The sequence below is a fragment of the Vibrio sp. 1180_3 genome (assembly GCF_029478545.1).
In the GTDB taxonomy this organism is placed as follows: domain Bacteria; phylum Pseudomonadota; class Gammaproteobacteria; order Enterobacterales; family Vibrionaceae; genus Vibrio; species Vibrio aestuarianus.
In genome coordinates, this window is record NZ_SJFM01000022.1 from 1 (window position 1) to 57671 (window position 57671).

Here is a 57671-nt window from a genome sequence, read left to right on the forward strand (position 1 = left end):
TGCTTGCGCTGCCACCATTGCTGATGGTCAGTGTCACTTCACCGCCTTCAACCAACTCGGCGTGGTTCACGTCAACCTTCACTTGAACCTGGTCATTACCCAGCTCGTCTTTGTTGATCACGCCATCGTCTGGATTGTTGTCATCCACGATGCTCACGCTTGGCGCACCTGCATCTGCGAACATGTCCACTAAATAATCACGGCTAGTACTACCGATAAATTCATTACCAACTCGATCGCTACCGGTAACTGTTGCAGTGATTTGAGTATCTTGAATTAATTCAGAACCTTGAACTTCAACTTCCCATGTTTTGTCACTTAATACACTCGTTTGGTACGAAGTGCCGTTGATGACGACAGTCACCTGATCACCAGGTTCAGCATCACCACCTACAGAGCCAGAAACGCTTACTGTATTCTCACTCTCATTTTTGTTTATTAGGTTGTCTTCAGTAACAGAATTAATAGTGATAGTGCCACGAGAAAATGTATCGACGAGATAAAATTCTGTTGAAGTTGCAGAACCGATATTACCCGCTTGATTAGCTACTTCTACCCTGGCATCTACAACATTATCCGAATCAGCCTGCAGATCTCTTCCATTCACCTCGATGCTGTATCTTCCGTCAACCACACCACCAGAGTATTCAACACCATTGATAATAAGTGTCACCGTTCCAGACGAAAACGATTCGCCAGAGACACTACCAGTCACAATAACCGTCGAGTTTACATCTTGTGCGGTAACGATCGAATCCGATGTGATTGGATCAATATCAATATTGACGTTAATAGGAGTGTTATCAAATGGAGTCGTTTCTATATTCTGTTGATTAAGAAAATATTGCTCTAGTAAGCCTAAACTTTGTGTCTCAGATAAGCCTAATGAAGTCAGTGCTGATGTGTCGAAATTTGTTACAGCGATTATTTCAGCAGCATCACGTGTGATACTGACCGAATCAGTAGGGCTAGATCCATTTGACTCACCAGCTGCGGTTGCAAATTCTTCTCCAAGCTGAGTTGGATCTATCCCTTGCTCTAATGCTGCAAGGATTGCATTTACATCGTCGGTAATATCAGTACCACTACCATCTGGAGCAATTTGACTAATTTGAACATTGGGATTGAGTGCTCCATCATTTTCCCCAAGACTATTCGGGTTCATGATGATCTCACCAGGTAAGGCTTTTTCGCCAGGGTTTAGGATTCGGACATTACCGTTAACATCAACCGCAATGCGTTGGCCAACAGCCAAATTTGAACCCAACAGAAAAGTACTACGTCCCATAGAAAGCCTCATTCAATCCTAGTCATTACAAAAAACCAACAATTTCATACGTCAATCTATTGGCAGTGCAATTTAACATTCATAACTTATATAAATTAGCACTTAACACTTAGAAAACAAAGTATGCAGGCTCATACAACATCATTAAAATTGACGGTATAGCGACTCAAGTCACATATTGATATATTGAACTAACATCACATTAAATGATGTTTTTTTGGCATTGCTAGACTAATCTAAATTTTGTTAGTGATTCCTCTCACCTTAATTGAACAAATTTATGTTATATGCTTATGTATTAGTGGCGGATTATTGTTTATTAATGTTATTTTATTTGCGTTTTCGATAAATCGTCTCATTAATGAGACAGCTAATGCCGTAGTATTAGATAACAAAATGTAAGCACCTTGAGGAGCTAGAAAGTGAATTGGACGAAAGTTAAGGTATTAGGCTGTGCTACAGCACTAAGTTTTCCTATTTCTGCGTATAGCCAGACTCTTGAACAGGCAGTATCAATAACGCTTGCAACCAATCCAAATATTAAGAGTTCATTCAACGAGTACGTAAGCAAACGTTACAGCTCTGATGCTTCGTCTGGGGCTTACTTACCTAAGATTGATTTAGATGCTGGCATAGGCTATGAGGCTGTAGATTTAGCATCAGGTATTGATAATGAATTAACTCGCAAAGAGGCGACGATAACATTAACTCAGTTGATCTGGGATGGCTCATCTACATTAAATGATATCGATCGAACAGCTGCAGATGCTGAATCAGTGCGCTTTCAACTACTCGCCGACGCGCAAGACATCGCATTAGAGGTTACCAAGATCTACCTCGACTCAACGAAAGCTTTTGAGATTCTAACGCTTTCCGAAACCAACCTAGCAGTGCATAAAAAAATATATCGTGACATTCAAAAACGCGTTGAGTCAGGAATAGGTTCTACAGCTGACTTATCTCAGGTTGAGGCTCGTTTAGCAAAAGCACACGCAAATTTATTAGCCGCGCAGAATAACTTGTTTGATGTACATACTCAGTTCAAACGTATTGTTGGTCAGACACCTCAAGGGTTAATTTTCCCTCGCGCTGACCAATCAGCTTTGCCTTTTACTATAGATTCAGCGATTGCCAAAGCGTATGAGAATCATCCGGTAATTAAAGTCGCGCAGGCCGATGTCGATTCAGCCAAGTTTCAATATAAGCAAACTCAAGGCACAAACTACCCTACGCTCTCTTTTGAAGCAGCTCAGACATGGCGTGATGACGCGGGTGGTATCGAAGGTAGCAGTGATGAATTTTCTGCCATGCTTCGGATGAGATATAACTTGTACAACGGTGGCTCAGATTCAGATCGTACCCAAAGTGCAGCCTATCAAATGAATAAAGCAAAAGATTTAAGAGACAGGACCTATCGCACGGTTGAAGAAGGATTACGTTTGTCTTGGAGCGCACTGGATTTAACTTTACAGCAAAAAGAATTTTTGGCTGATCATGTTGATTCTGCATCCGACACTGTTATCGCATATGAAAAACAATACCGCTTGGGTAAACGTACATTGCTTGATGTATTGAATACCGAGAACGAGCTTTTTGAAGCTCGCAAAGGCTACTTAGATGCGAAATACGATGAACAATATGCAAAATACCGTGTCATGAATGCAACTGGTACGCTATTAACAGCATTAAGAGTTGACACTCCGAAAGAATGGCACGAAGCGGTGGAGTATTAAAATGTTAAAATATTTATTGCCGATCATGGCCAGTTCAACACTCATTATTTCTGCAACTTCATACGCTGACGATGAGTATGAGTATATCACCACGCCTTTAGCGACACAGATTGATGATTTACAAGACGACGACAGAGATGGGGTGATTAATGCTCGAGATTTATGCCCTGATACTCCTTTAAGATCAGATATTGATAACGATGGCTGTGGTACCTACATTAAAACCGAAGAGCAGCTTCAATTAAGGATCTTGTTTGCTAATGACTCTGCGGATATTAATCCCGTATTTCGAGGACAAATTCGTTCAATGTCAGAGTTTTTAAAACAGTATCCATCGACGTCTATTGAGCTGCAAGGCTATGCAAGCAAAGTAGGAAGCGCTGAGTACAATTTAGCACTGTCGAAAAAGCGAGCTTACAATGTAGAAAATACCTTAATTAGCTATGGTATTAGCCAAAGTAGGATTCGTATCGTTGGCTTTGGTGATACTAACGTTGCCGAAAGTGGTGATGATGAAGTTAGTCATGCTATGAACAGAAAAGTGATTGCAACTGTTGTTGGTCATAAAGGTTCAATTAAGGAAGAATGGTCTATTTTCACTAAACGCGAGCAGTAGTCAACAAACGGTATTGATATAAAGGGCATATTTGCCCTTTTTACTTTCCAAAATTGTAATGTGTTTGACGGCACAAAATGCTATCCTTGCCACGTCGTAACCTTATGAGATAAAGATAATGAGCAAATTAACTGCTGACCTTCAAGCAAACTTAGAACTGTTTGTAGCACAAACAAAAGAAACCCAATTAGTTTGGGGTCTAAAAAACGAAGATGGTTGGCTTGCATGCGACTCTACGGAATTCGAAAACAGTGAAGTGATGCCTTTTTGGTCTGCGAAAGAAGATGCTGAAACTCACAATGTAGAAGAGTGGTCTGATTTTGAAGTGTTAGAAATTCCTTTAGATATTTTTGTTGAAGATTGGCTCATTACGCTGGATGAAGATGGTGTGTTGATCGGTACAAACTGGAATGCAAGCCTAGAAGGTAAAGAGGTTGAGCCTGCTGATCTGGCTAAAATGTACCTTTAACCGTTAGCTGTTATCTTAGATAAATGCTCCGCCTAAGGCGGAGCATTTTCGTTTTATCCTATCAAAACTACTTGAAGTTGCAGGTAGGCGGCAAGTGAGTTCATCCCCATGAGCATAGATACACTATGTGATTGGGGTGAGCGAACGTAGCCAACACCGCTGCAACTTCAAGTCGGAAGGGTATAAGCACTTTCGGTTCACTGCTTGCGTCTGAGTTCATTCATTATTTCAGACTTATTGCTAAGGTAATTATTTAAACCAACCTTGCGTAATTCACATGATGGGCAATCGCCGCATCCATCACCAATAATGCCGTTGTAACAGGTCAACGTTTCATTTCTCACTAGCTCTAGTGCATCGTACTGATCAGCCAGCGCCCACGTTTCTGCTTTATTCAACCACATCAGTGGTGTACTGATCTTAAATTGACGATCCATACCTTGTACTAAAGCACTATTCATTGCTTCAACAAAGTCATTGCGACAGTCCGGATAGCCTGAAAAATCAGTTTCACAAACCCCAGTAATCACAGTATCTGCACCAATTTGGTAGGCGTAAATACCCGCTAAAGTTAGAAATAAAATATTGCGGCCAGGTACGAAGGAGTTTGGTAGACCATTGTCTTGCAACTCATGCGATACAGGAATATCGTCTCTGGTCAAAGAGCTGATCGCTAATTCATTCAATAGGCCAACATCCATGACTTTATGTGCCGCCACACCTAATTTTGTTGCTAACGCTTTAGCAATCTCAATTTCTAATTTATGACGCTGCCCGTAATCGAAAGTAATTGCATGCACTTCATCAAACTCATTTAAGGCTTGAACCAAACAAGTGGTCGAGTCTTGTCCACCACTAAATACAACAACGGCTTTTTTCATGATTTATCCTCTATGCAATACTGAGATACTTATGAGTTTGGATTGATAAACGCCAATTTCTCGCAATACATGTATCAATACATAATTGCGTTGCTCTCTCTTTTTGACTGATCGGTTGCAGGGCGATAATGGTCGATGTAGGTACATTTGCTCTTGAGAGTAACTCATCTAATTGATCTATATCTTTTGATGTCGCCACTGGGTGTTTAATTTCATTCGCTCGAAGTAGCGCCGAATCTAAAACGGGTAATTTACCTTTCATGGCCACTTTTGGTGACACCGTAACCCATGTTTTCTCTGTTGTTTGTATCGGTGATGTTCCACTTGTTTCAATTTGACACTGGCAGCCTATTACTTCAAACGCTTGCGTTAGCGGTTGTAAATCATAGATACAGGGCTCTCCACCAGTAATGACAATATGCTTAGCTTGATAGCCCTGTTTTTTATAAAGCGAAATAATCTGTTTAGCACTGGCTGAACACCAAGTTGGGCTGTCTTGAGTCTTAGCTAAAATGTCATCTGTGGAGCGCTCATCTTGCGGCGTAGCATCCCAAGTTTGTTTCGTGTCGCACCAAGCACACCCTACAGGGCATTGTTGCAGACGAATAAAAACAGAAGGCACACCAGTATAAACACCTTCACCTTGGATGGTTTCGAACATTTCGTTAATTTTGTACAACGTAAACTCAGCCTAACTTGGTATCAAAAATATAGGTCGCTGACCTTAATGGAAGCCTAGCTTCAGGTCAAATTAATCCCCCGCTATTAACTAAAAAATTGCTTAAATCAGTGGCACTGGAATCCTAACTTGAATAAGCTGCACACTTCTTCTTTTTTAAATTTAGGTAAGACATGTACAAACTCATCGCATTAGACATGGATGGCACACTGCTCAATAGCAAAAAGCAAATTACAGAAAGAACCAAGCAAGCTATCGCCAAAGCTCGGGAGCAAGGTATCACCGTGGTACTTGCATCTGGTCGCCCAATAGACGGTATGCGCGATAAATTGGAAGAACTTAATCTGAACTCTAACGATGATTTTGTACTCTATTACAACGGCTCTATGGTGCAAAACATTGGTACTGGTGAAATCATCCACCACCAGATCATCGACGGAAAATCAGCAAAACAAGTAGCAAAACTGGCAAGCCAATTTGGTGTAAATACACACGCCTTCAGCCAAATACACGGTCTAATTACACCACATATCAGTGAATACACTGAACTGGAAGCAAGAATCAATGGGTTGTCTATCACTGAAATGGACTTTGATGCACTGGAAGATGACCACCCAATTATCAAAGCTATGATCGTCGCCGAACCAAGCCTACTGAGCGATACGGTGGCTAAATTGCCTAAAGAACTGTACCAACAATTTACCATTGTTCAGAGTGCGCCATTCTTTTTAGAGTTTCTCAACACTCAGAGTAATAAAGGTGTTGGCGTTAAAGCGATTGCTGATCACTTAGCAATAACGGCCGATCAAGTAATATGCATGGGTGATGCAGAGAATGATCACCACATGTTGGAGTTTGCCGGGCTCGGCATAGCAATGGCCAATGCGATGGAGCAAACCAAGAAAATTGCAGATCATATTACGCTAAGTAATGATGAAGATGGTGTTGCTATTGCTATTGAGAAATTTGCGCTCAATTAACGCTGAAGCATGAGTAGGATAAACGTCTCAACGTCAATTGAGGCGTTCTATTTATACGCTTTTTTTCTCCATGAGAGAGCAAAAATAACCATCAATACTGGAAAGCGTAGCGTTTCAGCGACTAACGATAGCAAGCCGCTATAGGCAATAAATGTTGCTGCATACGAAATGAGGTAGTTGCCCCCGAGTAACACGATAACGGCTAACCACATTTGCGTCTCCGTCATACGGAACTCTATTTTTTTCATAACCAGCACCAACATTGAAGCAGTGGTCAATATTGCAAGCCACAAAGTGAAAATAGGAAACGGCCATATCACGGTCAAAATCGCGGCTAAAATCGCGGCTAAAATCGTTAAGCCCCACCAAACACCCCGTGAACTCAACAGAGTATTGATATCAACATCAGGCTTCAACTCTAAACGAATGATATGCCACGCTATCAAAAAGCCGAGTAATCCACCCATTGCCATATCCGTTAAGAATGCTTCACCAATATAAAATTGACTCAACATAAACAGTGACATTATCGCCAAGCATAAGGCAACCCATCGATTCCAATACAACCTTCCACAAGATCTAAGTAAGATAATCCCGACACCAACCCATAACGCCATCGGTAAACTAGGAAATCCATTGCCATAGCCTTGGTGTTGCTCCAAAAAGGGAATATAAGCATGCGGTCTTGGCAAGGTAAAACCTTGCTCTGCAACCAAAGAAAGTATCGATGTCACGGAGACAACAAAAAACATTTTGAAAACGGAATGTTTTCCAAAATAGCCTGCAATCAATGGAAATAAAACAATCAAAAATAAAGGGCTTGCCAATTTTGTCAGCCAATTAGCCATTAGGTTGACACCATTCAACAGTGGTTCTGGCAATAAGGTAACCGCTTGTTGCAGTGACACTATCCAATGTAATTGAATTTGGTGGATCTTAGGCGCTGCCGCCATAAGCTCAGAGACATAATTAACTGGCTGATCCTCAGCTTGAGTAGCCATGTCTATGATAAATTGCCACTGTTCTGGGTAGCGGTACTGGGATGCATTTATTTCATTCGGGTCAACCAACATTGCGCTGGCGACTTCAACTCCGTAATGAGGCGCAAACCAGATCGGTAGTTCATGCCCATCAAATACATTCTTGGACTTAAACGCAATAACGTCTGAATCGCTGCGACAGCTATAAATAACCGCACTATCGGTATAGCCTAATACTGCTCCAACCGTCACCACTAAACCGGTTTCTTCCCATGTTTCTCTCTGAGCGGCTAGCTCTGGTGTTTCTCCTGGGGTGATGGTGCCACCAGGTAACGAAATCTGTTTTGTGATGATCTCATTGACCAATACAATCTTGTCATCGGCTTTAACCAAACATAGGGCACCACGAATATTCTTACCCTGTTCTAGCGCAAGACCACTCGTTGAAAACAGCAGTGAAAGTAATATCCCGCTGATCAATAAAAACTGCTTAAACACATTAAAACCTATCAATATCAGCCACCGACCTATTTGTTATCGATTGACTTACGTAACCAATGAATATGATGAGAAAAACCTGACTGCTGATAAAAAGACTGCGCACCCTGATTAAAATCCCACACTTCAACAAAAACTTCGCTTACACCATAGTCTTCAAAAGTTTGTTCTATTTTGTTTAGCAACATCTGCGCGATCTTTTGTTGGCGCTCTTTTGGCTCAACATAAAGCTCATCAATACTTCCCATTTGCACAGGTTGGCTAACTGTCGAGATCAGCTCACAAAAATGCCCCGTAATAAAACCGACAATCGCCCCTTGCTTTTTTGCGACATACACTAAGCATTCTGGATCATCGAGATAGCGAGCAATGCTTTTCTCTTGTTCTATCTCTTCTGCGGTTTTGAAATATTGCGGGCAAGCGAGATGATGTTCATGGTGAAGGTCATACATTAGTTGGTTCAATGATGCCAAATCGGTATCACCGGCTGGGGCAATCGTTATTTGCGACATATTTTGCACCATGAATGAAGAAAGCTGGGGCACGATTTTATAAGATAGCTCTGAAAAAATACATCTCGACGTAGTCACTTTTCATGCAAACACTTTCTAAAGCTGTCTCATTGTTAAGATATAGAGAACAAAGTACCCTAATAATAATTTAAGTAAATCACTATTTGCTACTCACATTGAAAAACGCCTCACAGCATGTGAGGCGTTAATACCATGGTCAATAAACCTAGTGATGCAGCGCTTTTTCAAGCTCACTAAGGCTAGCTGGATCATCAATTGTTGAAGGTACGGCGTATTCATCGCCATCGGCAATTTGACGAATCACCCGTCTTAGAATTTTACCTGAACGCGTTTTGGGTAAACGTTCGACCACCAAGGCATGCTTAAAGCAAGCGACTGCTCCAATCTCACTACGCACTTTACCAATTAACTCTTTTTCTAATTCCAGCTCATCGAGCTTGATACCATCTTTAAGTACCACCAAACCCAATGGCAACTGCCCTTTCAGTTCATCGTACACACCAACGACTGCACATTCAGCAACAGCAGGATGCGCACCGACAATTTCTTCCATTTCACCCGTCGATAATCGATGCCCAGCGACATTGATCACATCGTCAATTCGCCCCATGATAAACAGATAACCGTCTTCATCGAGATAACCACCATCACCGGAAACATAATAACCTTCAAATTGCGCTAGGTAGCCGGATTCAAAACGATCATGGTTGCGCCACACTGTCGGCAAACAGCTTGGTGGTAGCGGCCGTTTAAGTGCAACAAACCCTTGTTGATTTGCGGGTAATATTTCACCAAATTCATTGAGAATTTCAACCTGATAACCGGGAAGCGGCTTAGTTGCAGAGCCGGCCTTAACTGGCATAAGTTCTAAACCAGTAGGGTTACCCGCTATCGCCCAGCCAGTTTCGGTTTGCCACCAATGGTCAATAACTGGTTTGTTGGTGTGCAGTTCTACCCACTCTAAGGTCGGTGGATCAAGCCTTTCTCCGGCCATAAAAATAGTTTTTAACTTGGACAAATCATAACGCTTCAAACCATCGCCATTAGGATCTTCTTTCTTAATGGCCCGAAAAGCGGTCGGGGCAGAGAATAGCGCTTCGACTTGATACTCTTCACACACTCGCCAAAACGCGGCAGGGTCTGGTGTCCGCACCGGTTTCCCTTCATACAAGATAGTGGTACAGCCATGAATAAGCGGCGCATAGACAATATAGGAATGCCCAACAACCCACCCCACATCCGAAGCTGCCCAGAATACTCCGTTTTGCGGCATGTTATAGATAGTCGACATCGAATACTTCATCGCTACCGCATGACCACCGTTGTCACGCACCACGCCTTTCGGCTTGCCTGTCGTACCAGAAGTATAAAGAATATAAAGCGGATCAGTTGCTAACACCGGAACACAACCGTGAGGAAGTGCAGCTTTAACCGCGCTATTCCATTCAATATCTCGCTCATGGTTTAGTTCAGCCACATGCTCGGAGCGTTGCAATACCAACACTTTTTCTGGCTTCCAGTCACTGTCTAAAATCGCGCGATCCACCAGCGGTTTATAAGGCAGAATCTTATCGACTTCGATACCGCACGATGCCGTCATGATCACTTTCGGCTCGGCATCTTCAATTCGCACTGCCAGTTCATTGGGGGCAAAACCACCAAAGACCACAGAATGGATCGCGCCGAGTCTTGCACATGCGAGCATTGCCATCGCAGCTTCAGGGATCATCGGCATGTAGATGATTACCCTATCGCCTTTAGTCACGCCTTGTTCAGCCAGCATGCCAGCGACTTTTGCCACTTGGTTACGTAATTCGGTATATGTATATTGGCGTTTTCTGCCCGTTACAGGAGAATCATAAATCAAGGCGGTTCGTTCACCTCGCCCTTGTTCACAGTGATAATCCAACGCCAGCCAACAGGTATTAAGCACACCATCAGCAAACCAGCGTTCAATACCGTTGCTGTCTTTTTGTAATATGGTTTTCGGAAATTCAAACCAATCAATCTGTTTAGCTTGCGTTTGCCAAAATGATTCTGGTTCGGATTGAGCCCATTGATATTCCTTTAAATATGCAGACATAACATTTTCCTTCACGTCATTTTTCTATTTTAAAGATGGACTCTCACCCAACCTTCCATTAATACTCGCGCACTACGACTCATTACCGCCTTTTCTACCGTCCAATTATTATTGCTTCTGGTAGCACTCGCCCCCACTTTCAATGAGCCCGATGGATGACCAAAAGTGACCGACTCTTTTTCGCCGCCACCGGCCATCATATTCACCAAAGTTCCGGGCACACAAGCGGCTGAAGCGATGGCGACCGCCGCCGTACCCATCATGGCATGGTGCAGTTTGCCCATCGATAAGGCCCTGACCAGAATATCCACTTCGCTTGCAGAAACCGCTTTACCGCTCGATGACAGATAGTTTTGCGCTTTTGCCACAAACGCGACCTTTGGCGTATGTTGACGTTGCTGTGCCTGTTCGAGATGTTCAATCAATCCCATTTTTAATGCGCCATAAGCACGAATCGATTCAAACATCACCAATGCTTTTTCATCACTGTTGATTTGATCTTGCAGCTCAATACCTTGATAACCAATCGCATTCGCTTCAACAAAAATGGTTGGAATGCCTGCATTAATCATGGTGGCTTTTAAGGTGCCTAAACCGGGTACTTCCAGATCATCAACCAAATTTCCGGTTGGGAACATGGAGTTATTATTATCGGTAGCTGTATCTGCAGGATTAAGAAAATCAACCTGAATTTCGGCAGCAGGGAACGTCACGCCGTCTAATTCAAAATCGCCCATTTCTTGTACTTCACCATTACAAATCGGCACATGCACTAAAATGGTTTTGCCAATGTTCGCTTGCCACACGCGCACCGTTACCACACCATTATTGGGAATGCGCTCTTTGTCGATAAAGCCACTATGAAGGGCAAACGGACCTACTGCAGCGGAAAGATTGCCGCAATTTCCACTCCAATCGACAAACGGTTTATCGATAGAAACTTGTCCGAACAGGTAATCAACATCGTGATCGTCTCGCTCACTTTTACTGACAATGACGGTTTTACTGGTGCTCGATGTAGCCCCCCCCATGCCATCAATCTGCTTAGCATAAGGATCAGGGCTACCAATCACACGTAGCAACAGCTGGTCTCTGATTTCTCCAGCTTGTTGCGCAGCTTGTGGTAAATCTTCTAATCGAAAGAAAACGCCTTTGCTCGTACCACCACGCATATAAGTAGCTGGGATTTTTAATGATTTACTCACTTATCTTTCTCCCTACTGAGCCAGAAAATCTTGCGCGAAACGTTGTAATACACCGCCTGCGTTATAGACATTCACTTCATCAGCCGTGTCTAAACGACACGTCACCGCAACGTCTAGTTTCTCACCGTTTCTTTCGCCTTGAGTACGAGTGATAACCAAAGCTAAATCGACACCCGGTTTGATCTCACCTACGACATCATAAAGTTCAGTACCATCGAGTTCTAATGTGTGACGATCAGTCCCTGCTTTAAATTGCAGTGGTAGCACGCCCATACCGACTAAATTGGTGCGATGAATGCGTTCAAAACCTTCAGCCACAATCGCTTCAACGCCAGCTAAACGCACTCCTTTAGCCGCCCAGTCACGAGATGAACCCTGACCGTAATCGGCTCCTGCGATAATAATGAGCGGTTGTTTACGATTCATGTAGGTTTCAATGGCTTCCCACATACGTGTTACCTGCCCTTCAGGCTCAATGCGCGCCAGTGATCCTTGCTGAACCTTACCCCGCTGTTGCACCATTTCATTGAATAACTTGGGGTTAGCAAAAGTGGCACGCTGCGCGGTGAGGTGATCGCCTCGGTGGGTTGCATACGAATTAAAATCAGCTTCTGGAACCCCCATTTGGGTCAGGTACTCACCTGCGGCACTAGAAGCTAAAATAGCGTTCGATGGTGATAGGTGGTCGGTAGTGATATTGTCACCCAAAATCGCCAGAGGACGCATACCAGACAAACTTCTCTCACCAGCTAGTGCACCTTGCCAATAAGGAGGACGACGGATGTAGGTACTCATTGGCCGCCAATCATAAAGCGGATTGTTGTTTGCTGCTTCACTCTCTGGCTTAAACATCTGAATATAGATTTGATTGAACTGTGCCGGTTTTACGTGATGATTAACAACAGCATCAATGTCTTCATCGCTCGGCCACAAGTCATTGAGATAGATCGGGTTACCTTGCGCATCAGTGCCCAATGCATCTTTTTCAATATCAAAACGAATCGTTCCCGCCAACGCGTAAGCCACCACCAACGGTGGTGAAGCTAAGAATGCTTGTTTGGCATAAGGGTGAATACGACCGTCAAAGTTGCGGTTGCCCGATAACACTGCAGTAGTGTAAAGGTCGCGTTCGATGATTTCATTTTGGATGAGCGGATCCAGCGCACCACTCATACCATTACAGGTGGTACATGCATAGCCGACAATCCCAAAACCAAGCTGCTCTAACTCTGGTAGTAATCCCGCATCTTCTAGGTATAACTTGGCCACTTTTGAACCTGGAGCGAATGACGTTTTCACCCAAGGTTTACGCACCAAACCAAGCTGATTCGCTTTTTTGGCCAACAGCGCTGCTGCAACCACATTGCGTGGGTTACTGGTATTGGTACACGACGTAATGGCGGCGATGATCACCGCACCCTCTGGCAATTCACCCTCTTTTTCTTGCCATTCACCAGCGATACCGCGCTGAGCGAGTTCGGAGGTGGGTAAGCGACGATGTGGATTAGAAGGTCCTGCAAGATTGCGTTGTACTTGTGATAAATCAAATTCCAACACACGCTCATATTCCGCGTGTTGCAAATCATCCGCCCACAACCCCGTTTGCTTTGCATATTGTTCCACTAACGCCACTTGCTCGGCATCTCGTCCCGTTAGCTTTAGGTAATTGATAGTCTGTTCATCAATGTAAAACATCCCTGCGGTTGCGCCGTATTCAGGTGTCATATTAGAGATGGTAGCGCGATCACCGATGGTCAAATTACGCGCCCCTTCACCAAAAAATTCCAGATAACACGAAACCACTCGCTGGTTACGCAGAAATTCGGTTATCGCGAGTACAATATCGGTAGCGGTGATACCGGGCTGACGGTTCCCGGTTAATTTCACCCCAACAATATCGGGTAAACGCATCATTGATGGGCGACCGAGCATCACTGTTTCGGCCTCCAAACCGCCAACACCAATCGCTATCACACCTAATGCATCGACATGCGGTGTGTGGCTGTCGGTGCCAACACACGTATCTGGAAAGGCAACACCATCTTTGACTTGAACCACAGGCGACATTTTTTCTAGATTAATTTGGTGCATGATGCCGTTACCCGCAGGGATAACGCTGACATTTTCAAACGCGGTTTTACACCATTCGATAAAATGGAAGCGGTCTTCATTGCGACGGTCTTCAATTGCGCGATTTTTCTCAAAGGCATTAGGCTCAAAGCCTGCGTGCTCCACCGCTAATGAGTGATCAACTATTAATTGCGTCTCCACCACTGGATTAACCTTGGCTGGATCACCACCTTGTTCGGCAATCGCATCTCTTAAACCAGCTAAATCAACTAATGCGGTTTGGCCTAAAATATCGTGGCAAACGACACGTGCTGGATACCAAGGAAAATCAAGGTCACGCTTGCGCTCAATCAATTGCTTTAAAGAATCAACCAATGCATGCGGCTCGCAACGACGGACTAAGTTTTCCGCCAAAATTCGCGAGGTGTAAGGGAGTTTTTCGTACGCACCCATTTGAATTTCATCAACCGCTTGGCGCGCATCAAAATAATCCAGTGTTGTACCTGCCAATGGTTTTTTGTATTGGCTACTACTATGAAATTGGCTAACTGTTTGATTATTCATTACTTCCACCCATCACATTATTCCTCCCCCAAACCGTCCCCAAAGTGGGGAACGCTTTATATTTCACACAACTGAACGTTATTTACGTTGCTCTATCGGTAACCATTGTTGATGCTCTGGGCCATCGTAGTCGGCACTTGGACGAATGATTCGGTTATTGGCACGTTGTTCAAAAACATGCGCAGCCCAGCCTGTTAAACGACTCATCACAAAAATAGGGGTAAAGAGTTTGGTGGGAATATCCATAAAGTGATACGCCGAAGCATGGAAGAAATCGGCATTGCAGAACAAGCCTTTTTCACGCTTCATCACCGCTTCGACTCTCTCTGACACGGCGTATAGATGAGTATCGCCGACGGCTTCAGACAGAGTTTTAGACCAGCGTTTGATCAGCGCATTGCGCGGGTCACTTTCACGATAAATTGCATGACCAAACCCCATAATTTTGTCTTTATTAGCGAGCATTTGCAGGATGTTGGACTCTGCTTCTTCAGGTGTTTGCCAATTTTCAATCATTTCCATTGCAGCTTCATTGGCACCACCATGCAACGGGCCACGCAATGTACCAATAGCACCAGTCACGCAAGAGTGGATGTCTGACAAGGTAGATGCACACACTCGCGCTGCAAACGTTGAAGCATTAAATTCATGCTCAGCGTACAAAATTAGTGAGCAATGCATCACTTGCTTATGTAGCTCGCTTGGGGTTTTCCCGGTCAACATTTTCAAAAAGTAACCACCGATGCAATCTTCACTTTGATCTTCGGTATCAATGCGAACGCCATCGTGGCTAAAACGATACCAGTAACAAATAATGGCCGGAAACAGCGCCAACATGCGCTCAGTCGCACTGAGTTGCTCATCAAAGCTGTGTTCAGTTTCAAGATTACCAAGTACAGAACAGCCTGTGCGCATGACATCCATTGGGTGCGCATCCGCAGGGATAAGCTCTAGTGCAGCCTTCAGTGACTGTGGCAAACCACGTAGACCAATTAAACGAGTTTTGTATTGATCCAGTTCGGCTTGGGTAGGTAAATGTCCAACCAATAATAAATGCGCGACTTCTTCAAATTGTGCGTTATTGGCGAGGTCAGTAATATCGTAACCTCGATAAGTTAAGCCGGTTCCGGTTTTTCCTACGGTACACAAAGCAGTAACGCCTGCGCTTTGTCCGCGCAGACCTGCGCCGCCGAGTGGTGCATTTGACATGTTGAACTCCTTTTCTTGCTCTCACGCCCTATCTCGTGTGGATGTGCTTTTATCTTCATCATGTCTTGTCTTTCTAAAAATCTGAAGTTGTAGAAAAACACCATAATTAGGTAGCGGGTCGTTCAAGCGATTTCACGTTATTGAATATGCTCATTTAGAGCTTGTTATTTCTATTTATCTTGTTAGTGGCCGATAGTTAATTCAGTCCATGCTTATTCTGTTGATTTTTATTTGATGCATTGCGCTTTTCATTCAGCGCACTTCACTTATTCTTTCTCAGAGAACAGCTGATCGAGTTTGTCTTCATAATCGTGGTAATTGAGATAATCATAAAGTTCGTTGCGGGTTTGCATCGTATCGAGTAAAGCTTCTTGGTTGCCATGTTCGAGTAAATGGCGATACACCATTTCAGCCGCTTTATTCATTGCTCGGAACGCACTGAGTGGATAAAGCACCATGTCAACTTTCGATTTTGCTAAATCCTGACAGCCATAAAGTGGCGTCTGGCCAAACTCGGTAATATTGGCCAAAATTGGCACGTGTTTACCACTAGCCGCAGCAAGTGCAGTCGAGAATCGGTCATACTGTTCTAGAGTAGTCATCGCTTCAGGGAAAATCATATCTGCGCCAGCATCCACACAAGCAATCGCACGCTCTATTGCGCTATCAATTCCTTCCACCGCTAACGCATCCGTTCGTGCCATGATGACAAATTCAGGATTGATGCGCGCATCAGCGGCCGCTTTCACGCGATCCACCATTTCTTGCTGACTGACAATGGCTTTGTTTGGTCGGTGACCACAGCGCTTCTGCGCTACTTGATCTTCCATATGGATCGCGGCTGCACCGGCTTTTTCCATCGCTTTGATGGTGCGGGCAATGTTAAATGCACCACCGAATCCGGTATCTATATCGACCAGCAAAGGCAAATCACACGCATTAGTAATGCGCTCCACATCCACCAGCACATCGTTAAGCGTTGTAATGCCAAGATCCGGCAATCCATAAGACGCATTGGCAATACCGCCACCGGAAAGATAAATCGCTTGGTGACCTAAACGTTTCGCCATCATGGCGCAATAAGGGTTGACGGTGCCGACAATTTGCAGCGGGTCATTACTTTGCACGGCGAGTCTAAATTTCGCCCCCGGACTTAAGCTCATGAGATTCTCCTAATCAGTGCGCTTTAGATTTCGATTCTTTTCGTCTTGAAGTGGTTCTACACTGACACTCAGCCTGTACCACCACTATTTATTTAATAACTTCAAGCCATTGGCTATCTACTGTTCGTTCGCAATCTGCTGCTCAATCAATTTCCGGCTACCGGAGATATGGCGTCGCATTAACATTTCAGCCAATTCTTCATCGCGGTTTTTTATCGCTTGCAGAATGTATTTATGCTCATCTAACGCCTCTTTAGGGCGTGAATGTGAACGCGGTGATTGATAGCGATACATACGTAATAAGTGATAAAGCTCATCGCACAATAAGGTTATGAGTTTCTGATTGCGGCTCGCTTTGATGATGCAGTAATGAAAGTCGAAATCACCATGCTGGTGAAAGTAAGATGCCCCTTCCACTTGGTCGATATGGTGAGAATGTGTCGACAATAACCCTTCAAGTCTAATTAACTCGTCGGTGTTGATATTGCGAGCCGCAAGCCTGGCAGCCATTCCTTCAAGAGCCTCGCGCACAGCGTATAATTCAACTAATTTGTCGGGTGATAGTTGAATAACTCGTGCGCCAATATGTGGGATACGCTCGATCAAGCCTAACCCTTCCACTCGCATAATAGCTTCACGCAGTGGACCTCGGCTGACTTGAAAGTGTTTGGCAAGTTCCGGTTCTGAAATCTTACTGCCGGGTGCGATTTGCCCTTCAACAATCGCTTCAATCAAATACTCAGTAAGATTCTCAGATTTGGTGCTTTCTTTTTCGGGTTTAGTCATCAGATCTTTTTGACGCTCAAGAGCACTGATTTTTAGCGCTTTATTTTGGACTATTGTATTCATCGTTTCGCCTTACACAGTTCTTCACTAGCCGGTTTACATCACTAAAAAAAAATGTGTTAACAATTAATCAAACTAAACACAAAATAGACCACTAAAGTGTCGACAATCAAGATAATTGTCGACACTTTAGACTAATGTATAATAAACCGACTCAATATCTAACCAGAATATAAAGGTTAGATAGAAAGGTGACTCTGTGAGCTTGGAAAGGGAAAAACAATCATTGAACCGATAGAATAACAAGTGCAAACAATCACCTATGACATGGTAGTCACTATGAGTCTTTGGAAGACAAGCACAACTGCACAATATTTTGCCTCACTACTCACTATTCCTTTGCTATCGGGATGCATTGCTTATTCGTTAGATGAATACCACTCAATGACCTATTCCACTTTAAGTGAGGCTTACTACTCAGAAAACGAACTTACTGTTGCGGATAACCCAAATGTGGTTCGAAGCGCGGTTGAGCAAAATCACTTAGTATGGACAACCGACCTCAAATCTGTCGAAGATGAATTACCTACGCTATTTCCAGAATTAAATTTGCACGAACAAAATAGCCATCCCTTCGATGTACAGATCTTCCATGTTGCATTGAATCACCTGATTGGACGTTTTGGTTGTGAATTGTACAGCAGCGTGCAAAACGAAGATTCTGTTCAAACCTGTGACAATCAAGGGACCATCGCTGCAAACAATTTAGGATATTTACCTTTTAACAAAGGGAAATATTTAGGCGAGCGACTACAAGTGCATCAACAATCCAACCAGCAGAGATTCGCAATTGATCTTTACTTAAAGAGTGCTTTTGAGCGTTCGCTAGACTCTGTGTGGGGAGCCGTCCATACCTTAGGTCATTTTAACCATTCACAGCTGTCACCTGATAGCTTGGTGTTAACCGTCTACCTAAACGGTTATACACAAAATAGCGAGAATGCATTGTGGCAACCACTTCACGCAGAGCCATTGATCTTTTTTGTACTGCTACCGAATATCGATTCAATTTTAAGCCAAGAGAATGAAATGGCAGCTTCTGATTTTTCTTACAATAACAGCAAGTTATTGCTCGTAAAAAGTCAATAAGCCCCTTCATATAAAGTTCACATCAAGCCTGCGAAACCGAGCGTGAACTTTATGAACAAAACTTCCTTTATGCTCAATATTGTTTTTATCTACGCATTAGAGACAAAACAGCAACAAGTTATTAACTTAATATTATCCGCAACAAGCTACATTTAGCGGAATAATGATAATAACAATAAGCATCATGACGTTATCGTCAGCCAGCTTACGCTGACGACAATGATGCGCCGACATAAGGAACGTGAATATGTTTAAGCATTTTAAACCAACCCTCGCCGCATCCATTTTGGCTGCAACCTTTTCTTTCAGTAGCTTGGCGGCTGACATAGAAAAACTGCACATTTTAATTCCTGGTGGTGCCGGTGGTGGTTGGGACATGACGGCTCGTGGTACTGGTGATGTGCTGATGAAAGCCAATATTGTCAGTAATGTTTCGTACCAAAACCTCTCTGGCGGTGGTGGCGGCAAAGCCATTGCACACTTAATTGAAACAGCAGATCGTCAACAAGATACGTTGATGGTCAATTCGACCCCTATTGTGGTGCGTTCTTTATCTGGCGTATTTCCTCAATCATTTCGAGATTTAACCCCCATCGCTGCCACCGTTTCTGATTACGGTGCTATCGTTGCAGCCGGCGATTCAAAATATAATACTTGGGAAGATGCCGTTGCTGACTTCAAAGACAATCCACGAAAAGTAAAAGTAGCTGGTGGTTCCGCGCGCGGTAGTATGGACCACTTGGTCGTTGCTGCAGCATTTAAAGGACAAAATCTCAACCCGAAAGAAGTACGCTATATTGCGTATGATGCGGGCGGCAAAGCCATGGCTGCTCTGCTTTCTGGTGAAACTCAGTTGCTTTCTACTGGCCTAGGTGAAGTACTAGAAATGTCGAAATCTGGTCAAGTGAAAATTCTTGCTATTACCGCACCAAAGCGTCTTGAGGTTGCACCAAACATTCCGACACTGACTGAATATGGCAACCCAACCGTATTTGCTAACTGGCGTGGTTTCTTTGCCGCTCCGGGAACTAGCCAAGAAAAAATCAATGAATGGAATGCCGCTTTGTCGAAAATGTACACCACTGATGAATGGAAAGTTGTCCGTGATCGCAATGGTTGGATAGACAACTACAAGGCAGACAAAGAGTTCTACTCATTCTTGGAAGATCAAGAAAAACAAATGGGTGATCTAATGCGCGAGCTAGGTTTCCTAAAATAGTAACGTTTCGGGGGCGCACGTTGTCCCCGCCTCTAAATCACCTTTTGCCGTACTCCACTATGTTTATACTCCTTTGTTTATTCGGTCAGGTTATTGGTCGCTAATCACGCCCTTTAATTTACCGCTTAGTTAATACATTTATTAACTCGCTGGTGTGCGGTTTTTTCTATCCATTATTTTGCAACGGAGTTGGATATGTCGGATCTGCCAACCAATTATTTCAGTAAGGAGTACCTACTGTGCCGCGATCGTGTTGGTGCATTAGTCTTTCTTGCTCTGAGCCTATGTTACGGCTATCAAACCACCAATATTCCCATGTTTCCCGGTGATGAATACGAACCGTTTAATGCGCAAACACTACCGAACTTACTCACCTACGCCGGTGTGTTTTTATCACTGATGTTATTGGTGATGGGCAAACCGGATAAAGACAGTGGAGCGGTACTCGACTTTAACTGGAAGTTATTAATTGGCTTTTTAGTGTTGATGGCACTTTACGGGCTGGGACTGACATACATTGGTTTTGTACTCGCCACCAGCTTCTTTCTCCTCGCCGGCTTTTTTATCTTGGGTGAAAGACGTAAATCCATTCTTCTTGGTGCGTCTTTCCCGTTTGTGATCGCCTTTTACCTTCTCTTGACTCAAGGCTTGGATATTTACCTTGAGCCAGGGCTTATTTTCACTCTTTGGTAGGAACAAATTATGTTAGATGGAATTTTACAAGGGCTTTCTACCGCCATGATGCCAATGAATATCTTCATGGTTATCATTGGTTGTTTTGTTGGTACTTTTATCGGTATGCTACCGGGACTGGGGCCGATTTCGGCTATCGCGCTGATGATCCCCATTACCTATGGTCTTGAACCATCCTCAGGCCTAATTTTAATGGCTGGTGTATACTATGGCGCTATTTTTGGTGGTTCCACCTCATCAATTTTAATCAATGCTCCGGGATGCTCATCCACTGTTGTTACCGCATTCGATGGCTACCCAATGGCGCAAAAAGGCCAAGCAGGTAAAGCGTTAGCCCTTGCAGCTTATGCTTCATTCACTGGCGGCACACTTTCAGCCATTATGTTATTGGTCGCAGCCCCTGCACTGGCGAAAGTCTCACTAAGTTTCCAATCATCTGATTATTTTGCACTGATGCTATTAGGTTTATCGGCCGTTGCAGCTTTTGCAGGCAAAGGACAAGTAATTAAAGCTTGGATGATGACCATTCTTGGCTTAATGCTTTCAACGGTGGGTATCGATAAAGGGGTTGGCGTTGAGCGTTTTACTTTCGGTTTAACTGATTTAATGGATGGCTTTAGCTTCTTATTACTCGCGATGGCTACCTTTGCGTTAGGCGAAACATTGATGGGCATTTTAAAACCAGATGGCGATACACGTTCAGATGAACAAAATAAACTCAGTAATTTAGGTAGCATGAAAATCACCAAAGAAGAGTTTAAGGAAGCGGCTCCGGTTTCTATTCGTTCTTCTATCCTTGGTTTCTTTACGGGTGTCTTACCTGGTGCTGGTGCAACCATCGCCGCATTTTTGAGCTACGGCATGGAGCGTAACTTAGCGCCAAAAGATAAAAAAGAACAATTTGGCAAAGGTTCAATTCGAGGATTAGTCGCACCTGAGTCTGCCAATAACGCAGCATCCAGTGGCTCATTTGTACCGCTTTTAACTCTGGGCATTCCAGGCTCAGGAACGACGGCAATTATGCTAGGTGCACTTTTGTCATACGGCATTCAACCCGGCCCTCGCTTGTTTGTGGATCACCCCGATGTTTTTTGGTCTGTCATCATTTCAATGTACTTGGGTAATATCGTACTGATTATTTTAAATTTGCCGCTTATTCCCTACATATCAAGATTACTTGCCGTACCAAGAACAGTATTACTACCGATGATTTTGTTTTTCTCAATTACTGGTGTGTACTTGGTGTCCTTCAATACTATGGATGTCTTCATCATGCTGTTGGTCGCCATGGGAGCAATTGCATTGAGGCTGGCTAATTTCCCACTCGCACCTTTGTTACTCGGCTTTATTTTGGGAGGCTTAATGGAAGAAAACTTACGCCGCGCCTTGATGATCAGCGATGGTGAGTTAAGTTTCTTGTGGGAACGTCCGATTACCCTTGCTTTTACAGTTCTTGCGGTATTGATTCTCAGTAGCCCATTTGTAGTGGCATTAGCAAATAAACTACGAGCACAGCCGACTAAAGCGGCGGAATAGTCACCCATCGAATGATAACTCATCCAACCATAAAAAGGCCTAGCGAAATTGCTAGGCCTTTGCGTTATGATTGCCGCAATATTGAAAATTGACAAATATTGTCAGACTAGAGCTCTAAGGTTTTCATGACAGAAAAATATTCCTTGCTCATCGTCGAAGATGACCAAAAATTGAGAGAAATGTTAACGGAATACTTTGAAGATAAAGAGTTTCATGTGACGAGTTTAGCTGAAGGAAGCAATGCGAGTGATGTCATCAACACTCTACAACCCGACTTACTTCTGCTCGACCTTATGCTACCCGGTGACGATGGCCTGACAATTTGTAGACAGATCCGCTCAATGTATAAAGGTAAGATATTGATGTTGACGGCAAGCGATGACGATTTTGACCATGTCGCTGCACTAGAAATTGGAGCGGATGACTTTGTCACCAAACCGATTAAGCCTCGTGTGCTACTAGCACGTATGCGTATGTTACTAAGACGCCAAGAGGTACAAACCAGTCAGCCGATTAAGGGAACACTTGAATATGGTAAATTAACCTTGAATCAATCTCGCCATATCTGTGAACTAAATGGTGAAGCTATTGCAATGACTGACAGTGAGTTCGATTTACTTTGGCTACTTGCTTCAGAACCGGATCAAGTGCTGTCTCGTGATATTCTTACCAAAGCGTTACGTGGAATTGAATATGATGGTATTGATCGAACCGTTGACAATAAAATTGTCCTTTTACGTAAAAAATTGGGGGACGACTCTTCCCCTCCCAAACGTATTATTACTGTCAGAGGAAAAGGTTATCTTTTCGTCCCTGATACGTGGTAAACCGTCTGATTGATAAAAACAATTCCATTAAAAAACATATTTTTTAAAAGAGCCTTGTTATGCGCCGTATTTATATTGAGTCTTTTGTAGGACTAGTACTGTTTTTTATCGCAAGTTTAGCGACGATTGAGGTCGTCATCTATCAGCTCAATACCGATTATGATTATGTGTTAGCCGATTATCAGGCTGAGGCTTGGCACGACCTCATAGAAGTAATTTATCAACATGAAGGGGATGAATCGGCTGTAGCGGCTGTCGAAAAATATGCACAGAAAACGAGGCAGATACTCACCAAATTTTCAACGCAAGAATTACCTTCGGATATCAGTCAATTTTTTTTTCATGACCACTCTCAAGCTTATACTTTCCATGATAATGATAGAAATCTGTGGTTTCGAGTCCATTTAGGCTCTGATATTTATCAACTCAAACCAGATTTAAATACACCTCTTCGTCAAGCTATCAACTTTAGTGACAATATCACTCTAATTTTTTTGTTGGTTGGCTTCGCACTCTATTGCGTAGTCTTTATTTGGTTCTTAAGTCGTCGTGTACGTGCATTAGAAAAAGTAACGCTCGCCTTTGCAAGTGGGGATCTAACGGCTAGAGCCTCCATTGATAGCAACAAACGGGTTGGTTCCTTAAATCGGAGTTTCAACTTCATGGCAGACAAAATTTCAGATTTAGTTACCAGTAATAAAGCGCTGACCAATGCCATCGCCCATGAACTCAGAACACCAATCTTCCGTATTCAGTGGCAAGCCGAAATGCTTGCGGATTATCAGTTAACGCCCAAACAAGCCACCAAAGTCGCTAGTATCATTGAAGATACAGAAGAAATGGAAACCATGGTAAATGAGCTTCTATACTATGCAAAAGTAGAACGTCCAGAAAGTGAACTGAATATTCAACCCATACCGCTTAATAGTTGGCTTGAACCGTTGCTTGATAAGTGGAGAACCGACTCATCAAATCATATTGAATATACTCAGCCAAAAACCTTGTTCACGCTCACCGCAGACCCGTATCTTCTCAAAAGGGCACTCGACAATTTATTGGGTAATGCACAAAAGTATGCTCAAGGGAAAATTGGCGTTTCTCTCTCGCTCTCTCCCGATAACAAACAACTTCTTATTTGTGTTCATGATGATGGACGAGGCATAGAAGAGAAACATTGGCCTTTTATTTTCGATGCCTTTTATAGTGCAGATTCTTCTCGGGGAGAAAAACACTCAGGGTTTGGTTTGGGACTTGCCATAGTTAAACAGGTTGTCCTGCGCCATCACGGTAAGGTTTCCGTTTCAACCAGCCCTCTAGGTGGTGCTTGTTTCACGATTTTCCTACCCTATTCAAAATAAAGGTTAGTGCTAAACGGCAAGCAACAGAGAGCCAATTAAAAGTATGATTGTATTCCAAAAATGACATTTCCTGACGAATCCATACAAACCAACACTACCGACTAACAAAAAAACACTGCACAATTAATCTCACTACACTAAAAGGGTGATTTTTCCTCAACAAATTTTTCACACTTATGGTGCTAGTCTAATTTAATCTTATTTCCCACATAATTATTACTAGGTTGTTTGAACTATGAAACCAGGTCGTACAGGTATCAGTCGTCTCTTTTATGCCACCGGTTATTCAATGAAAGGTCTTCATGCTGCATGGCAGAATGAAGCAGCCTTTAGGCAAGAAGTGATTGCTTCTCTTATATTAATCGCGCTCACATTCTTTCTCCCTGTCACGAAAATAGAGCAGCTATTAATGATTGGCAGCTTAGTACTGGTCGTGCTTGTTGAATTGATGAACTCCGCCATCGAAGCTGTGGTTGATCGAGTCGGTAGTGAATGGCATGAACTGAGTGGACGAGCAAAAGATATCGGCTCTGCCGCCGTTCTCGTTGCATTAATTTTCGCAGCATTCACATGGTGTTTTATTTTGGTGTAATCAATGCATAGATCATTCAAAGGAATTAACCTCTCTTACGTAGGCATTAGTTTTTGTCTTGCGTTATATTTTGTAGTCATTGTTAACCTTCCAGTTTATTCTGCGCTCAGTGATGTTTTGAGTAAATTAGACGGGGTAAAAATTGGTTTTGTTATTTCAATTCCAATCTTCTTTTTGGCCACCTTTAATTTCTTATTTAATCTATTTAGCTGGCCTTGGCTCACCAAACCCTTTTTCGCGCTTTTAATCCTATTGTCAGCTGCCGTCAGTTACGCTGGTTTTAATTATGGCACCCTGTTTGATTCGGACATGATAGCCAACATTGTAGAAACCGATAGCAGTGAAGCGGGCTCTTATTTTAGTCTGTACTCTTTGGTGTGGATGATCGGCATGGGAATAATTCCAGCCCTACTACTAATCATCACTCCGATTCAAAAAAACAAGTCATTCTTCAATCTGATTTTGCGAAAGTTGACCTCCATGGCCATTTCTTTGGTAGTGATTGGCACTGTCGCAATGATGTACTATCAAGACTATGCCTCGGTTGGCCGTAACAACTCTTATTTAAGACAGCTTATTATCCCAACACAGCTTGTATATAGCATTGGGAAATATGTACATCGTACGTATTTAGCGACACCGATTATTTATCGAGAAATAGGGTTAGATGCCAAACAAATGCCACAAGCTCTATCTGCTGCGACAGATAAACCGACCTTAGTGGTATTTGTACTTGGCGAAACGGCTCGTTCACAAAACTATCAGCTCAATGGCTATAATCGACCAACCAATAGCTACACCAAAGCACTAAATGTTATTTCATTTCAAGATGTCAGCTCTTGTGGTACAGCAACAGCGGTATCTGTCCCTTGTATGTTCTCGTCTTTTACTCGTGATAATTACAGTCGCCAAGCCGCGGATAACCAAGATAACTTTTTGGATATATTGAAGCGTGCACAGGTTGGTTTATTCTGGATTGAAAATGATGGTGGTGACAAGAATGTAGCCAAAAACATCGACAAAATCGAAATTGATCGCAGCCGCGTTGATGAACTGTGTAATGGACAGACCTGCTATGACATGGCTATGCTAGAAAATTTCGAGAAGAATATCGACAAAATGCAGGGTAACCGTATGTTGCTCATGCATTTAATTGGCAGCCATGGCCCAACGTATTTTCAACGTTATCCGCAAGACAAAAAGGTATTTCAACCTGATTGCCCGCGAGCGGATATAGAGAACTGCACTGTTGATCAAATAATCAATACATATGACAACACCATCTTGTATACCGATTACGTTATTGCTCAAACCATCGAAAAACTCAAAACATTAGAAGATAAATACAATACTGCATTGATTTACATTTCTGATCACGGTGAGTCACTCGGTGAAAACGGTTTGTTCTTGCACGGTATGCCTTATGGCTTAGCACCAGCATATCAAACGCAAGTTCCAATGATGTTTTGGACATCCCCTGGTTTTGAGCGAGAAAAATCACTCAATACAACCTGTTTACGGAATAATGCTCAACAAAAAACCTATTCACAAGATAATCTGTTCCATTCAATGCTTGGCATCATGGATATCACCACCGAAGTTTATAATCCACATATGGATCTGTTCGCAAACTGTCGCAGTTAACCCAAGTCAGCATTCAATTGAGACGATAGATGTAAGAGAGGCTCCAAATGGAGCCTCTGCGTTAAATGATTAGGTTCATTAGCGTTCAAAAGATAGAAAAAGGCCAACACGACCTAGCTGCGACTTGGATAATCTGTATACCCTTTAGCATCTCCGCCGAATAGTGTCGTTGGATCAAGCTCAGCTAACGGAACTCCCTCTTTTAGTCGCTCAACTAAATCTGGGTTTGCAATAAATGGGCGCCCAAAAGCGACCAAGTCTGCATAGCCAGCATCAAGTATTTCGTTAGCTCTTTTCACATCATATCGTCCAGCAACAATAATAGTGTTGCTAAAAACTTCACGTAAATGGCGGCGAAAATTTTCGGGGATCTTCGGTGCATCGTCCCAATCTGCCTCTGAAAGGTGCAGGTAAGCGATATTCAAGGCCTGCAACTGTTCAGCTGCTTGCAAAATGGTTGGTACAATGTCAGGGCAATCCATATCTTTAAATGTAATGTAAGGTGCGAGCCTTACGCCAACTTTATCCGCACCGATAGCATCAATAACCGATGTCACTACCTCTATTAAAAAACGTAAACGATCCTCTCGACTGCCACCATATTGGTCATTTCGTTTATTGGAATTAGTTCGCAAAAACTGATCTATCAGATATCCATTTCCACCATGAATTTCTATACCATCGAATCCCGCATCAATGGCATTTGTAGCAGCGTGAGTGAAATCAGCGATGACACGCTGGATATCTTGGTGGGTCATTTCCCTAGGTTCAATGCAATCAATCATCAGCCCTGCTTCACCTTGATTGGCTATCCACACTTTCGTGTCTACAGGTGCAATAGCAGATGGTGCCATCGGTTTTTCTCCATTTTGAAAAACTGGATGAGATACTCGCCCTACATGCCACAGCTGATTAAAAATTTTAGCGCCTTTTTTTTGGCTAGCTGTGGCTACCATTTTCCAACCAACAACCTGCGCTGGCGTATAAACACCAGGAGTAAATGAGTAACCTTGGCTATCGTCGGAAATTTGCGTCGCTTCAGTGATGATAAGGCCTGCACTTGCGCGTTGTGCGTAATATTCCGCCATCATCTCATTCGGTACATTACCCGGCTGGCTACTTCTTGCTCTCGTCATAGGCGCCATAACAATACGGTTTTGAACATCAAATGCATTCAAAGATGCGGAAGAAAATAGTTTGCTCATTAATTAGTCTCTATGTCATTAAACTCAGTGTAATAAGGTTAAAACAAAAGAAATGATTAATAATCTAGTAAATTTTAAAAATAGTATTTAGATTTAATAAACAATAAGCATAAAGGGGAGCAGAAAAGATGAATAAATTGGCTAATATGGAATTGTTTGTCGCCATTGTAGAGCAACAAGGGTTAGCTGCAGCAGCCAAATCCTTAAACATCTCAGCTGCATCTGTCACCATAAAACTCAAAGAATTAGAACAGTACTACGGTGTAAAACTGCTTCAAAGAACGACGCGTAAAATTGCGCTCACCGAAGCTGGAGAACATTTTTACCAGCTTAGCCAGCAAACGCTAGCCAATATTGCTGAGTTAGAATCATCACTATTAACAGAGAAAACACAGTTTGAAGGTAGTATTAGGATCTCTGCACCTAAAGATCTGGGTCGCCAGCATCTATTACCAATAGTAGACAAATTTTTGCTCAAGCATCCTAAGGTTATTCCACATATTACTTTTAGCGATACGATTTTAGGTCTCTATGAATCAAAACTCGATTTAGTACTTCGTTATGGATCACTGAAAGATAGTCAATTAATTTCAAGAAAATTAATCCAAAACCGACGTGTATTATGCGCATCACCTAATTATTTAAAGCAACATGGTATTCCACAGGTTCCGGATGATCTTAAGCATCACCGTTGTTTAGGCATGGTTCGTGGTAACGAATCACTGACTCGCTGGTCATTCTATGACAATAATATACAGCAAGATGTACTTATAAAACCGGCACGACTTTCTAATGATGGTGGCATCATCCGCCAATGGGCGACTGAAGGTGCGGGAATCGCCCTCAAATCCCAACTAGATATCCAAGCTGACTTAGCATCAGGAAGACTTGTTACCGTATTAGATAATTACCATCAAAGCTTTCATGCAGCGGATCTCACTTCTGGGTCTGATTTACATTTGATTTACCCAAATAGAGAACATCAACCTTCTCGAATAAAAGCGTTGATTGAAGAAATATTGATTTATTTTGAAACACTCGGTATATCAAAAGATTAAAAGAGAGTTTTCATAAGATAGAAAAGAGCGCCACTAACCGTGACGCTCAGGTAGGTAATTATTTTTTATTTGCGTATTTCATTGAATCCAAGGCAACAGCAAAGATAATAATGCCACCTTTAATAATGTACTGCCAGTAAGGGCTTACGCCGATATACGTCATACCATAGTTAATAACAGTAAAAATAAGTACCCCAGTTACAACGCCTGCAATACTACCAACACCACCAGCAAACGAAACACCACCTACCACACATGCTGCAATCGCATCAAGCTCGTACAAGAAGCCCAAGTTATTCGTGGCACTGCCAATACGGCCAGCTTCTAACATACCACCAAAGGCATAGAACACACCGGACAACGCATACACTTTAAGCAGTGTCATTGGTACGTTAACACCAGAGACTTTCGCCGCTTCTGGGTTACCGCCGACAGCAAAAATGTTTTTGCCGAAAACTGTTTTGTTCCACAAAATCCACATAAAGATAATCGCGATAATGGCGTAAAAGGTTATGTAAGAGAACCTAAAGTCACCAAACCGGATGAACCCTTGGGTAAATGTAGAGAAACGCTCATCAAAACCAGCAATCGGTGAAGCACCTACCGAGTCGTAGTACAATGAGTTCACACCATATACGATAATCATCGTACCCAAGGTCGCGATAAATGGAGTCACTTTTAAATAAGCAACAATAATACCATTGACCAAACCAAGGATTGCACCAATAGCACACACACAAAGTATCACCGCAATAATTGGCACTTCACCAATACTTGGAAATACTTTATTCACGTTATCAATCGACTGTAAAAGTGTGGCTGAAATAACTGCAGCCAAACCAACTTGGCGACCCGCTGAAAGGTCAGTACCTTGTGTAACAATTAAACCAGCTACTCCGAGTGCAATAATAACACGCACAGAAGATTGCGTTAAAATATTACTGAAGTTGCGCAAGCTTAAAAATGAAGGTTCCTGAATAATAATAATAGCAAGAAGAATAAATAGAACCGCATAGATCGCACCTTCCTTAAGGTGCTTCATTGCAAATGTTTTAACCGAATCCATAATAATTTCCCTAGAGGTAACGAGAGGCCAGCTCTAATATTTCATTCTGTGAAGTGTCTTTAGTATTAACGATCCCAGCGGCACGGCCATTACTCATAACCAAAATTCGGTCAGTAATACCTAACAGCTCTGGCATTTCAGAAGAAATAATAACAATACCTTTATTCTTCTTCGCTAATTCCAATATCAACTGGTATATTTCAAATTTAGCACCCACATCAATACCACGAGTAGGCTCATCTAACATTAATATTTCAGGTTGGGTTAATAACCAACGACCAATAATTACTTTTTGTTGGTTACCACCAGACAAGGAACCAATCGATGTTTCATGCGATGGTGTTTTTACACTCATGGAGTCAATCACCCACTGAGTATCGCTTTTCATCTTTTTGTTGCTCAACAATCCCAATTTGGTTTTGTATTCATCAACGTTAGCGACTAAGGAATTAAAAGTGATATCTAGATTGCCGTATATTCCCGTTGATCGACGCTCTTCAGTCACTAAAGCAAAACCGTTATTAATAGCTTCATGAGCATCTCGGTTTTTCATTTCACGACCGTGTAAAACAATATGCCCACCACTGCGCTCACGTACCCCAAAAATCGTTTCGACTATATCAGTCCGCCTTGAACCAACAAGCCCAGCGACACCGAGAATTTCACCTTCTCTTAGTTCAAATGAAACATCTTGAATCGAAGGTTGGTTCAGCGCTGTTAAGTTTTTAACCTCTAAAATCACTTCTTTGGGGACGTTTGTTTTTACAGGGAAGCGTTGAGTAAGTTCTCGACCAACCATCATCGATATGATTTTGTCCATATCTAGACCTTGCAGTGGTCGAGTGTCTACCCATTGCCCATCACGTAGGATCGTAATCTCATCACAAATGGCGAAAATCTCTTCCATTTTGTGTGAGATATAAACCACGCCACAGCCTTTCTCTTTTAACTTCTTAATAATAGTAAAGAGATGTGATACCTCTTTCTCAGTCAAAGATGAAGTTGGCTCATCCATGATCACGATACGAGCGTTATAAGAAAATGCTTTGGCAATTTCGACCATCTGCATTTGAGAAACTGACAATTTCGCCACTTTAATTTTTGGGTCAATATCAATGTCTAATTCATCAAAGATTTCTTTGGTATCACGATACATTTTATCGTGATCAACAAATAACCCTTTTTTTGGATAGCGACCCAACCAAATATTGTCCATAACCGAGCACTGTAATACTTGGTTTAATTCTTGGTGTACCATGGAAACACCAGCTTCCAAAGCTTGTTTAGACGATTGGAAATTAACATGCTCGCCTAGAAATATAATATCACCTTCATTCTTTTCGTAAATTCCAAATAGGCATTTTAATAGTGTCGACTTCCCTGCTCCATTTTCTCCCATTAATGCATGAATAGAGTGTGGTCGAACTTTTAAATTTACTTTATCTAATGCCTTAACCCCAGGAAACTCTTTACTCACTCCTGTCATCTCTAACAGAAATTCATGTTCTTGATTTACCATGGCATCACTTATTTCATTTTAGGTTGTTATTATCAATTACGCTTATTTTACTATAACCAAACAAATTAAACTTTCGATTAAGAAGAGCATAGAATTATTCCCATTAACATAGAAAAACTATGTAATTATGAGCAATGAACGCCACTAACATCTCTGCAGTTTAAAATATGAATGGTCTCTCGATAATTGATTGAATAAACACGCTGCATTGGGATAAAGGGGGAATAACTCCCCCTTTAAATTAGATTACTCAAGCGTAGATCTATCAACACCTACGTAAGGAACGCGGACAATCTTGTCCTTCATTTCCCACTGAGTGCCTTCTGTTACAGGTTTACCGTTCGCTAGGTTACGCGCTAATTCAAATGTCGCTTTCGCTTGTGAATCAGCATCGTTTAATACTGTACCAGCCATATCGCCAGATTTAACCAATGCAAGTGCTTCTGCCAAGGCATCTACACCAAATACTGGAACTGTTGCACCTGCGCCACGTAATGCTTCGATTGCACCCATTGCCATACCATCATTGTTGGCAATAACAACTTCAATTTTGCTACCGTTAGGGCCTGACAACCATGCATCCATTTTGTCTTTTGCCATTGCGGTATCCCACATACCAGTATCCATGTGAAGTTCTTCAGTTTTGATGCCGTTTTCATTGATCATTTTCACTGAGTAAGATGTACGAGCTTCTGCATCTGGATGGCCTGGTTCACCTTTCAACATGACATATTGAAGAACACCATCGCCATTTTTATCCCATGATGGATTTGCCTTCCAATGTTGAGCAATTAAGTCACCTTGGATGATGCCAGACTCTTTAGAATCCGTACCCACATAATACGCTTTGTCATAGGAAGCCAACGCTTTCGCACTTGGTTCTTTGTTGTAGAAAACGATTGGAACATCGTCCATTTTCGCTTTGCTAATGATACTCGGTGCTGCCGCAGGGTCTACAAGGTTGATAGCAAGGGCTTTAACACCGCGTGCGAGCATTACATCTACTTGGTCATTTTGCATGGATTGGCTGTTTTGAGAATCATTCATCAAAACTTTGGTATCACTGTCGCCGTCTGCTTGTTTCTCAATGGCTTGACGCACAACCGACATGAAGTTGTCATCATATTTATAAACAGTAACACCGATTGTTGTATCAGCCATTACTTGAGAACCAAAACTCATACCGGCAGCAAGCATTGCTAAAGTAGTTAACTTTCTCATTGAACAAGTCCTATTTGTTAGTGTTGTTATTACGTTATATGTAGGGGGAAAACGCTATCTAACTGACAAAAAAGGCGTCAGTGAAAACGTTTACCTTTCGAAGTATAGTAATAATAAGAACAATTAATGTGAACTGGTTAAAGTTTTGATGGCGAACGTGTCAAATTGTAAGTTTTGATGTAAATAATTTGATGAGACCTGCAAAATTACGTAAGGCTACGTAACGCAATGTAACAGCGAGATCATCTTCTCGTTTTCTTAGCCAAATGAACAAACAATTACGTTCAAACTCTCAAATAACCAAATGTTAACGTTTACACTTGATATTATGTATATGCAATCAAGATTCATGGGTTTGTAGCTGACAAAGTGTAGATTAAAATTGTTACATACGTGAAACAATTGAGGAAAACTTGACAAGTAATACTCGGTCTATTTGCTATATCCAAATAATTTTACGCGCTGTTTTCATCCATGAATTCTAATTTTTCACCTCATTGTTATTGGCATATGCCAAAAATAGAGAGTATATTGACTTGAAAACGAAATGCGAATTTTAGGAGTTCTTATGATTTACGCGATCCCTTGCCAGCAAAACGCCCTCTTCAATCACTTTGCTAAAGCACCACAATTGATGATTGTAGATAATGTAAAATCAACTAGTACGTTAATTGATGTACCGCTTTCAAAGGAAAACTGTGGCAAGAAAAAAACATTATTTAATATTCTAAACCATCATCACGTCGATGCCGTCATTGTCCGTAGTATTGGACAAAATATGTTGTCAGCACTCTTCAATAAAAACATTGCTGTATATAAAGCTCCGAGAGGGAGCGTTCTATCTTCACTTAACCCAAATCAGCTGCAACCAGTGACTGATCTTGCTTTTGGCAAACCGTCACCGAATAAAGCAAAAAAAACATGTGCTAGTAAAAAAGAGTGCCATACCAAGAATAGCCTCAATAATAAGCTTTCTCCTCGGACCATGGTTGCATTAAAAAAAGTACTTAAATTGAATGTGATTAGCAGGGAAACAGTATGACTTACCTGTTAGCATTTGTGCTTTTTGTTGGCTTGATTGTATTGATGGCACTGGGCGTTTTATTTCGCAGAAAATCTTTACAAGGTAGCTGTGGTGGACTGGCTAATATTGATATTGAGCGAGAATGCAATTGTGTTGATGTATGCGATGAGCACCAAAAAGTACTCTATCAAATTGAAGAACCTACATCACATGGCTAGTATTGAACAAGCATCAGTGCGCATCCCTCCACTAGGCAAGTAGCGACTTTGCTTCGGGCACGATTAACAATATTACCAAACGTTTGTCTTGATACGCCCATTTGAGTCGCTGCATCTAATTGACTTAGCCCTTCTTTGTCTGCCAGCCGTAGTGCTTCTAACTCTTCCGGCAGCAAATCGACCTGAGCTAACTCTGTAAGCTTAACGCCATTGGGTTTGAAACAAGCATATGCAGCCTGCCCACAAATATTACGTGCTTTTTTCGGTCTAGCCATTATCTGTTCCTACTCCTCATTCATAGATTGGAAACATTATGTTGATTCAGCATCCACCACACCATTGTCACTGCGCAGTTTGTTGCGAACCTTTTTTTTCAAATCACCAACCTATTGAATTTCAGTCGTTAACTGATGATCGTGTGACCGCACAGATTGTAGCAACTGAAAAGATGCAAGGCTATCGCGGCGTAATGCAAGGAGGGTTGATCAGCACCCTGCATGATTCGGCAATGACTCATTGTTTATTTGCTAAAGATATCCACGCCATGACAGCAGAATTAACCGTAAGATATCTTTCTCCAGTGCCCCTTTACCAATCTCTCACGGTTGAAGCAACGCTCATTAAACAAAAACGAACGATTTACTATCTTGATAGTTCGATATTTTGTGGTGAACAATGCCTTTCAACCGCTACTGCCAAGTTCATGTGCCAAGGGAATAACGAGTATTTTAAAAAATAATTTGAAAGTGATGATGAATGGGAGCACTGTTTCATGCTCACAGGGTAGCTTATTGTATATCAACAATAAGCTACCTATTTAGAAACAAGGATATATGATGAACATAACCGCTCATGCGAAAACTCGTTATTCAACCAAAGCCTTTGACTCAACAAAACGTATTTCTGACCAGCACATTGCTGAAATTAAAGAGCTGATCCGTTTTAGCCCTTCGAGTACCAACGCTCAACCTTGGCATTTCATTCTCGCAAGCAGTGATGAAGCCAAGCAAAAAGTGGCACAAGCGACACAAGGCTTCTACTCATTTAACGAAGGGAAAATCCTTAACGCCTCTCACGTTTTAGTCTTCTGCGCGAAAACCAGTATTGATGAAAATTACTTACTTGATCTACTTGAAGTTGAAGACCAAGATGGGCGATTTTCCAATGATGAGGCAAAGCAAGGTCAGCACAGAGGTCGTTCTTACTTTGTCAACATGCACAGATTTGACTTAAAAGATGCTCAACATTGGATGGAAAAACAAGTTTATTTGAACGTTGGTACAGTACTACTAGGTGTCTCGACATTAGGCATTGATGCAGCACCAATTGAAGGCTTCGATGCCAAAGTGCTTGACGAAGCGTTCGCTTTAAGAGAACAAGGCTTGTCTAGTGTTGTTATTGTTCCTTTAGGTTACCGCAGTGAAGAAGACTTCAATGCCAAGCTGCCTAAATCTCGCTGGCCTGAAACAACAATTATCACGGAGTGCTAATGGCAAGTGTGAATCTAATCGCGGAAATCAAAGCTAGTCAGGGTAATGAAAAAAGAGTTGAAATACTGCTTACCGAATTATTGGAGCCTTCTCGTGCAGAAACAGGTTGCTGTCAATATGAGCTTTACCGAGATCAATCCATTGACGGCTTGTTTGTAATGCAAGAAATTTGGTGTTCTGAAGCATCATTACTTCAGCATCAACAAAGCAAACATTTTCAGCATTTTCTTGCTATCGTCAATGAAGAAGCGCTGATCGAGTATATACAGCCACGCCCATTGATATTCATTGCTTAAATAGCAATCAGCTTAATGAGTTGTCGCCTGACAAACTACAACTCATTGCTCTTCAATTATCAGACTTTGCAAACCACTCTCTTTATGTTGTTATGGCTATCACACCAACTAGAAAGTCCTACCAATGAAAGCCTTAAACGATCTAAATATTTTTGTTGAAACGGCAAGACAAGGCGGCTTTTCACAAGCTGCTCATGGCCTTAATTTAACGCCTGCGGCTGTAAGCGCAGCAATTAAACGACTCGAATCACAGCTTGGTTTCGCTCTGTTTGTGCGATCAACACGAAGTTTGCGACTCACCGCCGAAGGCGACATTTTCCTTACTCAAACCACCAGCGCATTACAGATTTTACAAGATGGCTTAGATATGATTTCGGAAGCAAAAGGTGAACTTTCTGGCACCATTTCCCTTTCAGCACCTTCCGACCTCGGACGCAATCAACTGTTGGATTGGCTGGATGAATTCATGACCATGCACCCGAAAGTTTCTATTCGCTTAGAGCTCTCTGACAGTATTACCAATATGTACAGTAAGCCAATTGATGTTGCTATTCGCTATGGTATTCCACCCGATTCAAACCTTGTAGCGCTACCACTGTGCAAAGAAAATATTCGTGTCGCTTGTGCATCACCCACTTACATAAAAAATAGCCCCCAAATTGTGCAACCCACTGATTTACTCTCGCATCACTGTTTATGTTTTATGCTTTCTGGCAGTTATCATAATAAATGGGTATTTTGGAAAAACGGTCACGTTGAGACGGTTTCAGTATCAGGGCAATTAGCCGCGAATGATGGTGACGCCGTAAGGCAATGGGCTATAAAAGGGAAAGGAGTCGCTTACAAATCGCTGCTCGACATTAGCCAAGATCTTATAGATGGGTCGTTAATCTCGCTCCTCCCCGATTGGCAAAGTGAAGTAACGCCTGTTTATTTGGTTTGTGCCGATAAACGCTTAATGAGTCCGACAACGCGTGCACTTCACCAATTTCTTCAACAAAAATGTGAACAACTATTACGCCATACTATTCACTTTATTAATGGAAATGCTGGCGGACAATAACGATTCATGACACATGAATGACATATCCATACAAAGTGTCGATATTTTTTTTCATTCTCATTTTGTACAGTGTTCATAACATAAACAAACCACACTATAGGATATTTCAAGCATGAAAAAACTGACTCTTCTCGTTGCAACGACACTCCTTACCGGACAAGCATTCGCAGCTGAAACATACATTAGAAACGGTCAGATCTATACTCACGAAGGTCGTTGGGTTGCAGAAGCTGGAGCGGTTATCGGTAGCAAACTGTATAAAGGGCAAGATCATACCGTCGCGCCACTACTCAACTTTGGTTACCACGGTGAAGATTTAAACGTTGACTTTGGTGGAATCAACTACCGCTTTTTAGGTCAAACTGGAGATACTATTAATGCCAGCGCCTACCTAGGTAGCAGCGCCTTAGGCTACAAAAGCGACGATGCAGACATCTTAAGAGGCATGGATAAACGTGACATCAGTCTAGACCTTGGCCTTAATGTAGACTTTGCCGTAAGCCCACAAGGTACCATTTCTACCTATTTCCAACATGACGTGACCAATGCTTATGGCGGTTACCTAGCTGGAGTGAAATATTTCCATATTATGAACCTAGGAAAATTGGATCTTGTTCCTTTTGCAGGCGTCACTTATCAAAGCTCAGACTATGTAGACTATTACTTTGGCGTTAAAGATAAAGAAGCCAACTCAACTCGTAAAGCATACAAAGGTGGAAGCGACTTTGCTTATAACCTTGGCTATAAAATGATACTGCCTCTTTCAACAAACTGGGAAGTCACTCAAACTACTACCTACGCTCGTTTAGGCTCAGATATTTCCGACTCGCCGTTGGTCGACAGTGCAAATCAATGGCTATTTGGCGCCACTGTCGCCTATCACTTCTAATGGCTAAACAAGGTTTCCGTTACTCTCTGTGACCTTGTAGTTAGCTTCAAGAAAGTAATCCCGCTAAATGTGGGATTACTGTTATTTGATGAAGATAACAGCTTTAACTCTGAACTTTGGTTGAGCCTAGCTTCTAACCTCCTTATACTCACTTATTATTTCCCTACTCATTTTAATGTTATGAAAATTATAGCGGTTACCGCTTGTCCAACAGGTATTGCTCATACCTATATGGCGGCTGATGCCTTGAAAAAAGAAGCAGCAAAACGTCACTTATCTATCAAAGTAGAAACACAGGGGGCGATGGGCGTAGAGAACCCACTCACCGTTTCAGATATTGTCAGTGCTGATCTTATTTTAATTGCCTCTGACATTGAAATTGAGCGACGTGAGCGTTTTGCTGGCTGTAAAACCATTCAAGTTTCGATTGAAGAAGTTCTAACAAATGTTCAGTCTGTGCTTGACCGTTATCTGTAAGTATCCATGATCACCACCCGAATCAATTTTGTCTTAAAACCTAACGGGTTAGTCGGTTGGCAGCTCAATGAGCTGAAGACGTTAAGCCATCATTTCCGCTCAGTGGTGGTGGTATTCAACCTCACCAGAGATAAAAAAGCACTACTTACACATACGCTGCAAGTCTTAAGTATGGGGTCAAATCCTGGTGACTTATGCCAGATCGCTATAGAAGGGTTGGATGCTGAGTTAGCATGTATGGTAATCACTGAATATTTACGTGATCACTCACTGTTAATCTCTACATCCCATAAACAAAACCGTCACGCCGAACATATTTTCAATACACATTCTGCTTTTAAACTGCCTTTTTCGTTAAAGTGGCATTATTCAAATTCACTTTCTTGCCCGACAAAGCAAACCGCTCTATATGAGATTTCACAACAACTCGTGCCCCACAACCCGATTGACATTCTGCAAGCACTTGAACAACGAGAAACCGTCTCATCAACACTCATTGGCTCTGGTATCGCCCTACCTCATATTATGCACCCTAGCATTACACACCCAGCATTAGCGGTTCACGTCGTAGATAATGAATTGAATTGGTCAGCTACATTAAGCCCGGTCTCCATGATCATTACCCTGCTTTTGCCTTCCGCTTGTGATAAGACTGTCTTAAAACCAATCACAAAATTAACTCGCTGGTTATTAGATCAGGATCACCGACAATTGTTGATAGATGCACAACGCGAGGAAACCATAAAAGCTATTTTGCTGCACGTAATGGTGAAAGAAGAAAGCTTCGCTAACTAAGTATTAGTGACTGTTGCACGGTATTCCGACGGTGTCATTCCTGTTTTGTTTTTAAAGACACGAAAGAAATAATTGACATCGAGAAACCCACAGCGCGTTGCTACTTCGTTCAGGCGAAATGCGTATTTCTTTAACATGAATTTGGCCCGTTCAATTCGTACCCAAGCGATATAATCAGCCAATGTCATATGACCCTGCTGGCGAAACATACGTGAAAGATGGTTTGCTGAAATATTAAAGCGATGGGCGATGCTATCGCGCGTAATGCTGCGATGAAAGTTTTCTTGTATATAGATACAAATACCTTGGTACAAGTCTTCACTACGTTTTTTCGGCGAAGCATCTGGCTGGTCAAGCATGGTGGCACTGTAGCTTAGTAATGCCAGCAGTAAATGTTCATCCATTGGGCTTTTTGTCGGCTCTTGAGCTAACGCATTTAAGCCTGCTAAAATATGGTCAATCGCATGACCGGTTCGGGTTGGTATACTGTGTTTTTGCACGTCATAAAATCCACTATCCCCTTTATGTTTACTCACTAGGCTAAAGCCCATTTGGCGACGACCAAACAATAAACTCAATACCGAGCAGTCCTCTTCCCAATCCGGTTTATTCCAGCAATTTGGCGGAATGTAAAGCGCGTCCCCTGCTAAAATATTCACCTTGGCGATATTGTGCTCTGCCTCTTCAATTTCATTACTGTATACCCCACTGACTACTAATTCTAAACGAGGAAAATTGACTTGGTAGCTAAATGCAGGCGGCGTAATGTTATCGCTAGCAAACCAAATTCGATTAAAGCTCTCGCGCTCAGACAATAGGACTTCAATGACATTCTTAAAAACGGGGATCACATAACAAACCTTACAACACGCATTAGAGATGCAACTATAATCCAATAATCAATACTGTACCAAACATAAGCTTGGTTTGACCAACTATAAAAAACACAAGAAAATCAATATATTCACCTGATTTTAAAGGTGTTTTATGATAATCATTAAGATGACAATCAAAAAACAGAAACAGGACACTGATCACGTTTAGTAACTAAGGGTACAATAATCCAGTAAATGCATTTTTCGTACACTACCGAATCATACGTTATCCGTTCACAATATCGTCAACAAAGCGTCATTTACAATAACGATAAAACTATATAGGGAACGAACGATGATCACTCAACTCATTAATGAGAAATTGATCCGTCTTGATCTTCAAGCAACATCAAAGGATGAGGTGTTTTCTGAACTCATCGATGTACTGGCAGAACAAGGCCGTATCAACGATAAAGAACAATTCTTAGCCGATATTTATGCCCGTGAAGAACTTGGCAATACCGGTTTTGAAGATGGCGTTGCACTGCCACATGCTAAAAGCACTGCCGTTATTGAACCTGCCGTTGTGATTGGCGTTAGCAAAACGGGCATCGAATACGGCGCTGAAGATGGCCTACCATCAAAACTCTTCTTTATGATTGCTTCACCAGACGGTGGTTCAAACCATCATATTGAAGTGCTTGCTGAACTCTCTTCTAAGCTGATTGAAGATGGCTTTATTGAACAATTTTTATCAGCAACGACAGAGCAAGAGGCACTCACCTTACTATTGACCAAAACTGAGAAAGAAAACACGGTAAAAGCCGATCAAGGCTTCTTAATTGGGGTAACTGGTTGCCCGGCTGGTGTTGCGCACACTTACCTTGCCGCAGAAGCCCTTGAAAAAGGAGCCGCTGAACTGGGCTACCACATCAAAGTAGAAACCAACGGCTCTATTGGTGTGAAAAATAGCCCAAGCGATGAAGAAATTGCCAAAGCAGACGCCATCATTGTTGCGTGTGACAAACAGGTCGATATGGCACGTTTTGCTGGTAAAAAACTGGTCGAAACTGGTGTAAAAGCACCGATCCGCGATGCAAAAGGTTTAATTGAAAAAGCTTTAAATGCCCCTAAATACAACGCTGATGCCAGCGCTAATGTGTCTGATGGAAAAGGCAAAGCGGCGCAAGCGCGTTCTGATTTATACCGCTACTTAATGAATGGCGTGTCACACATGATCCCATTTGTTGTTACGGGTGGTTTGTTGATTGCCTTGGCTCTAGCTATCGGTGGTGAGCCTACCGAGGCGGGAATGGCCATTCCTGATGGCAGTTTGTGGAACCAAGTACTCAATGTGGGTGTGGTTGCCTTTACATTGATGATCCCGATTCTTGCTGGTTACATCGCATACGCGATTGCTGACCGCCCCGCATTAACTCCAGGTTTAATCGGCGGTTGGATCGCCAATAATGGTTCATTTTACGGTGCAGATGCCGGTACCGGTTTTATTGGTGCAATTATCGCGGGTCTTCTCGTGGGTTACTTTATTAAATGGCTAACCAGCATTCATTTTCACAAATTTTTGCAACCACTTGTGCCAATTATGATTGCTCCAATTGCAGGTTCGCTATTTATCTCTAGCCTGTTTATCTTTGTTATTGGTGCACCTATCGCAAGCTTAATGGATGGCTTAAACGCGCTACTGACGGATATGAGCTCGGGTAACGTTATTCTATTGGGCATTGTGTTAGGTGGGATGGCTGGTTTTGATATGGGTGGACCATTCAACAAAGTGGCGTTTCTATTCTCTGTAGGGATGATTGCTAGCGGTCAAACTCAATTTATGGGTGCAATGGCATGTGCTATTCCAGTAGCTCCTCTGGGCATGGCCCTAGCAACCGTACTTGGTCGCAAACTCAACTTATTTGAAGCATCAGAAATTGAAGCAGGTAAAGCCTCTGGCGCTATGGGTTTAGTGGGTATATCTGAAGGTGCCATTCCATTTGCAGCGCAAGATCCGATGTCAGTAATCCCAGCAAACGTACTCGGCTCAATGGTTGCAGCGGTCATGGCTTTCACTTTTGGTATTACAAACAGTGTTGCTCACGGCGGTCCTGTAGTAGCATTACTCGGCGCAATGAACAAACCGCTACTTGCCCTTCTGTGTATGGCAACCGGTGCAGTCGTTACTGGTCTTATCTGTGTGACGCTGAAAAAAATGCGCCAAGAGAAATTACAACAAACAGCAGCATAATACTTAACCAACCACCCCGTCCCCCGTGGGGTGGTTGATGCGAATCAAAGCTATGCTCCTTCGTTTATGTTGTACTCCCGCTTCACCTCGGGAGTTTTTTAGTTCTTGTTTTCGCTCTTTTTTCTTTATTTTTGATTTTCGTGAGATGCCATAATGACCAACAACCCACAACATTTTTTTTTGATGAACAATGTCATTCAAAATTACGCTTGGGGCAGTACAACTTCTATCAATCAATTGTTTAATATTCCAAACCCAACTCAAGTTCCACAGGCTGAAATTTGGATGGGTGCACATCCCAACGGATGTTCTCAGGTTGAAATTGATGATAAATCTATTTCATTGTTAGAATTGATCAACCAAGATAAATCGACATTCCTTTCCGCTTCAACTGCCACAACATTTGCTGAATTACCTTATTTATTCAAAGTATTAGCCGCAGAAAATGCGCTATCAATTCAAGTTCATCCAAGCAAGCAAGAAGCTGAGGTTGGTTTTGATAGAGAAAACAAGGCCGGTATTCCACTCAATGCTGGGCATCGTAATTATAAAGATCCAAACCATAAACCTGAGTTGGTTTACGCATTAACACCTTACCAAGCTATGAATGGCTTTCGTGCACTTTCAGAAATCGTAGCACGCTTTCAAGCATTACAAATTGACGTCATTTCTGACCTCGTTGAGCAATTTGAGCTAAACCAAACATCAAAAGGCCTACAAGATTTCTTTACTGCCTTATTATCGCTCTCCGGCGAGCAAAAAGAGCAAGCCGTTAATGCGCTACTGACTCATGCCAATCGCTACTCAAACGACGAAATATTTGCTCTTATTTTAGAGCTTGCTCAGCAATATCCGGGCGATATTGGCTTGTTTTCACCACTGATGTTAAATGTATTAACCTTGGCTCCTGGTGAAGCGATGTTTTTAGATGCCAGAACACCACACGCTTACTTAAAAGGAACAGGCCTTGAAATCATGGCAAACTCCGACAACGTATTGCGTGCCGGTTTAACCCCAAAACATATGGACATCGCAGAACTTGCATCGTGCACACGGTTTGAAGAAAAACCTGCTGCTACGTTGTTATTGCAACCGATAGAAGAACGTGGTGCACTACTTTTCCCTGTGCCAGTAACGGACTTTAAATTTGCGATTTATCCGCAGTCAAATAATGTCACAGTAGAAGTAACGAGCGCTGAAATTATTTTGCCGATCGATGGTGACGCAATATTAACTCATCAAAATGGCGAAAAGATTACCATCACCAAAGGCTGCTCGGTATTTATTCCGGCATACACGGGAGAGTATCAATTATCTGCTGAGGGCCGAGTGGCTCGTGCTTATAACTGAGCAAGCAGTTCCTACCTTTATTGCAGTGCTACTCTATGACTAAAAAATAAAGCGAGCCTATCTAGGCTCGCTTTATTTTGGGATGGAATTAAAAAGTTAAATTTCTTAATTAGTGGCTTTGGTTTCGTTTCCAAACTGCTAATTCAATCCAGATCTGTTCGAGTTGTTGAATTTCTTCTTCCGTCAAAAGGGCAAGTGTTGTTTGAGATGAAGGCGAAGAACTTTCTTTAGGAGAATCAATCTGCGCATAAAAGTCTTTTTTTAATTGCATTATCACGGAGTTCACGATTCATCCCTATAAAACTTATATTAATTCTCAAAAATAATACCATTTTTCATAAAGATTTCTTATGTCGTGTAAAGTTATGGAATAACAATCACACTTTGTTCAATACTCAAACTATTTGAAGGAGTGGGCATACGGCAAGTAGGAAAGTTATATCGACAACTTATAAAAACAATCCTACTCCCCAAAATAGCCTCTAATAAACCAAGCTAGACTCGGCTAGTTGACGACAAAATAGCTCCAGCACCAATAAATACTCCTCCAGTTAATTTATTAAAGATATTCACGCGACTTTCCGCTAATAACCAATTTGAAGACTTAGTTCCTAAGTACGCGTATGTCAGCAGCCAAGAAAGCTCGAAAACAACAAAGGTAGCAGCAAAAATCAAATATTCACTCATTAATGAAACGTCAGGAGAAATAAACTGAGGGAATAGAGCACTAAAGAAGATGATAGCCTTGGGATTACTCGCTCCGACAACAAAACCACTAATATAGTGACTTCGTGCTGTCCCTCCTTTGCTCTCATTTGGCTTCACACTGAGAGTCTGGCTTTTACTTAGCAAGGCATTGATACCTAAATAAATGAGATAAGCGGCACCTATCCATTTAACCACATTAAAAATAAGCTTCGAAGAGGCAATTAATACACCAAGTCCTGTAAAAGACAAGCTTAAGATAATTGTAATGGCCGTTAAGCTGCCTAGTGCAGTGAACAATGCACCACGCATACCGTGAGTAACCCCTTTAGTCATACACAATAAGGAACTAGGGCCTGGAGAAGCCGTCAAAATTAATATCGCGAACGCATAAACAATCCATGTTTCTAATGTCATAAACTTTCCTTTTTTAAATGCTAATCCATTTAGCTGCTTATTAAATTACACACAACACTTTCTGATGTCTAATTTTTCATCAGTTTTGTCGAGTGAGTCGAATATAACACTCAAAAATTGGTGGATGACGAAACCACATTTTATGTGGCCAATAAAAAAGCCGAGCTATCATCGCTCGGCTTTTCGTATTGTTTAAACCTTGTTATTCAAGGCGCAAGAGTAATCTACTCGTCTTCAGAGTCATCATTCTCGGTAGTAGTATCATCACTAACTTGAGAATCAGTGTTCTCTTCTGCAGTCACCACTGTCGCTTCTTCACCTTCCAGCTGTTCGCCTTCTGGTAACTCAGTTTCTTCAATTTCTTCAATACGCTGTAGACCAACAACATTCTCATCATCAGCAGTACGAATCAAAGTAACACCTTGAGTATTACGACCGACTTGACTTACTTCAGCCACACGTGTACGAACCAGCGTACCAGCATCAGTGATCATCATGAACTCGTCGCCTTCTTCAGCTTGCACTGCGCCGACAACTTGACCGTTACGTTCAGAAACTTTGATTGAAACCACACCTTGTGTAGCACGACCTTTAGTTGGGTATTCCCCTAAGGTTGTACGTTTACCGTAACCATTTTGCGTTACAGTTAAGATATCACCTTCATTGGAAGGAACAATCAAAGAAACAACTTGGTCGCCTTCGGCCAGTTTCATACCACGAACACCCGCTGCAGTACGTCCCATGGCTCGAACATGATTCTCATTAAAGCGAACGACTTTACCTTCTTTAGAGAACAGCATGATATCGCTGTCACCATCGGTAATATCAACACCAATTAGAGAGTCATCATCACGTAGGTTAACAGCAATCAGACCATTTGAACGTACGTTAGCAAAGCTTGAAAGTGAGGTTTTCTTAACCGTGCCATCGCCAGTTGCCATGAAGATAAACTTATCATCACTAAACTCTGTCACTGGTAGGATCGCTGTAATACGCTCACCTTCTTCCAAAGGAAGAATATTAACGATTGGCTTACCGCGCGCAGTACGACTTGCCAATGGCAATTGGTAAACTTTCAGGCGGTACGTTTTACCACGAGTCGAGAAACAAAGGATGTTATCGTGCGTATTCGCAACAAGAAGACGTTCAATATAGTCTTCTTCCTTCATCTTCGTCGCACTCTTACCTTTACCACCACGGCGCTGAGCTTCGTAGTCGCTCAGAATTTGGTACTTCACATAACCAGCATTAGACAGTGTTACCACAACATCTTCACGAGCAATTAGCTCTTCCATGTCGATATCGTGACTTGCAGCAGTGATCTCAGTACGGCGTGTATCGCCAAAGTTTTCACGTACAAGTTCCAACTCTTCACGAATCACTTCCATCAAACGCTCAGTACTTGCAAGGATATGCATTAACTCTGCGATTTCTTCTAGAAGTGCTTTGTACTCGTCAAGGATCTTCTCATGCTCTAGACCTGTTAATCGGTGTAGGCGTAACTCGAGAATCGCTTGAGCTTGTTGCTCAGTTAAAAAGTACTGACCATCACGAATACCATACTCAGGCTCAAGCCACTCAGGGCGAGCCGCATCAGTACCAGCACGTTCAAGCATAGAAGCAACGTTGCCAAGGTCCCAACCGCGCGCGATCAATCCTGCTTTTGCTTCAGCAGGTGTCGCTGCACTTCGAATCAACTCGATGATTTCATCGATATTAGCCAGTGCCAGTGCTAGTGCTTCAAGAATATGAGCACGATCACGCGCCTTGCGTAATTCGAAAATAGTACGGCGTGTCACTACTTCACGGCGGTGATCAACGAAGCATTTCAACATTTCTTTCAAGTTGAATAGCTTAGGCTGACCATTATCAAGCGCAACCATGTTGATACCGAAAGTCGTTTGCAGTTGAGTTTGTGAATAGAGGTTATTTAGAACCACTTCACCTACCGCATCACGCTTACATTCAATAACGATACGCATACCATCTTTATCAGACTCGTCACGCAGCGCACTGATGCCTTCCACTTTCTTATCTTTAACCAGCTCGGCAATCTTTTCGATTAAACGAGCTTTGTTCACTTGATAAGGGATCTCAGTCACAATAATGGTTTCTCGACCATTTTTCTCAACTTCGATGTCTGCTTTAGAACGCATGTAAACTTTACCGCGTCCTGTTTTATAAGCATCAATAATGCCCTTGCGGCCACTGATTAGTGCAGCAGTTGGGAAGTCAGGACCTGGAATATAGTCCATTAACTCATCAATAGTGATCTCTTCGTTATTGATATACGCCAAACAACCATCAACGACTTCCGTTAAGTTGTGTGGTGGAATGTTGGTGGCCATACCTACAGCGATACCGGATGAACCGTTTACCAATAGGTTAGGAATTTTTGTTGGCAGAACCGCTGGAATTTGCTCGGTACCATCATAGTTTGGTACGTAATCAACGGTTTCTTTGTCGAGATCGGCCAATAGCTCATGCGCTATTTTTGCCATACGTACTTCGGTGTAACGCATTGCTGCCGCAGAGTCACCATCGATCGAGCCAAAGTTACCTTGACCATCAACAAGCATGTAACGCAATGAGAAAGGCTGCGCCATACGAACAATAGTATCGTATACCGCGCTATCACCATGTGGGTGATATTTACCGATTACGTCGCCCACAACACGGGCAGATTTTTTATATGGTTTATTCCAATCGTTACCAAGCACATTCATCGCGAATAATACGCGGCGGTGTACTGGTTTTAGACCATCACGCACGTCTGGAAGAGCACGACCCACAATGACTGACATCGCGTAGTCTAGGTATGAACCTCTTAGCTCATCTTCAATGTTGACGGGCGTGATCTCTTTAGCTAAATCGCTCATAGAGCCATTATCCCTCTATCTTTTGATCGTATATTTGATACGTACAAGGCCGGAAAATATAACACATAATTCACTACTTCGGCATCACTTTCCCTGTCCTTTTATCAGGTTGTGACCTTTGTTGTGTATCAAGTGCCGAGAAATTGCACATTCATTCCATACCCAACTGATAAGTGGTTACTTTTCAGCCACAAATCCGCGAAATAGGGAAAGCAGTGGTCTGTTTCACTTAACAAGTTATAATGCGTGATTCAATAAAGGATGTATAAGTTGACAGTAAGAGCGAATCTATCATGACTAAAGCACAGAACGTTGATCTTAATGAAATCAAAAAGTTTGAAGAAATGGCGTCTCGCTGGTGGGATCTCGATGGGGAATTTAAACCTCTTCACCAAATAAACCCATTAAGATTGAATTATGTGCTCGGCAATGCCAATGGCTTATTTGGTAAGACTGTACTCGATGTAGGATGTGGTGGTGGTATTCTGGCAGAGAGTATGGCGCGCGAAGGGGCAAACGTAACTGGCTTGGATATGGGCAAAGAACCACTGGAAGTTGCTCGTTTACATGCATTAGAAACAGGCACCAAATTGACTTACATCCAAAGTACGATTGAAGACCACGCCGAAGAAAAACCACACTACTATGATGTGGTAACTTGCATGGAAATGTTAGAGCACGTTCCGGACCCGCTTTCGGTAGTTCGTGCTTGTGCGACTTTGGTTAAACCAGGGGGGCATGTGTTTTTCTCAACTCTCAATCGTAATATTAAGTCTTATTTATTTGCCATTGTCGGTGCTGAAAAGTTGATGCGAATTGTTCCCGAAGGTACCCATGACCACGATAAATTCATTCGCCCATCCGAACTTATCAAAATGATTGATCAAACTAATTTGCAAGAACAAGGTATCACAGGTCTGCTATATAACCCTCTGACTGACACTTACCGCTTGGGTCGTAATGTCGACGTTAACTACATCGTTCATACACGTCTGTTTTAGGCGTGTTATTTAGCGCATAACTCACGTTAAAAATCGGGTTGATTAACACAACTCAACTCGTTTTTTTAGTGCATTTTTTGTGCTCCAGATTCCATTTTAACCAACCTAAAATACACCTCCGATTTTATGCAAAGATCAAGAAGTTTTTTTTTAATTGCGGTTACATCTAAACCGATCTCAAAATGGCAATTTCCTACAAGCAAACCTGCTCTTTGATCATCGGTAAGTGGATACTAACTGATTTTTTGTTATTTGCTAGTTATCCACAAGCTGTTCAAGATCTCTAACTTGAAATGACCTCCATATAGCACTATCTTGTAAGTCGCAAAGCAAAGCACCCCTATATGTAGTGTTTACGCTACAATATATAGATAGACTCAGATCACAAAGCCGCAATGAAATTTACAACAATTCTATAGAAATGCGGCTTTAAGCAGTTTTGTTAGGGAAATGAAGCAGAATGAACCAACAACTCACTGTCACTAAGCGTGATGGCCGCAAAGAAAATATTGATCTTGAAAAGATCCACCGTGTAATTGCATGGGCAGCTGAAGGCCTTCACAACGTGTCTGTATCACAAGTAGAATTGAAAGCTCACATTCAATTTTACGATGGCATCACGACTTCGGACATCCATGAAACCATTATCAAATCCGCCGCGGATTTGATCTCAGAAGAGACACCCGATTACCAATATTTGGCTGCTCGTCTTGCTGTATTCCACTTACGCAAAAAAGCATACGGCCAATATGAACCACCAACGCTATACAAGCATGTGACACATTTGGTCGAAACGGGTAAGTATGACAAGCATCTTATTGAAGACTATACTCGTGCAGAGTTTGAAGAACTCGACACTTACATAGATCACAAACGTGACTTAGATTTCTCTTACGCTGCGGTTAAACAGCTTGAAGGTAAATATTTCGTTCAAAACCGTGTAACCAAGCAAATCTATGAAAGTGCTCAATTTCTTTATATTTTGGTTGCGGCTTGTCTATTTGCTAAGTATCCAAAAGAGAATCGTCTTGAGTACATCAAGCGTTTTTACGATGCGACGTCGACATTCAAAATTTCGCTGCCAACACCAATTATGTCTGGTGTACGTACCCCTACTCGTCAATTCAGCTCATGTGTATTGATTGAGTGTGGTGATAGCCTTGATTCAATCAATGCAACTGCAAGCTCAATTGTACGTTATGTATCTCAACGTGCAGGTATTGGTATCAATGCAGGTCGTATCCGAGCACTAGGCTCTGAGATCCGTGGTGGTGAAGCATTCCATACTGGCTGTATCCCTTTTTATAAATACTTCCAAACCGCGGTAAAATGCTGTTCTCAAGGTGGTGTTCGTGGCGGTGCTGCGACGGTGTTCTACCCATTATGGCATGGTGAAGTACAATCTCTGCTGGTATTGAAGAACAACCGTGGCGTTGAAGAGAACCGCGTACGTCATATGGACTACGGCGTTCAATTGAACAAGCTGATGTATTCGCGCTTAGTGCAAGGCGGCAACATCACACTATTCTCACCTTCTGATGTTCCAGGGTTGTATGATGCCTTCTTTGAAAATCAGCAAGAGTTCGAACGTCTATACGTTCAATATGAGAATGACCCTTCAATTAAGAAAGAGTCGGTAAAAGCAGTTGAGCTATTCTCATTATTGATGCAAGAACGCGCGTCAACGGGCCGTATCTACATTCAGAACGTTGACCACTGTAATACGCATAGCCCATTTGATGCTGCAGTCGCTCCAGTGCGTCAATCTAACTTATGTTTAGAAATCGCTCTACCAACCAAGCCATTGAAAAACGTTGAAGATGACGAAGGTGAAATCGCCTTGTGCACACTTTCAGCCTTTAACTTGGGTTCAATTACATCGCTTGATGATTTTGAAGAACTTGCAGACTTAGTTGTGCGCGCTCTTGATGCCTTGTTAGATTATCAAGATTACCCACTTCCAGCGGCCTATAAGTCAACCATGAATCGTCGTACATTAGGGGTGGGTGTCATTAACTACGCTTACTACTTAGCGAAAAATGGTGTGAAATATTCTGATGGTAGTGCTAATGGCCTAACCCACCGCACCTTCGAAGCAATGCAGTATTACTTATTGAAAGCATCGGTTGCATTAGCAAAAGAGCAAGGTAGATGTCCGCTGTTCCATGAGACGAACTATGCAAAAGGTCTACTGCCTATCGACACCTACAAAAAAGATGTTGATCTAATCTGTGATGAGCCTTTGCACTATGATTGGGATACACTACGTTCGGAAATCATGGAATTTGGTCTACGTAACTCGACCTTGACGGCGTTAATGCCTTCAGAGACGTCTTCTCAAATTTCTAATGCGACTAACGGTATCGAACCACCACGTGGTTATGTGTCGGTGAAAGCCTCTAAAGACGGCATTTTGAAACAAGTAGTTCCTGATTTTATCAACCTAAAAGAGAACTACGAATTGCTATGGAATATCGGTTCAAATAACGGTTATTTGCACTTAGTGGGTATTATGCAGAAGTTTGTAGACCAAGCAATTTCAGCGAATACAAACTACGACCCAAGCACTTACGAAACGGGCAAAGTACCGATGAAGAAATTGCTGCAAGATCTACTCACTGCTTATAAATTTGGCGTGAAAACACTGTACTATCACAACACTCGTGATGGCGCTAAAGATGATCAAAAAGATGCCGTGCAGGCTCAAGATGATGATTGTGCTGGCGGTGGTTGTAAGATCTAACCTTATTTCACATTCAAACGTATTTAATAATGCTCCCCTATTTGGGGAGTTTTAAAGGATTGAGGCATTTATGGCTTACAGTACTTTTTCTCAAAAAAAGAATAACCAATTAAAAGAACCGATGTTTCTTGGTCAATCGGTTAACGTTGCACGTTATGACCAACAAAAATTCGAGATTTTTGAAAAGCTGATAGAAAAACAACTGTCCTTCTTCTGGCGACCAGAAGAAGTTGACGTATCAAGCGATCGTATTGATTACAACAAGCTTCCTGATCATGAAAAGCACATTTTTATCTCGAATTTGAAATATCAAACCTTGCTTGATTCCATCCAAGGTCGTAGCCCTAATGTTGCGCTGCTTCCGCTGGTGTCTTTGCCTGAAGTTGAAACGTGGATTGAAACTTGGTCATTCTCTGAAACGATTCACTCACGCTCTTACACCCATATCATCCGCAATATTGTGAATGACCCTGGCCTTGTGTTTGATGACATCGTTGAAAATGAGCATATTTTAAAACGTGCCAAAGACATTGCGCACTACTACGATGATTTGATCCAATTGACCAGCGACTACCACAGATATGGTGAAGGCACCCACCAAATCAACGGAGAGCCTGTCGAAGTCAGTCTAAATAAACTCAAGCGCAAGCTGTACCTTTGCTTGATGTCAGTGAATGCGCTAGAAGCCATCCGCTTCTACGTTAGTTTTGCCTGTTCATTCGCTTTTGCAGAGCGTGAATTGATGGAAGGTAATGCCAAAATCATCAAGCTAATTGCACGTGATGAAGCGCTTCACCTGACGGGAACTCAGCATATGATCAACTTGCTACGAAACGGGCAAGATGATTTCGCATTTTTACAAATCGCTGAAGAGTGTAAACAAGAATGTTTCGACCTATTTAAGGCCGCAGCGGAACAAGAAAAAGAGTGGGCAGAATACTTGTTCAAAGATGGATCAATGATCGGTTTGAACAAAGATATCCTGTGTCAATACGTTGAATACATTACTAACGTGCGTATGCAAGCCGTTGGACTTCCAACCGCATACCCTGAAGCAACCTCCAACCCTATTCCTTGGATAAATGCGTGGCTATCTTCAGATAACGTACAAGTTGCTCCTCAAGAAGCAGAAATTAGCTCATACCTTGTAGGTCAAATTGATAACGAAGTTCACGCTGATGACTTTGAGGACTTTGAGCTGTAATGGCACGTATAAAAATCAACAATATCACCACCATAGAATCAAACTCTTCCAACACTGTATTGGAAAGTATGGAAGGTGCAGGGCTAGAGCCTGAGTTTAACTGCCGTGATGGCCATTGTGGTGCTTGTCGTTGCACTTTAGTTTCTGGTGAAGTGGAATATGTTGGTTTTGCTATGGCTTACACTGAGCACAATGAAATTTTGCCTTGCATTTGTAAGGCGAAGAATCACATTGAACTTGCTAATGTAACCTATCGGTTGAAAGCGAAACGAGCTTAGAACTGACATAATGCAGTAAGATAGAGAAAACGATAAAGCCAGAGCTAAGCTCTGGCTTTATTAATACCGGCTAGTATTTCATCAGCAGTACCCATTGATACTGATTTATGAGCAATTTCTCTGCCGTCGTCATCAAACAACGATAGTCTATATCCTTGATAACTTGGATTATTTTCGTCTGATGGAGCATGTAGCCATAGTGAAACCACATCACTCATCCCATTGCTTAAAGCCTCTCCTAAGATCACTTTTTGACTCGCCACTTTATACCAAACTAAGATTTTGGATTGATGAAACATGTCAGCCTCCTGCCGAATTTTCTCAAGCGGACTGACAGTGTACAGAGAAAAATTGCTCAAAAAAGACTCAAATCTGAGACAAATTTATCTCCTGCTATAAATCATAAACTTAGCCTTTAGACCAAATAATCATAAGATGCATACACAATAGAACATCCATTGTAAGCACAAAAAACATTCAGTTATGAATAAACAGTGACGAATTTAAAATCGTTTAATATTCAATATGATAGTAAAAAACTGCTAACTACACACTCAGTTGTTAATCACACTCGATGGCAAATACATCTCTTTTATTGGAGCCACAGAACCATATTGCGTAAAAACAGGTTTGTTGGAAAGGTAACGACGTAGCATATCGGCAGCAATAGTTGCTATCAATTCACGTTGCTCACTAGCACTGTAGCTTCGTTTAAATTTGAGTATTTGCCCCCACTCTCCCTGCGGAGCAGATAAAGCAAGACTAAATTGATCGTCAATCAAAGTGCCAGTGACTAAAGACAATGAGGTGGAACATTTTTCTTTTGTCGCTCCAGCAAGAGCTAACGATGCGGCTAGCGGATCTTGATCACCAAGGCCAGATTCTACACTGCGGCTCAGAATCCAACTATGACCACTCAATGCTTCAACTTGCTCATTACTTAATAACCAACTTGCGAGCCAACCTTTCGTTGCTTGTTCTGCAATCGCTAGTGATTGCCCTTTTTCTTGCATTAAATGGCCAATATGCGCAAGCATCGGTTCATCAACACTCACCACATATTGCTCTAAGCGCTTGTAGATAATTTGCAATAGTTGTACGCGTCGTTCTATATCTTCTTTAGGGCCAAATAATTTCACCTCAATAAACGGCAGATATGAGCGATAGCCAAGCATATACCCTTCAGGCAAGACCATTTTGTCTAACTTATCTGAGATAGCCGATTCAGATGAACCAAAAGTAAATAAGCGGCTGCACTCTAATCCTCTCTGCTGTGGGTAATGAGCTTTTAAATCCGGCAGTACTTGCTGAGTGATCATTTGCTTGAATTCACTTGGCACGCCAGGAGTAAAGTAGCACTGACATTCATTTATCAAGACCTTAAACCCACAAGCAGTACCGATTGGGTTATCAATAATTTCTGCACTTTCAGGTAGCATCGCTTGCTTGAGGTTACTTTCTGGCATGATAACTCCACGCTGAACAAAAAATGCTTCTAGTACTTTTTGCCATTGTGGAAATAACACCAGCTTCTGCTCAGCCGCTTGAGCCGCTGCTGCCGCACTGACATCATCTGAAGTTGGTCCAAGTCCACCATTCACAATCAGCACATCATTATTGAAACTGAGCATTAGTAATTCTTCGACCAAAGACTGTTGATTATCACCAACCGTTGCGCGTTTCACTAATGAAAAGCCATGTTCGAAAAACTCGCTGGATAGCCAAGCCGCATTGGTATCGACAATGTCGCCATGAAGAACTTCTTCACCCGTGCTTAACATCGCTATTTTCAACATAATGTGTCCTTTTGTGTAAACTCACACTGCTATTGGTGCTGCAAAGTATAAAGTGCAAAATATAACTGTTTGAATGCAATTTTTCTCATAAGTTTCGCTAATTGGACAAAATACTGTTTTCATCTCTAAGAGTTTAATAGATAATTGTGATTCTGATCATTAAAAACAAAAACTTGGAGCCTTCCGTGTCAAAGAAAAGCATCATTGCAATGATGTTATCGTTTCCAACTTGCGCCAGCGCGAGTACTTACGATTTCAACCAACACATTGAGTTTTCCTATACGGTCGACTGTAATCAAACATCTTGTTTTAATGATAATTTAAATATTTATCAGCCAAATTCGCCATTTTCAACCAGTTTAGTGGAATCTCAAGAGTTGAACCTTGAAGAGCCAGCTCTACCTAAATATCTCACCGTACAAGATACAAAAGACTGGGATTACCTAAAAAGTCAGACGTATACAATTCTGGGGTTAAGTGTCGCAACCGTTGGTTTAATGACGTTATTACCAGAATCAGTCACTAAATGGGAAAAAGACGGTGACAATAAGGTGTTTAAAAAGTGGAAAGATAATGTCTCTTCTGGTCCTACATGGGATCGCGATGAACATTATCTAAACTATATTATGCATCCCTATTTTGGTGGCGTTTACTACACGGCAGCAAGACATGCCGGTTTTAATGAATTTGAATCTTTCTTATATTCTGGTGTGATGTCTACTTTCTTCTGGGAATATGGCGTTGAAGCATTCGCGGAAATCCCTTCTTGGCAAGACTTGTTTGTGACACCATTCTTTGGTGCCGTTGTCGGTGAACTAATGTTTGAAGCTGAGCAAGAGATTGTGGCTACTGGCGGTGAAGTATGGGGCTCACCCACCATGGGCAATGTGACTTTATTCTTTCTTAACCCCGTAGGCCATATTCATGGCTGGGTATCGAATGCTTGGAATGGTGACGCGCAATTTCAATTCAGTAGTAGCCCATGGTTTGGTAACCAAGACGCTGCGAAGTACGCTTTAGACGCCGGAGCCAGTTATGACTCTCAGTTTTATGGCATTGACTTAAAAATCACCTTTTAATTAGATTTCACAGCAAACGTTTCCCATTAAAAAAGAAGCAATAGCGCATAGTTGCTGTTTTTTTGTGGGATAAGTTTGAATACTGACAACCATTAATGGTGCAAGCTGAAAATATTGACTTTCGTCAAATATTCTTTGTCTTAGACTCCTACACTGAATGAAAGAGACCATTTAAAACGGTTTACATTTCGTCTGTTGGCTTTAGGAGGCTCAGTATGAATAGTACATTTATCGTCAACTTCGTCGGTAAAGCGACACCAACAACCATTAAACAGCTTGCTGCCATCACACATGAGAATGGCGGTAAATGGCTTATCAGCAAAGTGAATTTTATTGAAAGCCAAGTCGCTGCTGTAATAAAAGTGGAACTTCCAACTCAAAATACACAGCTCGTGCAACAAGCTTTTATGGATCACCCCGATCTAATTGTACAAATCGTTGAATCAGACCCACATAGTCATCAAGGAGAAACCATTTATCAGCTTAGGTTAGATGCGAGTGATCGCGCTGGCATTGTCAACGAAATAACGAGTATTCTTGATAATCAAGGCATTAGCATCTTAGATATGGACTGCCAACGAGTGTTTATTGCTGGCGGTGGTGGAGTAAGCTCCAGTTTGTTTACTGCTAATATGGCAATTAAATTACCGACTGAAATACAAATTGAAGATGTTGCCGATGAACTTGAAGCCTTGAGCGAAGATACTCGGGTTATACTTGAAGCTTAATTAGCACTTATTAAATTTAAACCTATTACCATAGAGGTGAGCTATACGGCCCCCTCTTTATTTATCTATTGACTGACTCAATATATCAATAGTTGAAATGTGATTATCACCACAAAACACACTTCCAATATTCGCAAAATGATGATCTTAGTCCACGATATAGCATGTGGATAAAAAAATAATTATATCTGTCCATTTACTTTATAACCGACACCCAACGGTAAAGATTGGGGTCTATAAATGGTGGTAACGTCATGTTGAAGCTTGGAAACATTAAAGTCAGCTATAAGCTGACCGCTATTATTGCTGTTGCAATTATCGGTTTATTGAGCCTACTACTCATTTCCGCAACTGCTCTAAAAAATAATTTACTCACGGAGCGAGAATCTCGGCTCAATGCCGTACTTGATACCGCTCTCTCGCAAATAGCACACCTTCAACAAACTCTTCCCGAGGAAGAGGCCAAAAGGCAAGCCAAGATCCTAATCAACGCAACACGCTTTGATGGCGGTAATTATATATTTGCTATTGATGAGTCCCGCCATACTATTGCCCATCCTATTAGGGCCGATCTTGTCGGAAAACAAATGGGCAACCCAGGTAAAGACACTGAAGGCCAGTTTTGGTTTACAATGGTCGATTTAGCCAAAGATGGTAAACAAGGGCTTTTAACCTACCCTTGGCAAACAAATACTGGCAAACCCGCCGACAAACTTTCAGCTGTTCATGGGTTCTTACCTTGGCGCTGGATACTAGGCTCTGGCATGTTGATTGACGATATAGATCAAGCCGTTAATAAGCAGTTGCTAAAAATGGGCGTAACGACACTTATCGTCCTCGCTATACTGACATTACTTGGTGTAATCATCAGCCGAGCGATTATTACTCCACTTGAAGCCATTAAAGAAGTGATGAAAAAAGTAGCAAGCGGTGACTTAACAGCCAAAGTCCCAGTTATGGGTAAGGATGAAATTGGCATTGTGGCATCTCGTATCAACGATAGTGTTGAATCTGTTCGAACTGCATTAACCGAATCTGTCACTTCGGCCAATTTACTGGCTGAAGCGGCTATTCGCATTGCATCTTCTGCCGAAGAAACAAGCCAAGCGGTCACAAGTCAGCGCGATCAGCTCAGTCAGCTAGCGACTGCTATGAATGAAATGAGCGCGACGGTTGCTGACGTCGCAGGCCACGCAGAAGAAACTGCAAAAGATACACTAGATGCCAGCAAAGAAGCCGGACTCGGTGATAAAGATGTACATTCCAGCGTTGATAGTATCAAAGCACTATCGCAGGAATTAGAGGTCGCGACTGAGCAAGTACATAAATTAAAAGAGGGAGTGATG

At 42.1% G+C, this 57671-nt stretch carries 53 protein-coding genes (1 of these 53 running past the window's edge); 31 read left to right on the top strand and 22 right to left on the bottom strand.

The window, feature by feature from the left end; translation table 11 throughout:
• A partial coding sequence (locus tag EYW48_RS13675; RefSeq protein WP_277432561.1) for an Ig-like domain-containing protein occupies window positions 1-1288 on the bottom strand: 1288 nt, incomplete at its 3' end.
• 422 nt (window positions 1289-1710) lie between these two features.
• On the opposite strand from EYW48_RS13675, the gene EYW48_RS13680 reads away from it, so the two are divergent.
• From EYW48_RS13680 to EYW48_RS13690, 3 genes are all read left to right on the top strand, one after another.
• Window positions 1711-3021, top strand: coding sequence for a TolC family outer membrane protein (locus tag EYW48_RS13680; RefSeq protein WP_053309852.1), 1311 nt, complete (start codon window positions 1711-1713; stop codon window positions 3019-3021).
• Window position 3022: 1 nt separating this feature from the next.
• Complete coding sequence (locus EYW48_RS13685; protein WP_171981076.1) at window positions 3023-3637, top strand: OmpA family protein; 615 nt, start codon at window positions 3023-3025, stop codon at window positions 3635-3637.
• Between the two features lie 118 nt (window positions 3638-3755).
• Window positions 3756-4106 carry a DUF2750 domain-containing protein gene (locus EYW48_RS13690; RefSeq protein ID WP_053309854.1) on the top strand — a complete coding sequence of 117 codons (351 nt, stop codon included), beginning with the start codon at window positions 3756-3758 and terminating at the stop codon, window positions 4104-4106.
• Between the two features lie 197 nt (window positions 4107-4303).
• On the opposite strand, the gene queC is transcribed toward EYW48_RS13690, so the two are convergent.
• Window positions 4304-4987, bottom strand: a complete 684-nt coding sequence (gene queC / locus EYW48_RS13695) for a 7-cyano-7-deazaguanine synthase QueC (RefSeq protein WP_168522270.1) — start codon at window positions 4985-4987, stop codon at window positions 4304-4306.
• A 10-nt stretch (window positions 4988-4997) separates the two neighbouring features.
• Window positions 4998-5648 (bottom strand): 7-carboxy-7-deazaguanine synthase QueE, encoded by a 651-nt coding sequence (gene queE, locus EYW48_RS13700; RefSeq protein WP_053309856.1) that lies wholly within the window; start codon window positions 5646-5648, stop codon window positions 4998-5000.
• 191 nt (window positions 5649-5839) lie between these two features.
• On the opposite strand from queE, the gene EYW48_RS13705 reads away from it, so the two are divergent.
• On the top strand, window positions 5840-6646 hold the full coding sequence (locus EYW48_RS13705) for a Cof-type HAD-IIB family hydrolase (protein WP_171981074.1): 807 nt from the start codon (window positions 5840-5842) through the stop codon (window positions 6644-6646).
• A 47-nt stretch (window positions 6647-6693) separates the two neighbouring features.
• Here the strand turns inward: EYW48_RS13705 and EYW48_RS13710 are convergent, their stop codons facing one another.
• From EYW48_RS13710 to EYW48_RS13745, 8 genes are all read right to left on the bottom strand, one after another.
• Window positions 6694-8124, bottom strand: coding sequence for an NUDIX domain-containing protein (locus EYW48_RS13710; RefSeq protein WP_277432562.1), 1431 nt, complete (start codon window positions 8122-8124; stop codon window positions 6694-6696).
• A 29-nt stretch (window positions 8125-8153) separates the two neighbouring features.
• Window positions 8154-8636, bottom strand: a complete 483-nt coding sequence (locus EYW48_RS13715) for a GNAT family N-acetyltransferase (RefSeq protein WP_053309859.1) — start codon at window positions 8634-8636, stop codon at window positions 8154-8156.
• A 226-nt stretch (window positions 8637-8862) separates the two neighbouring features.
• Window positions 8863-10740 carry a propionyl-CoA synthetase gene (locus EYW48_RS13720; protein WP_176246334.1) on the bottom strand — a complete coding sequence of 626 codons (1878 nt, stop codon included), beginning with the start codon at window positions 10738-10740 and terminating at the stop codon, window positions 8863-8865.
• Between the two features lie 29 nt (window positions 10741-10769).
• Window positions 10770-11945, bottom strand: a complete 1176-nt coding sequence (gene prpF / locus EYW48_RS13725; protein ID WP_277432563.1) for a 2-methylaconitate cis-trans isomerase PrpF — start codon at window positions 11943-11945, stop codon at window positions 10770-10772.
• Window positions 11946-11957: 12 nt separating this feature from the next.
• Entirely contained in the window at window positions 11958-14579 is a 2622-nt protein-coding gene (acnD, locus tag EYW48_RS13730) for a Fe/S-dependent 2-methylisocitrate dehydratase AcnD (protein ID WP_277432564.1), read from the bottom strand.
• 78 nt (window positions 14580-14657) lie between these two features.
• A complete protein-coding gene (gene prpC, locus EYW48_RS13735) occupies window positions 14658-15788 on the bottom strand; it encodes a 2-methylcitrate synthase (protein ID WP_053309862.1) in 1131 nt (376 codons plus the stop codon).
• 266 nt (window positions 15789-16054) lie between these two features.
• On the bottom strand, window positions 16055-16951 hold the full coding sequence (gene prpB, locus EYW48_RS13740; protein WP_168522285.1) for a methylisocitrate lyase: 897 nt from the start codon (window positions 16949-16951) through the stop codon (window positions 16055-16057).
• Window positions 16952-17068: 117 nt separating this feature from the next.
• A complete protein-coding gene (locus EYW48_RS13745) occupies window positions 17069-17737 on the bottom strand; it encodes a GntR family transcriptional regulator (RefSeq protein ID WP_141652839.1) in 669 nt (222 codons plus the stop codon).
• A gap of 339 nt (window positions 17738-18076) precedes the next feature.
• On the opposite strand from EYW48_RS13745, the gene EYW48_RS13750 reads away from it, so the two are divergent.
• From EYW48_RS13750 to EYW48_RS13785, 8 genes are all read left to right on the top strand, one after another.
• Window positions 18077-18886: a hypothetical protein gene (locus EYW48_RS13750; RefSeq protein WP_053309865.1), complete on the top strand. Its 810-nt coding sequence runs from the start codon at window positions 18077-18079 to the stop codon at window positions 18884-18886.
• Between the two features lie 247 nt (window positions 18887-19133).
• Complete coding sequence (locus tag EYW48_RS13755) at window positions 19134-20105, top strand: tripartite tricarboxylate transporter substrate binding protein (protein WP_053309866.1); 972 nt, start codon at window positions 19134-19136, stop codon at window positions 20103-20105.
• A gap of 195 nt (window positions 20106-20300) precedes the next feature.
• The gene (locus EYW48_RS13760; RefSeq protein ID WP_053309867.1) at window positions 20301-20798 is read left to right on the top strand and encodes a tripartite tricarboxylate transporter TctB family protein; all 498 of its coding nucleotides are present in this window, start codon (window positions 20301-20303) and stop codon (window positions 20796-20798) included.
• Between the two features lie 9 nt (window positions 20799-20807).
• Entirely contained in the window at window positions 20808-22334 is a 1527-nt protein-coding gene (locus EYW48_RS13765; RefSeq protein ID WP_053309868.1) for a tripartite tricarboxylate transporter permease, read from the top strand.
• 125 nt (window positions 22335-22459) lie between these two features.
• Entirely contained in the window at window positions 22460-23161 is a 702-nt protein-coding gene (locus tag EYW48_RS13770) for a response regulator (RefSeq protein WP_176246330.1), read from the top strand.
• A 59-nt stretch (window positions 23162-23220) separates the two neighbouring features.
• Entirely contained in the window at window positions 23221-24519 is a 1299-nt protein-coding gene (locus EYW48_RS13775) for an ATP-binding protein (RefSeq protein ID WP_274674810.1), read from the top strand.
• 235 nt (window positions 24520-24754) lie between these two features.
• On the top strand, window positions 24755-25111 hold the full coding sequence (locus tag EYW48_RS13780) for a diacylglycerol kinase (RefSeq protein ID WP_053309871.1): 357 nt from the start codon (window positions 24755-24757) through the stop codon (window positions 25109-25111).
• A 3-nt stretch (window positions 25112-25114) separates the two neighbouring features.
• Complete coding sequence (locus EYW48_RS13785; protein ID WP_274674809.1) at window positions 25115-26755, top strand: phosphoethanolamine--lipid A transferase; 1641 nt, start codon at window positions 25115-25117, stop codon at window positions 26753-26755.
• A 113-nt stretch (window positions 26756-26868) separates the two neighbouring features.
• On the opposite strand, the gene EYW48_RS13790 is transcribed toward EYW48_RS13785, so the two are convergent.
• Entirely contained in the window at window positions 26869-27960 is a 1092-nt protein-coding gene (locus EYW48_RS13790) for an alkene reductase (RefSeq protein WP_277432565.1), read from the bottom strand.
• Window positions 27961-28088: 128 nt separating this feature from the next.
• Between EYW48_RS13790 and EYW48_RS13795 the strand changes: the two genes are divergently transcribed.
• Window positions 28089-29018 carry a LysR family transcriptional regulator gene (locus tag EYW48_RS13795; protein WP_274673443.1) on the top strand — a complete coding sequence of 310 codons (930 nt, stop codon included), beginning with the start codon at window positions 28089-28091 and terminating at the stop codon, window positions 29016-29018.
• A gap of 58 nt (window positions 29019-29076) precedes the next feature.
• Here the strand turns inward: EYW48_RS13795 and mglC are convergent, their stop codons facing one another.
• The 3 genes from mglC to mglB all read right to left on the bottom strand — a co-directional run bounded on the left by mglC (window position 29077) and on the right by mglB (window position 32824).
• Complete coding sequence (gene mglC / locus EYW48_RS13800; protein WP_053309875.1) at window positions 29077-30084, bottom strand: galactose/methyl galactoside ABC transporter permease MglC; 1008 nt, start codon at window positions 30082-30084, stop codon at window positions 29077-29079.
• Between the two features lie 10 nt (window positions 30085-30094).
• A complete protein-coding gene (gene mglA / locus EYW48_RS13805) occupies window positions 30095-31603 on the bottom strand; it encodes a galactose/methyl galactoside ABC transporter ATP-binding protein MglA (protein WP_053309876.1) in 1509 nt (502 codons plus the stop codon).
• A 246-nt stretch (window positions 31604-31849) separates the two neighbouring features.
• Window positions 31850-32824 (bottom strand): galactose/glucose ABC transporter substrate-binding protein MglB, encoded by a 975-nt coding sequence (mglB, locus tag EYW48_RS13810; RefSeq protein WP_053309877.1) that lies wholly within the window; start codon window positions 32822-32824, stop codon window positions 31850-31852.
• A gap of 568 nt (window positions 32825-33392) precedes the next feature.
• Here mglB and EYW48_RS13815 point away from each other — a divergent pair.
• Window positions 33393-33866, top strand: coding sequence for a NifB/NifX family molybdenum-iron cluster-binding protein (locus tag EYW48_RS13815; protein WP_053309878.1), 474 nt, complete (start codon window positions 33393-33395; stop codon window positions 33864-33866).
• A complete protein-coding gene (gene nqrM, locus EYW48_RS13820) occupies window positions 33863-34066 on the top strand; it encodes a (Na+)-NQR maturation NqrM (RefSeq protein WP_053309879.1) in 204 nt (67 codons plus the stop codon). Before EYW48_RS13815 ends, nqrM begins: the two co-directional genes overlap by 4 nt.
• Here the strand turns inward: nqrM and EYW48_RS13825 are convergent.
• Entirely contained in the window at window positions 34063-34341 is a 279-nt protein-coding gene (locus EYW48_RS13825; RefSeq protein WP_053309880.1) for a DUF134 domain-containing protein, read from the bottom strand. The two genes, nqrM and EYW48_RS13825, sit on opposite strands and share 4 nt — an antisense overlap.
• Before the next feature lie 38 nt (window positions 34342-34379).
• Between EYW48_RS13825 and EYW48_RS13830 the strand changes: the two genes are divergently transcribed.
• From EYW48_RS13830 to EYW48_RS13860, 7 genes are all read left to right on the top strand, one after another.
• Window positions 34380-34805 carry a PaaI family thioesterase gene (locus EYW48_RS13830; protein WP_053309881.1) on the top strand — a complete coding sequence of 142 codons (426 nt, stop codon included), beginning with the start codon at window positions 34380-34382 and terminating at the stop codon, window positions 34803-34805.
• 97 nt (window positions 34806-34902) lie between these two features.
• Window positions 34903-35556 carry an oxygen-insensitive NAD(P)H nitroreductase gene (gene nfsB / locus EYW48_RS13835; RefSeq protein ID WP_277432576.1) on the top strand — a complete coding sequence of 218 codons (654 nt, stop codon included), beginning with the start codon at window positions 34903-34905 and terminating at the stop codon, window positions 35554-35556.
• Window positions 35556-35852 carry a putative quinol monooxygenase gene (locus EYW48_RS13840; protein WP_261926782.1) on the top strand — a complete coding sequence of 99 codons (297 nt, stop codon included), beginning with the start codon at window positions 35556-35558 and terminating at the stop codon, window positions 35850-35852. Before nfsB ends, EYW48_RS13840 begins: the two co-directional genes overlap by 1 nt.
• 124 nt (window positions 35853-35976) lie before the next feature.
• On the top strand, window positions 35977-36915 hold the full coding sequence (locus EYW48_RS13845) for a LysR family transcriptional regulator (protein WP_277432566.1): 939 nt from the start codon (window positions 35977-35979) through the stop codon (window positions 36913-36915).
• Between the two features lie 112 nt (window positions 36916-37027).
• Window positions 37028-37804, top strand: a complete 777-nt coding sequence (gene ompV / locus EYW48_RS13850; RefSeq protein ID WP_277432567.1) for an outer membrane protein OmpV — start codon at window positions 37028-37030, stop codon at window positions 37802-37804.
• A 180-nt stretch (window positions 37805-37984) separates the two neighbouring features.
• Window positions 37985-38281 (top strand): PTS fructose transporter subunit IIB, encoded by a 297-nt coding sequence (locus EYW48_RS13855; RefSeq protein ID WP_053310437.1) that lies wholly within the window; start codon window positions 37985-37987, stop codon window positions 38279-38281.
• A 6-nt stretch (window positions 38282-38287) separates the two neighbouring features.
• Window positions 38288-39076 carry a PTS sugar transporter subunit IIA gene (locus EYW48_RS13860; protein WP_171981410.1) on the top strand — a complete coding sequence of 263 codons (789 nt, stop codon included), beginning with the start codon at window positions 38288-38290 and terminating at the stop codon, window positions 39074-39076.
• Here EYW48_RS13860 and EYW48_RS13865 read toward each other — a convergent pair.
• On the bottom strand, window positions 39073-39927 hold the full coding sequence (locus tag EYW48_RS13865) for an AraC family transcriptional regulator (protein WP_171981409.1): 855 nt from the start codon (window positions 39925-39927) through the stop codon (window positions 39073-39075). The genes EYW48_RS13860 and EYW48_RS13865 overlap by 4 nt on opposite strands.
• Before the next feature lie 319 nt (window positions 39928-40246).
• Here EYW48_RS13865 and EYW48_RS13870 point away from each other — a divergent pair, with 319 nt between their 5' ends.
• Window positions 40247-42145 carry a fructose-specific PTS transporter subunit EIIC gene (locus EYW48_RS13870; protein ID WP_053309888.1) on the top strand — a complete coding sequence of 633 codons (1899 nt, stop codon included), beginning with the start codon at window positions 40247-40249 and terminating at the stop codon, window positions 42143-42145.
• Window positions 42146-42298: 153 nt separating this feature from the next.
• Window positions 42299-43495 carry a mannose-6-phosphate isomerase, class I gene (gene manA / locus EYW48_RS13875; RefSeq protein WP_253910188.1) on the top strand — a complete coding sequence of 399 codons (1197 nt, stop codon included), beginning with the start codon at window positions 42299-42301 and terminating at the stop codon, window positions 43493-43495.
• A 109-nt stretch (window positions 43496-43604) separates the two neighbouring features.
• Here the strand turns inward: manA and EYW48_RS13880 are convergent, their stop codons facing one another.
• From EYW48_RS13880 to gyrA, 3 genes are all read right to left on the bottom strand, one after another.
• Window positions 43605-43784 carry a hypothetical protein gene (locus tag EYW48_RS13880; protein WP_171375451.1) on the bottom strand — a complete coding sequence of 60 codons (180 nt, stop codon included), beginning with the start codon at window positions 43782-43784 and terminating at the stop codon, window positions 43605-43607.
• Window positions 43785-43990: 206 nt separating this feature from the next.
• Entirely contained in the window at window positions 43991-44617 is a 627-nt protein-coding gene (locus tag EYW48_RS13885; RefSeq protein WP_277432568.1) for a LysE family translocator, read from the bottom strand.
• A gap of 224 nt (window positions 44618-44841) precedes the next feature.
• Window positions 44842-47496, bottom strand: a complete 2655-nt coding sequence (gene gyrA, locus EYW48_RS13890; protein WP_053309892.1) for a DNA topoisomerase (ATP-hydrolyzing) subunit A — start codon at window positions 47494-47496, stop codon at window positions 44842-44844.
• A gap of 293 nt (window positions 47497-47789) precedes the next feature.
• Between gyrA and ubiG the strand changes: the two genes are divergently transcribed.
• The 4 genes from ubiG (at window position 47790) to yfaE (ending at window position 52722) form a co-directional block, all read left to right on the top strand.
• Complete coding sequence (ubiG, locus tag EYW48_RS13895; protein ID WP_176246258.1) at window positions 47790-48497, top strand: bifunctional 2-polyprenyl-6-hydroxyphenol methylase/3-demethylubiquinol 3-O-methyltransferase UbiG; 708 nt, start codon at window positions 47790-47792, stop codon at window positions 48495-48497.
• 460 nt (window positions 48498-48957) lie between these two features.
• On the top strand, window positions 48958-51240 hold the full coding sequence (gene nrdA / locus EYW48_RS13900) for a class 1a ribonucleoside-diphosphate reductase subunit alpha (protein WP_171980888.1): 2283 nt from the start codon (window positions 48958-48960) through the stop codon (window positions 51238-51240).
• A gap of 70 nt (window positions 51241-51310) precedes the next feature.
• Window positions 51311-52444, top strand: a complete 1134-nt coding sequence (nrdB, locus tag EYW48_RS13905; protein WP_176246259.1) for a class Ia ribonucleoside-diphosphate reductase subunit beta — start codon at window positions 51311-51313, stop codon at window positions 52442-52444.
• Complete coding sequence (yfaE, locus tag EYW48_RS13910; protein WP_053309896.1) at window positions 52444-52722, top strand: class I ribonucleotide reductase maintenance protein YfaE; 279 nt, start codon at window positions 52444-52446, stop codon at window positions 52720-52722. The genes nrdB and yfaE overlap by 1 nt, the downstream gene beginning before the upstream one ends.
• 44 nt (window positions 52723-52766) lie before the next feature.
• Here the strand turns inward: yfaE and EYW48_RS13915 are convergent, their stop codons facing one another.
• Window positions 52767-53021: a 30S ribosomal protein S6 modification protein gene (locus EYW48_RS13915; RefSeq protein WP_171980887.1), complete on the bottom strand. Its 255-nt coding sequence runs from the start codon at window positions 53019-53021 to the stop codon at window positions 52767-52769.
• Between the two features lie 255 nt (window positions 53022-53276).
• Entirely contained in the window at window positions 53277-54518 is a 1242-nt protein-coding gene (locus tag EYW48_RS13920; RefSeq protein ID WP_277432569.1) for a CinA family nicotinamide mononucleotide deamidase-related protein, read from the bottom strand.
• A gap of 185 nt (window positions 54519-54703) precedes the next feature.
• Between EYW48_RS13920 and EYW48_RS13925 the strand changes: the two genes are divergently transcribed.
• The 3 genes from EYW48_RS13925 to EYW48_RS13935 all read left to right on the top strand — a co-directional run.
• Window positions 54704-55597, top strand: coding sequence for a DUF3943 domain-containing protein (locus EYW48_RS13925; RefSeq protein WP_172532194.1), 894 nt, complete (start codon window positions 54704-54706; stop codon window positions 55595-55597).
• A gap of 215 nt (window positions 55598-55812) precedes the next feature.
• Window positions 55813-56325 (top strand): ACT domain-containing protein, encoded by a 513-nt coding sequence (locus EYW48_RS13930; protein ID WP_168522316.1) that lies wholly within the window; start codon window positions 55813-55815, stop codon window positions 56323-56325.
• A 254-nt stretch (window positions 56326-56579) separates the two neighbouring features.
• A protein-coding gene (locus tag EYW48_RS13935; protein ID WP_261926773.1) for a methyl-accepting chemotaxis protein crosses the window boundary here: on the top strand, window positions 56580-57671 show its 5' portion. 519 nt of this gene lie beyond the right edge of the window; the window shows 1092 of its 1611 coding nt (coding positions 1-1092); it begins with the start codon at window positions 56580-56582; its stop codon lies off the right edge, out of view.

Coding starts and splice junctions, on each gene's coding strand:
- prpC (WP_053309862.1), bottom strand. CDS start 15,788: ATGTCAAATGCACCACTCGGCGGCGCAGGTCTGCGCGGACAAAGCGCA.
- EYW48_RS13785 (WP_274674809.1), top strand. CDS start 25,115: ATGCATAGATCATTCAAAGGAATTAACCTCTCTTACGTAGGCATTAGT.
- EYW48_RS13760 (WP_053309867.1), top strand. CDS start 20,301: ATGTCGGATCTGCCAACCAATTATTTCAGTAAGGAGTACCTACTGTGC.
- EYW48_RS13815 (WP_053309878.1), top strand. CDS start 33,393: ATGATTTACGCGATCCCTTGCCAGCAAAACGCCCTCTTCAATCACTTT.
- nrdB (WP_176246259.1), top strand. CDS start 51,311: ATGGCTTACAGTACTTTTTCTCAAAAAAAGAATAACCAATTAAAAGAA.
- queE (WP_053309856.1), bottom strand. CDS start 5,648: ATGTTCGAAACCATCCAAGGTGAAGGTGTTTATACTGGTGTGCCTTCT.
- manA (WP_253910188.1), top strand. CDS start 42,299: ATGACCAACAACCCACAACATTTTTTTTTGATGAACAATGTCATTCAA.
- mglB (WP_053309877.1), bottom strand. CDS start 32,824: ATGAGAAAGTTAACTACTTTAGCAATGCTTGCTGCCGGTATGAGTTTT.
- nfsB (WP_277432576.1), top strand. CDS start 34,903: ATGAACATAACCGCTCATGCGAAAACTCGTTATTCAACCAAAGCCTTT.
- EYW48_RS13780 (WP_053309871.1), top strand. CDS start 24,755: ATGAAACCAGGTCGTACAGGTATCAGTCGTCTCTTTTATGCCACCGGT.
- queC (WP_168522270.1), bottom strand. CDS start 4,987: ATGAAAAAAGCCGTTGTTGTATTTAGTGGTGGACAAGACTCGACCACT.
- EYW48_RS13860 (WP_171981410.1), top strand. CDS start 38,288: ATGATCACCACCCGAATCAATTTTGTCTTAAAACCTAACGGGTTAGTC.
- EYW48_RS13930 (WP_168522316.1), top strand. CDS start 55,813: ATGAATAGTACATTTATCGTCAACTTCGTCGGTAAAGCGACACCAACA.
- EYW48_RS13745 (WP_141652839.1), bottom strand. CDS start 17,737: ATGACTAAACCCGAAAAAGAAAGCACCAAATCTGAGAATCTTACTGAG.
- ubiG (WP_176246258.1), top strand. CDS start 47,790: ATGACTAAAGCACAGAACGTTGATCTTAATGAAATCAAAAAGTTTGAA.
- EYW48_RS13845 (WP_277432566.1), top strand. CDS start 35,977: ATGAAAGCCTTAAACGATCTAAATATTTTTGTTGAAACGGCAAGACAA.
- EYW48_RS13920 (WP_277432569.1), bottom strand. CDS start 54,518: ATGTTGAAAATAGCGATGTTAAGCACGGGTGAAGAAGTTCTTCATGGC.
- EYW48_RS13720 (WP_176246334.1), bottom strand. CDS start 10,740: ATGTCTGCATATTTAAAGGAATATCAATGGGCTCAATCCGAACCAGAA.
- EYW48_RS13715 (WP_053309859.1), bottom strand. CDS start 8,636: ATGTCGCAAATAACGATTGCCCCAGCCGGTGATACCGATTTGGCATCA.
- prpB (WP_168522285.1), bottom strand. CDS start 16,951: ATGAGCTTAAGTCCGGGGGCGAAATTTAGACTCGCCGTGCAAAGTAAT.
- EYW48_RS13770 (WP_176246330.1), top strand. CDS start 22,460: ATGACAGAAAAATATTCCTTGCTCATCGTCGAAGATGACCAAAAATTG.
- mglA (WP_053309876.1), bottom strand. CDS start 31,603: ATGGTAAATCAAGAACATGAATTTCTGTTAGAGATGACAGGAGTGAGT.
- yfaE (WP_053309896.1), top strand. CDS start 52,444: ATGGCACGTATAAAAATCAACAATATCACCACCATAGAATCAAACTCT.
- EYW48_RS13750 (WP_053309865.1), top strand. CDS start 18,077: ATGAGTCTTTGGAAGACAAGCACAACTGCACAATATTTTGCCTCACTA.
- EYW48_RS13840 (WP_261926782.1), top strand. CDS start 35,556: ATGGCAAGTGTGAATCTAATCGCGGAAATCAAAGCTAGTCAGGGTAAT.
- EYW48_RS13685 (WP_171981076.1), top strand. CDS start 3,023: ATGTTAAAATATTTATTGCCGATCATGGCCAGTTCAACACTCATTATT.
- EYW48_RS13885 (WP_277432568.1), bottom strand. CDS start 44,617: ATGACATTAGAAACATGGATTGTTTATGCGTTCGCGATATTAATTTTG.
- EYW48_RS13825 (WP_053309880.1), bottom strand. CDS start 34,341: ATGGCTAGACCGAAAAAAGCACGTAATATTTGTGGGCAGGCTGCATAT.
- EYW48_RS13855 (WP_053310437.1), top strand. CDS start 37,985: ATGAAAATTATAGCGGTTACCGCTTGTCCAACAGGTATTGCTCATACC.
- EYW48_RS13775 (WP_274674810.1), top strand. CDS start 23,221: ATGCGCCGTATTTATATTGAGTCTTTTGTAGGACTAGTACTGTTTTTT.
- EYW48_RS13755 (WP_053309866.1), top strand. CDS start 19,134: ATGTTTAAGCATTTTAAACCAACCCTCGCCGCATCCATTTTGGCTGCA.
- acnD (WP_277432564.1), bottom strand. CDS start 14,579: ATGAATAATCAAACAGTTAGCCAATTTCATAGTAGTAGCCAATACAAA.
- EYW48_RS13915 (WP_171980887.1), bottom strand. CDS start 53,021: ATGTTTCATCAATCCAAAATCTTAGTTTGGTATAAAGTGGCGAGTCAA.
- ompV (WP_277432567.1), top strand. CDS start 37,028: ATGAAAAAACTGACTCTTCTCGTTGCAACGACACTCCTTACCGGACAA.
- mglC (WP_053309875.1), bottom strand. CDS start 30,084: ATGGATTCGGTTAAAACATTTGCAATGAAGCACCTTAAGGAAGGTGCG.
- EYW48_RS13830 (WP_053309881.1), top strand. CDS start 34,380: ATGTTGATTCAGCATCCACCACACCATTGTCACTGCGCAGTTTGTTGC.
- gyrA (WP_053309892.1), bottom strand. CDS start 47,496: ATGAGCGATTTAGCTAAAGAGATCACGCCCGTCAACATTGAAGATGAG.
- EYW48_RS13765 (WP_053309868.1), top strand. CDS start 20,808: ATGTTAGATGGAATTTTACAAGGGCTTTCTACCGCCATGATGCCAATG.
- EYW48_RS13705 (WP_171981074.1), top strand. CDS start 5,840: ATGTACAAACTCATCGCATTAGACATGGATGGCACACTGCTCAATAGC.
- nrdA (WP_171980888.1), top strand. CDS start 48,958: ATGAACCAACAACTCACTGTCACTAAGCGTGATGGCCGCAAAGAAAAT.
- EYW48_RS13790 (WP_277432565.1), bottom strand. CDS start 27,960: ATGAGCAAACTATTTTCTTCCGCATCTTTGAATGCATTTGATGTTCAA.
- EYW48_RS13870 (WP_053309888.1), top strand. CDS start 40,247: ATGATCACTCAACTCATTAATGAGAAATTGATCCGTCTTGATCTTCAA.
- nqrM (WP_053309879.1), top strand. CDS start 33,863: ATGACTTACCTGTTAGCATTTGTGCTTTTTGTTGGCTTGATTGTATTG.
- EYW48_RS13795 (WP_274673443.1), top strand. CDS start 28,089: ATGAATAAATTGGCTAATATGGAATTGTTTGTCGCCATTGTAGAGCAA.
- EYW48_RS13690 (WP_053309854.1), top strand. CDS start 3,756: ATGAGCAAATTAACTGCTGACCTTCAAGCAAACTTAGAACTGTTTGTA.